Here is a 57,671-nt window from a genome sequence, read left to right on the forward strand (position 1 = left end):
CCGCCGCTAGCTCAGTTACCGAAGCAACCTCGCCCGCTCGACTTGCATGTGTTAAGCCTGCCGCCAGCGTTCAATCTGAGCCATGATCAAACTCTTCAGTTAAAATCATTTTGAAGTTTTAATCTAAACTTCCAAATCTGGCTCATCAATTTCTGACTTAAATTTCGCTCAAATAAACTTCAAGTAATTTAAACCAATCAATCAATGAAATAATTTCGATCAATCAATCAGTAAAAATCCACACAAGTTGTTCTTCATAATCTCTTAATGATCTTCTCGATGCTTCGTCAGCATCAAGCTAGGTCGGCTATATTACGCTTTATTTCTAAAGTGTCAACTGGTAATTTAAATTATTTTAAACTTTCTTTCTAAAACCCAACTCAATCATTCTTAACCAAGTTATTGTTTTATCAGAAGTTTTAATCTTAATCACCGCCGATGGATGTGCATTATAGGTGAAATATTTCGCCTTGCAACCCCTCTTTTTAAGTTTTATGAGTTTTTTAGTCCGAACGGTTAATTATTCAGCAAAATACTTCACTTTTCCACAAAATACTGTTTATTTCTTTTTCTTGATCATAAAAGGTTCAGGATTCATAACTACATCTGGCATTTTTTCTGGCTGATCATGTTCCTGCCATTTCAGTGCGCGGCAGTCGATATATTCACAATAGCCTCCTTCTCCTTGATGTTGATCTCCATTTATAGCCAACTGATATTGAAAACTTCCGACATAACCTGCTGCAGCCCCAAATTTAAAATCACCACGACTCTGCGCCTGTAAATGAATTGAGGTGCCATCTTCATCTTGATAACGCCATTCAAACTCACGTGGCAAATACATACACTGACCTGTTGGCGTTTTTACTTTTGGATAAACCCGTTGAATATTAAATTGTACTTGCCCATCAAATACCCGAGTTTGCTCCGTGTTCGCATTTCGCAGATAGATTCGAGATTGCAAAATTCGATTCAACACATCACGACTTTGTAGCAATATCATTTGTTGCTGATGATTCAGATTAATCACTTGATAGCAAAAAAATGCCACAGCGAAATAAGGAAACTGGATTGAGCGGGCAAACTCAAAACTACCCAATTGCTCAATCTGAAAATGCTGATCTTTATAGCGTACACTTCCCTGACACTGACACAGCAAAGACCAATGTTCTGCCAAATTCATTCGCAATTTAGTGAAATATGAAATTGTAGAGCTTGTGGTGATCTTTAAATCAAAGCTAAGTTCGCTATCTTCACGTTGAATATGAAATTGCGGAAAGTGTCCAGTAATGCGTTCTTTATTGGCAAACTGAAAATACTGTGCGGTAAATACGCAGTCGTGTTGTATTGAATAATGATTGGACTGTCCCACCATGTGGGGACTACTACTACAAAGAATACTGGCCGTATCTAAAGCTGAAGTTGTAATCACATTTTCAGGGCGCAGCATTGCAGTATTTAGACTGCCCAATAAGCCGATAAAGTTGAGATAATGTAAAGGTGCAGGCAAGTTAGGAAGAATTAAGCCCTGATAGATAAACTTATAATGATGTTTCGGGGCGTGATAAGGCAGTTTGGCGGTTGCCGCAGGAGTTTGATTGAGTTGTTTGGAACGATCGAGAAAATCTTGAAACAGCTGCATATCAAACTCCTTGTGAGTTGATGCTTTTATGAAAGCTTAATTAACTCACTGCATTTTTTCTTGCCATAAAAGTGGTCACGAAACCTGAAAGCGCATAAATAATTGAAATCACTAAAATTCCTACAGGGATATTGTACGTCATGGCTGCAAGGATAAATACTGCGATTGGCAATACAAAAAACGGCACACGCTTACGGTCAAAGGTTTTAAATGAATAATATTTAATATTGGAAATCATCAACAATCCTACTGCAATAATAATCACAGCATTGAGGATTTGTAGTCCAGTTTCACGAATATCATACAGTTCAGGAAAGTCCCGACCTACCCAAACCAAAGACACGATAATCAGTGCTGCCAAAGGACTTGCCACACCAATAAAGTAGCGTTTATCGACCACACCAATTTGCACATTAAAACGCGCCAAACGGAATGCGGCACAAGCCGTATACACAAAGCAGGCTGCCAAGCCGATACGACCTAAATCGTGCAAACTCCAGCTATACATCAAAATCGCAGGTGCAACGCCAAAAGCAAGCATATCGGATAATGAATCAAACTGTTCGCCAAATGGACTTTGAGCACCAATGGCACGTGCCACACGACCATCTAAGCCATCAAACAATGCTGCTAGAAATATGGCATAGATGGCTTGGCTAAATTCGCCATTCATACTCGCAATAATGGAGTAAAAACCCGACAACAAGGCTGCCGTGGTAATCAGGTTTGGCCACAGATAGATACCACGACGTTTCACCTTTTGCCCTTCACGGGTATGTTCTTCTTCCACCACTTCAAATGTAATTCCGTCATGCTCAAGATCACGGGAACTATATTCTCCTTCGGGCTTTGATGTGTTTGTCATTATTTTGTGTCCTAACTGTAACCTGAACGTCTATTTAAATTTTTATTCGCCAACTAACCAACGCACTGCAGCATGTCCACCGTGTTCTTGCATACGCAAGTGTGGGAACAACCATTGCAAGGCTTCATCTGCATCTTCAGAGAATTTCCATGGTGGATTAATTACCAATAAACCACAACCGTTTAAACCCACAGGAGTATCATCAGGCCATACACAAATTTCACAAATAAGTTGACGGCGAATCCCTGTTTTAAACATTTTCTTTTCAAAACGTTCAATCATGGCGCGGTCTTTAATTGGATACCACACAGCAAATACGCCTGTTGGCCATTTTTTATGTGCAGCAGCCAATAATTCTACCAACTGTGGGAAATCTTTACGTTCTAATTCATACGGTGGATCAATCATCACCAAGCCGCGTTTTTCTTTCGGTGGAATGACGCCCAATAAACCTTCGTAAGCATCACGCTCATGTAGACCTGCGCGCTTGTCACGAATGTTATGACGTAATTGCTGGAATACATCGCGCTGCATTTCAAAAATAGTCGCTTTATCGATGTCACGCATGCCTTGTAAAGCAAACCACGGCGAACCCGGATAAGCACCTTGCCCATCCACTTCACGCATTGCTTCAACCAGTTTTAAATACTGCTGTACACCTTGTGGTGCCTGACGTTTGATTGAATCATCTAGTTTCACTAAACGATGAATACCATTTAAAAATTCACCCGATTTTTGTGCAGGTGCTAAAGATAAGTCATATTTACCCGCACCGCCATGTGTATCGACATAGCGATAAGGTTTATCTTTGGCATTTAAACGTGTCAAAATTTGCAGCAATAAAACATGCTTCATGACATCGGCAAAGTTGCCCGCATGGAAATGGTGACGATAATTCATGTTTGGTTCATTCCTAAAATCAACCGACATTTTAGCATGAAAAAAAGTTTCATTCAGGAGCTTGTATTCCTCTAAAATAACCAACTCTCAATTTCATCTTTTTCTGAGTATTTTATATGGACGCTACACTTCTCCCAAAGTCCTGGAATGTTGATCGAATTCTTGAAGATTTGGATCAACATGGTTTTGCAATAATTGATGATGCTTATTCACCCGAATATCAACAACAATTGCTGCTAGAGTGTAGTCAAAATTTAGATCAATTTCGTGAAGCAGCCATTCAAAATGGTGTGGTCAGCAAAATTCGCAGTGATCATATTTTATGGATTCACGAAGATTTAAGCATTGCACAACAACATACCCAAACCCTTTTGGCTTTGGCCGAACAATTCAATCAAGCATTTTATTTAGGGATTCGTGAGGTCGAAGCACATTTTGCCAGCTATCAAGCAGGTTCTTTTTATGCTTTGCACCGAGATAATCCACAACAAAAAAATGATCGGGTGATTTCTGCTGTCTATTATTTACATCCTGAGTGGCAGACAGATTGGGGAGGACAACTACGCTTACAAGACAAACATGGAGCATGGCAGATTATAGAACCACGCCCAAATCGGATTGCGATTTTCCAAAGTGATTTATTACATGAGGTTTTGCCTGCGACACAGCAACGTCTTTCCATTACCGCATGGCTACGCAGCCGCAACCAACTTTGGTAAAGATAGACCGCATTTTTCAGACTATTGGCTTTAAAACTGTAAGTTTGCCCCGATGTAGAACAAATATTGCTATCAGGAACTCACCCATGCGCAACTCGACTCAACATCTTATTCAACGTATTGGGGAAACCGACCAACTTTTTTTACAAGGCAATACGCCTGAATTGGCATTAGAACGTGCCGATTTACGCTTACAATTGGTGAGTTTGAGCGAGTTACGCCAAGAACAAATTTATTTTTTACAAGAAGCCATTGTACTGTTAGAACAAGGTCGGGTTGAATTTGAAGAAATGCCGGTGACGTTATATATCAATTTGTCTTTGCATTTAGCCAAAGCCTATATGATGTATTTTGAACTGACCCGTGATGCGAAATACGCCTTAATTACTCAACAAATTTTAAAAGCCATGACCCATTATGCACATGGGGATATTTTCTTTTTCTTAGCTTATGCGAGCGCCAGTAAAAATGAAAGCGCACTGTGTCGCCACTGGTTAGGTAAATACAGTAAAACTGCCGAATTTGATTTGGAACTTTTACAAATTCACCCTGCATTTAATGCCTATCAAACTGAAGTCTGGTTTAAACAAATTCTTAAAAGCAGAATGCATTAAAAAAACGCCTCGTTCTGAGGCGTTTTTAATGAAAACATATTAAAGATGATAATGACTTGAACCTAAACAGCTTGTAAACGATAAGCATCTAAATGCAATTGTTGATTGAGTTCATCAATCCAAATGGCCCAATCATCGTCTTGTACCAAATGACTGATTAAAAATTCACGTTGTGATTTATTCCAAAACGGCGCTTCATGTAAATTAATATGTGCAGGTAATTGATGCGTACGTACATACAGTTCAATGGCTGCAGGGCTGCTGGCTAAACCGAGTTGGCTGAATAACATGGCTAATGATGGAGTATTTTGCATGAGCACCTTGCCCCCTTTTATTAGTTTCATTGTAATTCCTTATTCAACCAACTTATAACACTTTGTATAAAAAACCCAGCCTTTCGACTGGGTTTGTTGTATCTTTTTGTGAGCACGCAGTTTACTGGCGCTTTTTTGATGAAATTTTTTGATTTCACTTAAGTACTTTTTTTAACTTACATACAGATTAAACACTCGGATGTTGATCGCTATGTAATTGCTCATTTAAAGTTTCAATCACAATGGCCCAATCATCATCTTGTTTCCAGTGACTTAGCAAAAATTGGCGTTGCCCTTCCGTCCAAAACTCAGCACAATGTAATTTCGTTTCTGCAGGTAATTGATGGTCACGAATAAATTGATCAATTGCTGCTTGGTCTGCATCTAGACCCAATTGTTCAAATAACAGTTCTAAAGTCGGTTGTTGGTCAAACATGCCATCCTCCTTTGGTTCGCCTTGTGTTTTACATGACCTTAACCTGCTATGAGGCACAATTCAGCAGTAGCCGAGTTGCAGCATGTTATTTTTTGTACAACTATACACTCAAATCTAAATACGTACTTTCTTTAACTTCCTCCATCACTACATAGCTATGTGAGGATGCCGAGGCAGGTAGTTTTTTTAAAATATTGCCTAGCAACTTACGATAGGTACTCATTTCCTTTAAACGCGCTTTGACTAGATAATCAAAGTCCCCAGAAATCAAATGACATTCTAAAACTTCAGGAATATCTGCCAAATCTCGTGCAACTTGCTCAAACACATCGCCTGATTTTGCAGAAAGCTTAATTTCTAAAAACACCAATAAGCGTTTATCTAGTAATTCTGGGCTTAAACGGGCGTGGTAACCCATAATAATCCCATCACGTTCCAAGCGTTTTACCCGCTCTGAGCAAGGCGTGGTCGACAAATTGACCATCGCTGCCAACTCACTAATTGCGATTCTGCCCTGCTTTTGCAATATATCTAAAATCATCCGATCTATACGGTCTAATTTACGCATCTAAAATCCCTGTTATTTTATAGTTTCTGCGAATTATCCTACGAATTCACTAGAATTTTACCCTAAAAATAGCAAATTTCACTATTGAACCAAAAATATACTAGTTAAATAAACTAGGGATAGCGTTAGGACAAGCACATGCGTGTAATTGTTTTAGGTAGTGGCGTCATTGGAGTGACCAGTGCTTATTATTTAGCAAAACAAGGGGCTGAGGTCACAGTATTAGACCGTCAGGCCGGCCCTGCAGAAGAAACCAGTTTTGGTAATGCAGGACAAATTTCACCAGGTTACTCTACACCGTGGGCTGCACCGGGTATTCCATTTAAAGCTGTGAAATGGATGTTTCAGCATCATGCGCCTTTGGCGGTTCAGCTTGATGGCAGCATGTGGCAATTGCAGTGGATGTTACAAATGCTGAAAAATTGTAGCGCCAATCAATACGCAATTAATAAAGAGCGCATGCTTCGTGTTGCAGAATATAGCCGTGATTGTTTACGCAGCTTGCGTCAAGAAACAGGTATCCACTACGAAAACCGTGCCAAAGGTACCCTGCAAATTTTCCGTAAAGAAGTACAACTTGAAGCTGTGCAACGTGATATTCAAGTCCTACAAGAAACTGGCGTAGACTTTAAATTGCTCGATGCTGCAGGTTTGACACAGGTTGAACCCGCCTTAGCCAATGCTCAAGACAAATTAGTCGGCGGCTTACATTTACCCAATGATGAAACGGGTGATTGTTATTTATTTAGCAAAGCTTTAGCTCAACATGCCAAGAACTTAGGGGTTAATTTTCAATTTAATCAAAAAGTTGAACGACTCATTGTAGAAGGCAATGCTATTAAAGGTGTGTTGGTCAATGGTCAGGTACTGACAGCAGACCGCTATGTACTGGCATTTGGCAGTTATTCACGTGATTTTTTAAAGCCTTTGCATCTCGATTTACCCGTTTATCCAGTAAAAGGATATTCACTCACTATTCCAATTATTCAGCCAGACTTAGCACCTCAATCTACCGTTTTGGATGAAACCTATAAAATTGCGATCACACGTTTTGATCAACGTATTCGCGTGGGCGGCATGGCTGAATTGAGTGGCTTTAATTTGGGCTTAAATTTAGACCGACGAGCAACTTTGGAAATGGTGACGCATGATTTATTTCCAGGTGGAGATCTGCAACAAGCTTCTTTCTGGACAGGATTACGCCCAATGACACCAGACAGCACACCAATTATTGGTGCAACACAGTATCCAAATTTATTTATTAACACAGGACACGGCACTTTAGGTTGGACTATGGCGTGTGGTTCAGGAAAGTTGATCAGTGATTTGGTGATGGGACGCAGTACAGAAATTAGCACTGAAGGTTTATCTCTGCAGCGTTATCACACCACCTTAGCAGCTTAGTTTATAAACATACAGCGAACGGATTAAACGCAAAGTCAATTTGTTCAAGGAAGAACTTTATGTCACGACCAATACGGGCATGGATTCATTTAGATGCCTTAAGTCATAACTTAGCGATTGCTCGATGTCATGCAAAAAAATCAAAAGTGTATGCCGTGGTTAAAGCCAATGCTTATGGACACGGTATTGAACGGGTCTACCCTGCTTTACAACAAGCAGATGGTTTTGCCTTGCTTGATCTCGCTGAAGGAAAACGCTTACGAACTTTGGGTTGGCAAGGCGATATTTTATTATTGGAAGGCATTTTTTCTGTACAAGACTTACAGGATTGTCACGACTTTAATTTTAGTTTTACCGTACACAACACCCTACAAATTGAATGGTTACAGCAATTTCAGTCTAGCCATCCCACAGCGCGATTTCATATTTTTGTCAAAATGAATGCAGGCATGAATCGGTTGGGTTTTGCACCTGAAGACTATGCTCAGGCTTGGAAGCGCTTGCTTGAATTAGAGATTGTAGCGAGTCTGACACACATGATGCATTTTTCAGATGCAGATGGTGAACGTTTTGGTATCTCGGGAATTCAGCAACAATATTCGCAATTCCAACACATCATTCAAGCATTTCCTGCAGCGGTGACCGTCAGTAACAGTGCAGCAATTTTACGTCACAGCCATGAGCTCCACTCTGACATTGTCCGTGGCGGCATCATGCTTTATGGCAGCTCTCCTGACTATCCAAAGCATTGTAGTCAAAGCTGGCAATTACAACCTGCCATGAGTTTGCGTACAGAAATTATCTCCATACAGACTTTGGTGGCAGGTCAAAGTGTCGGCTATGGTTCCAACTTTGTAGCGGAACACCCTATGCGCATCGGTATTGCTGCTTGCGGATATGCCGATGGCTATCAGCGCACTTCTCCAACAGGCACACCTGTGTTGGTCAATGATTGTAAAACACGTCTGATTGGTCGGGTGAGCATGGATATGTTGGCCGTCGATCTCACCCATGTGACCGATGCCGATATTGGTGCCGAAGTGGTGTTATGGGGCAAATCTGCTGCAGGTACTTTGCTAAGTATTGATGAAGTTGCGCATGCCTCAGGCACAGTCGGTTATGAGTTAATGTGTGCCGTCACACCGCGCGTGCCTTTTTCTATTGCAGCCACATAAGAAATGTTTTCCATATTTTAATTATACGTTTGACCCAGTTGCATTTATGCACTCCCTCTCCACAAGGAAATAGTGATGCCCAATTCTATCCAACATTTACACAGCAATGATTTTATGAGTGCTGTGACTGTATTTAATCATGTGGTTTATCTTTCAGGACAAGTTCCAAGCAATCCTGAAGCCGACATAGACGCTCAGACACGAAACGTGTTCAATACCATTGAACAACTTTTAGCTCAGGCCAATAGTGATAAATCACACTTGCTTTCTGCACAGCTCTTTTTAAAAGATCTTGCCGATTTTCCAGTGGTCAATGCCTTATGGGCAGAGTGGTTGATAGACTGTCCTAAACCTGCACGTGCAACCATTCAAGCAGAATTGGTCAATCCAAACTGGCGTATTGAAATTGCAGTTACCGCAACACAGTTATAAACCGTAGCATTTAAAATCTTCCTCATATTTAAAGGAATTGCGCTAAATAGGATTTTCAGCTTGCTTAAGCGAACTCAGTACGCCAATGGCTACCGTTAAAAAACTCAATAAGGACATTGAAATGACACAAACTTCGCAAAATTCTTTGCAGTCTCCTCCGGATCAACTGCAGCGCAAATTGTCCAACCGACACTTACAGTTAATTGCCATTGGTGGCGCGATTGGTACAGGGCTGTTTATGGGCTCAGGCAAAACCATCTCACTGGCAGGACCTTCTATTCTGTTTATTTACATGATTATTGGTCTAATGTTTTTCTTCTTAATGCGCGCTTTAGGTGAAATTTTATTATCCAATCTGCATTACAAATCTTTTATTGATATGGCGCATGACTTAATTGGTCCAGGAGCTGCCTATTATATTGGCTGGTCGTATTGGCTTGGTTGGGTTTTGGTGGGTATTGCAGACTTAGCAGCCATCATTAATTATCTCAACTTTTGGCTACCCGCCGGGGTTAGCTTTACCCCCACAGGACAAGCCTTAATTAGTGTGGGATGTGTTTTATTTGTACTCGGACTCAACTTACTCACAGTTAAACTCTTTGGTGAAATTGAGTTTTGGTTTGCCCTGATTAAAATTTTAGCCATTTTGGGTTTAATTTTTATTGGTGGTTTTATGGTGCTCAACCACTTTCAATCCCCTGATGGTACGGCGTCAAGCTTCAGCAATATTTGGGCACATGGCGGCATGTTTCCACAAGGCGGCAATGGCTTTTTAGCAGGTTTCCAAATTGCCTTATTTGCTTTTGTCGGGGTTGAACTTTTAGGCACAATGGCTGCAGAAACCAAAGACCCTGAAAAAAATCTACCTAAAGCGGTAAATGCGATTCCAACTCGCATTATTCTGTTTTACGTCCTGTCTTTATTGGTGGTTATGTCTGTAACGCCTTGGAACCAAATTCCTGCCGATCAAAGTCCTTTTGTTTCCTTATTTCTACATGCAGGAATTCCAACCTCTGCGATTATCATGAATTTAGTAGTACTGTCTTCAGTGATGTCATCGATGAACAGTGGTGTGTTTTCTACCAGTCGCATGTTATTTGGTCTAGCCAGAACCAAGCAGGCGCCACAGGCTTTGGCACGCTTATCCAAACGCGCTGTTCCTGCACAAGGACTGATTTTTTCATGCTTCTTTATTATGGCGGGTGCAGGTTTACAATATTTTGTACCCAATACCATTGAAGCATTCACTTTGGCCAGCTCTCTGTGTGTGATTTTATTTATTAGTATTTGGGGACTAATTATGGTGTGCTATTTGCGCTATCGTAAATTACAACCAGAATTGCATGAACGCTCAACCTTTAAAATGCCAGGTGGTGTGTGGATGAGCTATGTTGTACTTGTCTTCTTGTTTTTCGCCTTAATTATTTTAAGCTTAGAACCAGATACTCTTAAAGCACTTATCGTCAGCCCATTGTGGGTGATCCTTCTTACCATCACCTACCGATTATTGTATTTACCAAGAGTCAGAAAAAGTGCAGCTTTAGAACGAGCTTAAACCGCTACTTGCTAAAAACTGAAAAACCCATCCAATTCAGGATGGGTTTTCTATGTGGTGAAAGTCATTCAAATTAATCCTTCAAATCAATATCGAATATCTACAGCATTAAATTTCCAAAACCTTGTTTAGGCTAAAAAAAACCCTCAATGCACACAGACTGGTTTTTTTCTACGCAAATTTAAAGTTAGCAACTGGTCAATTTTGCGGGCTGTAGCGTTTAACGTGAAAATAAGAATGGATGCAATTTCACACCGACGTTATTTAATAAATACGCCTGCTAGAAGTAAAAACCAAAAGAAGCGTAATCCAACATCATCCCTAAACCACCCATCAAAAACTTACAATGCTTGATTTAGATCCACAATTTGAAATGCGCCAATGGTACCGACAACAATGAAGATAAAAGCTCCCAAAACGAAACATCCGATCTTTGGGCACTTGCAACAATAACGGATATAACAGAGAGAAGATTTGAAAAAGGAAACGCGCGTATTCCACCTAATTTAGATTATCATGTAGGTCAATCAGCCTATTTTATATCCCGCCATCAGTTTTTAAATCTGATAAACCATACAAACTAAAATGATGATAAGCATTTAATTTCAAAAAAAATCAAGTGTAAAAAAATGCCAGTCAACGTTTAGTTTGACTGGCATCACTTCCAAAGAAGTTTTAACTTAATCTAGCAGATTAAATTATTTAATCATGTCAGCAATTGCTGCACGTTCTTCTTCAAGTTCGTTTAACGTGAAGTTGATACGCTCACGGCTGAACTCGTCAATTTCAAGACCTTGAACGATTTTGTATTCGCCATTTTCGCAAGTTACAGGGAAACCGAACATTACGCCTTCAGGGATACCGTAAGAACCGTCAGAAGGAATACCCATCGTTACCCATTCGCCGTTTGTACCAAGCGCCCAGTCACGCATGTGGTCAATTGCAGCGTTTGCAGCAGATGCAGCAGAAGATAAACCACGTGCTTCGATGATCGCAGCGCCACGCTTACCAACTGTAGGAAGGAATACGTCTTTATTCCATTCAGCATCGTTGATTTTGTCTTTTAAGCTTTCGCCATTTGCAGTTGCAAAACGGTAGTCAGCATACATTGTTGGAGAGTGGTTACCCCAAACTGTCATTGTTTTGATGTCAGAAACAGCAACGCCAGCTTTTTGAGCAAGTTGAGTTAACGCACGGTTGTGGTCAAGACGTAACATTGCTGTGAAGTTTTTCGCTGGAAGATCTGGAGCAGATTTCATTGCGATATAAGCATTCGTGTTCGCTGGGTTACCAACAACTAGAACTTTAACGTCACGGCTAGCAACTTCGTTAAGTGCTTGACCTTGACCAATAAAGATTTCGCCGTTTACTTTAAGAAGGTCAGCACGTTCCATACCAGGACCACGTGGACGAGAACCAACCAATAACGCGTAGTCAGCATCTTTAAATGCAACCTTAGGATCATCAGTACCGATCATGCCAGCCAATAATGGGAAAGCACAGTCGTCAAGTTCCATCATTACGCCTTTAAGCGCAGCTTGAGCTTTCTCAAAAGGAACTTCTAATAATTGAAGGATAACTGGTTGGTCTTTACCCAACATTTCACCGCTAGCGATACGGAATAATAGGCTGTAACCAATTTGACCAGCAGCGCCAGTAACGGCAACGCGAACAGGTTGCTTCATGTAATTATCTCCAATTGAGAGGATAGTCAATGCGATTAAATAGCTGTTCTATCTAATCTTAATAATCATAAACGCGAAAGATTGTACTCCAATCATTCATCAGATGCATGCAAAAGCACATCAAATTCCACAAAAGTCTGATAGAAAATATGAATAAAATTTCTCAAAAATCTTAAAAGTCAAAAAATACAGGCACCTAATATGCTAGTAAGAACCTTTAATAACAAACTGATTCGGGCAATTGGATTCAACCGCCGCACTACACTGCTTGTAGCGCCCTGCAGTGTTATAACAAATTTTGATTTCAGTTAAATAACTTTTGCCTTGATGGTTAGAGCACTGAAAATGCACGCTTTTAAATGACATACCTGAATTGGACTTGAGAAACAAACTTCGCAGTTGTGACAATTGCACGCTCTGCGTGTCTTGCCCTGTCAATACCGAAGGCACGTTAATCCGATCAGCATTGTTAATGATCATCCGGAAATATTGGCTGGCATTCATGGGCACACAGCCACCAATGGCTTGCCACAATTGTACCCGTGCAGCTTCATCAGGCATGACCCGCGCCACCACTTTGGCTTGCAAAGGCGGCAACTTCGCCGATGACTGAGTACTGCACTCACGCGCAGCAACTTCAGGATATAAGCCTTCAATATTCAGTGAATAGCCTTCTAAACATTTACGCTTTTTGCTTTTACTCGAATCGATTAAACACACGGCGGGCGTCATTTGCACAGACATCACATAGCCTTGCACGGGGGCAGAAAATGCATTTTGCGTACACAAAACCAAAGCTGCACCACACAAACCGAGCAGTGTCACTTGAATTGGCTGTAAAACTGTACTCATCCACACTTTCAATGCTTCAGCCCCCTTACGATTTTATGCGTCCAATATTCTACACATCTAACGACCGACACGATCATCAAGCTGTATCACTTATAAATTTTCTCTAATCTAAGGTGTATTTCGCGGTGGAATATGTTGCATACGACTACTTATCGATTGTCCACCTTGCCCCAACAACACACCATAATGTGTGGCATTGGTCATGACATGCTTGACATAGTCACGTGTTTCTAACAATGGAATACTCTCGGTATATTGGTCTGCAGCAATCGCTTGAAACTCGGGCTGCCAACGGCGCGCGCGGTTCGGCCCTGCGTTATATCCCGCTGTGGCGAGTACTGGACTATTGCTTAACTGTCTCTGAATGGTCGACAAATAAAATGTGCCATAACGAATATTGGTATTCATATCACTTAGCGCGGCAGGATTATAAGTTTCACCCATTTGTCGTGCAACTAAACGTGCCGTATCGGGCATGATTTGCATCAGTCCACCTGCGCCGACATGCGAACGCGCAGTGGTATTAAAACGGCTTTCCTGACGCATCAGTCCATAAGCCCAAGCGGGGTCGATACCTGCATTTTGACTGTGGCTCACCACATAATTACGGTGCGGCATGGCATATCGATAACTATAGTTGTGCTTATTTACAGTACGATCTGCTGCATAAATGGCACGATCATACCAACCCATATCGGTCGCACGCTTAGCCGCTGCTAAAATCAAACCATCATCCTGTCTTAAATACGCCTGACGTACCGCCCAGTTCCATTCACGGTTGACATAATTGGCAGGTGCATTAATTTCACGCAAAGCAAAGGCACGGTTAAAGTGAATATCCTGATTCAAACGTTGTAAGTCATTGGTACTTGGTTGCGTATTCGCAGGAATCGTATTGTAGGTTTGCCCAAGACGATCCTTCGCCAACAAGTTGTGATAATCATCACCCTGCGCCAGTTTTTTATAAATATTTTGTGCACTACGTTTCGACGCTGCATCATTGCGTGGTTCTGAAGCACGTGCCAACCAATATTGCCAACGATCTTCCTGTTTTTGAGTCACACTCATGCTGTCTACAGCACGAATCACACTTTCCCATGCGCCAAAACGAATCGCCTGACGGGCATAAATTTCTGCTTCTTCGGGACTAAAAGGTAAGCCATAACTGGCGTCTAAGGCATTTAACACTTCACGCTTAAAATTGTTTTTCATGACTGTAGTGCCGCCAATATATCCCACAGCACGATACAAGGCTTTTTGTACCGATTCTGGCGTACCTTCTACACTACGTTTTAGTGAAGAAAGTGCCGAGTCTAAATCGCTATCGGCTAAACGTCCGATCGCATAAATAAGATAGGCATGGTCTTCGTTGCTTGCTTTAGGCGCAGACCACAAATAATTCAGTGGATTGGCTTGAATGCTGTTCAATTGTGCCAAACTGATATTCATACCTAAACTTTGCCCAGTCGCTAAAGCGAGTCCTGACTGCCCTGCACGCAATTGTGCCCATAAGCGTTGCTGCTTATCTTGCTGAGTCATTAACGGACTCGACAGCATCATCCGCCCCAAACCTGTACAAGATTCAGGTTGCGTATTGGTATTCAGCCACACATCTTTAAATTCTGCGACCACCAAAGGATCACCCGAACGGGTACGGACTTGTGCTATGGCACAGCTTTCGGCCTGATCGGCATTACTCACATAGGCAAGCACAGGTTGGGCACTGCTAAAATCGGCCTGCTTCACTTTTTCTTCGATGTAATCGGCTGCGAGTTTTTCTGCCATCGCCGATTGTGGATGACGCTGTGCAAACTGCACAATGGCACTGGCAGGTTGCATACCCAAATTGGTGTTCAGTGCCCAGTATTCAGGATAGTAGCCCAAGACATCATTTTGCATGGCATGCTGATACTGCTGCAATAAATCGACATCGCCTGAATTGGCTGCGCGCAGTGCATCATTAAACTGTTCATTTGCGGCATGCGTACCTGTCATTACGGCAAGCGAGACCAGACTTAATACAAGCTTTTTCGTTAATTTATTATTTTGATTCATCATTTGCAGCATTCGCTTGCCTTCAGTCATTTACTTTTGCCTCGAGGTTCGCATCCAATCATTTAACTTAGTTTAATTACTCTAGAACCCAAGTTGTGTTCTGTTATGTAACCTTCTGATTAGACGATATTAATCTTGAAATCAAACTGCCAACAATTTTACTTCACATTTCAAGTATGTGATGCATGGATTAAAGTCTGTCAGTTTATCTTGAATTCCTGCTAAAATACGCCCCTTTGTTTTATCTATTCCGTTTATTTTTTTAAACGAACACGTGAATTATCTCTTAGGAGCCTACATGACGGTTCAAACCTTCATCCCCAATGGTGCCCAAGCTGCCTCAGAAAACACTGTTACCCAGCCACAGCACACCCCAGCCGACGGTTCAGTTAAAAAACTGTATATCGAAACGCAAGGGTGTCAGATGAATGAGTATGACAGTCACCGTATGGCAGACCTTTTGGGCGACTCGCACGGCTATGTGCTGACCAGCAACCCTGCCGATGCCGATATTTTGCTCATGAATACCTGTTCAATTCGTGAAAAAGCCCAAGAAAAAGTATTTTCTGAATTAGGACGTTGGCGCAAGCTTAAAGAAAAAAATCCTGATTTGGTGATTGGCGTAGGCGGTTGCGTCGCTTCTCAGGAAGGCGACAATATTCAAAAGCGTGCCCCGTATGTGGATATGATTTTTGGTCCACAAACCTTACACCGTTTACCGCAAATGCTTGATCAACACCACGATCAGGTCGAAAAACCAAAGAAAGAAAAAATCAAACTGGTGGATATTTCTTTCCCAGACATCGAAAAGTTCGACTTCCTACCTGAGCCGCGAGTTGAAGGCTTTAAGGCCTTTGTATCGATTATGGAAGGCTGTTCAAAATACTGCTCATTCTGTGTCGTGCCATATACCCGTGGTGAAGAAGTTTCACGTCCTTTAGATGACGTATTGGCTGAAATTGCGACTTTGGCAGAAAAAGGTGTACGTGAAATTAGCTTGCTCGGTCAAAACGTGAATGGTTACCGTGGTGAGACTTTTGACGGCAAAATTTGTACTTTCGCAGATTTACTGCGTTTAGTTGCCGAAGTGCCTGGCATTGGTCGTATTCGCTACACCACATCACACCCTCTAGAATTTAATGATGATTTGATTCAATGCTACCGTGATTTACCGCAAATGGTGTCGCATTTACACTTGCCTGTGCAAAGTGGTTCGAATGATGTGTTACAAGCCATGAAACGTAACCACACTATTGATGTGTATATCGATAAGATTGCCAAATTACGTAAAGTACGCCCAGACATGCACTTATCTAGCGACTTTATTATTGGCTTCCCAGGTGAAACTGATCAAAACTTTGAAGAAACTTATCAGTTTATTCAAGATATGGATTTTGACCATTCTTATAGTTTTATCTACTCAAAACGTCCGGGAACACCTGCATCGGAACTTGAAGACACCACACCTGAAGATGTTAAAAAAGAGCGTTTAGCCAAAGTTCAGCAATGGATCAAACAATCAAGTATTGATAAGACCGATGCCATGCTCGGAACAGTACAACGTGTCCTGATTGAAAATGTTTCAGACAAAGACCCGAACATTTTAGTCGGCACAGCCGACAATACACGTTTAGTAACATTTATTGGTGACCCTGCTTGGGTCGGACGCTTTGCGGAGATTGAGATCACCGAGATTAAAACTTTGAATTTAGTTTACGGTGAACTCTTGAATCTTGAACCTGACGTGGCGTAATGTAGGAGCTAAAGTCCAATAACAGATTAAGGAATTCTCTTGACTGCAGCGATTCGACGTACAGTAACTTTTCCTGGCATTTCAATGGAACGTCTAAAAAGCATGCTCGGTGCTTATAACGGACATTTGAAACAAATCGAACAACGTCTAGACGTGCAAATTTCCCATCGTGGTGACGCCTTTATTATAGATGGGGACATTGATGCAGTTGAGCGAGCCGAAACGCTCTTGCAACGCCTACATGAAGAAGCGGAAAGCTCTGCACAAATTAGTGCAGACACGCTCCACATGATGATTCAGGGCAGTCAAACTGACCGTGAATTACAATCGGATGATGGGCAAGAGCATACTGGACTAGATGCTGTTTGGTTGCAAACCCGCAAAGGGCGTATTAACCCACGCGGTGCCAACCAAAAGCGTTATGTGCAGCGTATTTTGCAAAGCGATATTTCATTTGGTATTGGCCCTGCAGGTACGGGTAAAACCTATTTAGCCGTTGCTGCTGCCGTAGATATGCTGGAACGCAATGAAATCCAACGGATTCTATTGGTGCGTCCTGCGGTTGAAGCGGGTGAAAAACTGGGCTTTTTACCAGGTGATTTAACTCAGAAAATTGACCCTTATCTGCGCCCACTATACGATGCCTTGTATGAAATGTTGGGTTTTGAAAAAGTCGCCAAACTCATTGAACGTCAAGTGATTGAAGTTGCACCACTGGCATATATGCGTGGTCGCACCCTCAACCACTCTTTTGTGATTTTGGATGAAGCGCAAAACACCACCCCTGAACAAATGAAAATGTTCCTGACACGTTTGGGCTTCGGTTCACGTGCAGTCATTACAGGTGACGTGACTCAGGTCGATTTACCACGTGGTCAGCAATCTGGCTTATCACATGCTTTGCGGGTACTGGAAAATGTGCATGAAATTCACATTACCCATTTCCACTCTCGCGATGTGGTACGTCACCAGTTGGTGCAAAAAATTGTTGAAGCCTATGAAGGCTGGGACAGTGAGCAACAGCGATTAAGTGCCGAAGCACGTGCAGAACGTAAAGCGCGTCAAGAAGCATTAATTGCGGAAAATGACGCCGCAGCAGATGCACAGCATTAATTGCTATGTGTTCTGCAACGAAACTGAAGAATTAAGGATTCATTTTGAAATTAAGTTTGAGCCTGCAACAGGACATTCAAGCGCCTGAGCTAGTGTTAAAACGTGCCTATTTGAAAAAAGTAGTCGAAACCACTTTAAGACATTTAGACACCCAAAGTGATTGTGAAATCGGAATTGCTTGTGTCGATCATGCCGAAAGCCACAAGCTCAATTTGGAATATCGTAAAAAGGACAAATCTACCAACGTCTTGTCTTTCCCAAGTGATTTACCCGATGAAATGGCACAAGTTTTACCGAGTTTCCCTATTGGGGATTTGGTGATTTGTATTCCTGTGGTTTTGCAGGAAGCTGCAGAACAAGCTAAAACACCATTGGCGCATTTCACTCACATGTTGGTACATGGCACGTTGCACCTTATGGGCTATGATCATGAAACCTCAGATGCAGATGCCGAAGAAATGGAAGCTTTGGAAATAGAGATTCTTGCCAAGTTGGGTTTGGATAATCCATATGTGGAAAGAGATTGAATTCAAAGTTCTAAAAAATCACAAAAATAGCGGGCTAAGGCTCGCTTTTTTGTTTAAAACCGCGCTCCCTCTGACTCTATCCCAAAGAGAAGGAGAACATTTATTGGAATCTTATGATTGTTGAAACTAGAAGGATATGGCTGCGTACAAGAAAAGATCTTGTTTTTCTTACTTTATCAAGTCATTCCTGAAATTCTCAGTAGAAAAAAACATAAGCAAGAATCTATGATGGTTAGACACTACACGAAATCCTCTCTCCTTTTGGGAAAGAGTTAGAGAGAAAGAAAACTAGCGCACTTCAAATTCAGCTTCGGCAGGGTCAAAACGCCACGTTCGCACAATCCGCAATTCCGAAATATCTTTCATTTTCGCATCAAATGCACCAAAAGGTGCAGCTTTGCGTACCGAAGCTTTGGCTGCTTCATCCAACATGGCATGACCTGAACTTTCAATTAAACGAATGGCACGAATCCCACCATTGCTGTTTAAAACTACCATTAAACGCACCTCACCCGCTAAATTCTGTGCTTTGGCCTGTTCGGGGTAATAGCGGTTGCCATAAAACTCGACTTTTTGACGGAATTTTTCCATATAGCCCGCAGTGTTATCTTGCTTGGCCTGAATTCCATCAATGGTTTTAATTTTTTGCTGACGGCTAAAGTTTTGTTGGCGTTGTAAATATTGCGCTTCAATACTGGCAACCATGGCCGCCTTAGCTTGAAATTGACTATTCAACTCCTGCATGGCTTTTTTGCGCTGATTTTCTGCCGCCTGTTTCTGCCAACTGAGCGTGGTCATCAACACTTTTTCTTCAAAGTTTAATTCGCGCTGTTGCTGCATACGCTCCAAACTTTCTAGTTGCTGCTCCCCTGCACTTTGTTCGGTCATGGGCGCAGGCATGTCACTCGAGATGCGATGTTGTTCACGGAATGTACCTGAACCTTGCTGGTCGGCTTGAGCTAAGAAATCTGCATCTTCAACTTTTGCATCGCTCATGCGTACCGATACCGCAATTTCCTTGACCGCAGCATCGCTTTGTTGTGGTGCAGCAAACTGCACTGCCAAAATTAATGCGTGCAGTACAGCAGCCACCAGCAACGCTGCAGCAAAAATAGGATCTTTCCACCAATCTTGCGTAGAAGGCATCAATTGAATTTTTTTTAGCATCACATTAATCCGACAAAACGTCTGATTCCCCAAGCCGCCAAATGCGGTATAAACTAAAGAGCATTATAACTTTGCTTAGTTTTTGCTTTAATGCAAAACTGCAAAGTTCATCAAAAACTGACTATTGAGCTTTAAATCTTAAAAATGGTGCAACTTATTTTGTTAAACTGCAAGCTTCTATGCCTGTATTTTTAATACAATTCGACAAAATATTTGTATCTGTAAAGAATAAATGACCGACTTGGACTGCCGTATGCAAACCCTGATCACCAATATCTCTCAACGTATCCGTCAAGTGTACCAAAAAGCTGAAGGATTTATTGAGGATGAACGTGAAATTCCATTATCTCAGGTCTTTTTAAATGCGACTTTTCAACGCTTTGTGACCGATAATGTGAAAATGTTGCAAGATCTGCACGCAGACTTACACGACGATTGGTTACGTCTTTACGCAACCCTAGATTATAACGGTTTGAATATTACTCTATCTGTCGATTTAAAATTGGTGCTGATGGAATTGAATAAAGATACTCAGCTCATCGTGTTTGAACAAATTAGTGACACGCAGGTCATTGAGGCGAGTTATCCAAGCTTTTTACATAAAATCGCGGTTAAGTGTGCTTTATTTTACTATCAAAAAATACGCAATGATGACCCTTTGGGCATGATTTTGGAAAAACTCAAAGTTATTAAAGTCAAAGATGATTTACTGCATTTAGACTTAAATCGCTGGTTAGGTAAAAACCGCTCTATCATTGATACACTCAGTAAAGTTCATGTGAATCATGCGGTATTACGCGAAGCGGAATTGGTGCTCACTGGCAACGTCAATTTGACCGCATTGTTCCGCAAAATGTCTGAAGAAAAACTAGATAATGTGGAAGACTCTCTTGCAGATACCCAAGTCACACCGCTGAAACAAAAATAAAGCGAGACTAAAACTTTGCAAGAGAATTCGTACAGAAAAACGACACTTACCGCATATTTCCTAATCTTCTCTTCATATTCAACACCTATAATGGCAGTAAGCAAGTAAATTGCATCTCCCTATTTACAGAGGAAATATCTCAGCAATGGCAAATCATGTATTGAAAAAAATGGGTATGGCAGCCAGTGTGTCTACAGCACTGTTCATGGCTGGTTTCTCTAGCCAAACATTTGCCATGAGTCCTTTCCAAGCCAGTTATCAATTTAACTACAATGGTAAGAACTTAGGTTCTGCAACACGAACTTTAAGCAAAACAGGTAACCAATGGAGTTATGTGTTTGCTGCTAAAGCTGGCGTAATCGCTTCTGCCACAGAAACTAGTCGTTTTAGTTTTAATGATGGCAAAATTGGCTCATCTAGCTTCAGCCGCAGCAGTAAGATTTTGGTTCACAACAATACCATGAGTATTAATTTCAATCCTTCGGCGAAAACTATTAACACCAAAAAGGACGGCGATACCCGTTCTTTTGCGTGGAAAGCGGGCGTGTTGGATGAGTTGAATGCAGAGCTGCAAATCCGTGAAGATTTAAAAAGTGGCGGTTTAAAATCGAGCTACTATATTGCCGACCATAGCGAGGTTGAATCACGTCGCTTTATTAAACAAGGTGCCGAAAAGATCAAAACCAATTACGGTACTTTTGACACGATTAAAGTGGTGCTAAAACACAACAAACCGAACCGTGATACGATTTTCTGGTTGGCACCTAAACTTGACTACTTGCCTGTAAAAGTCACCCACCAAGACAAAGACAAGTCTTATGGCTTATTGCTCACAGGCTATAAAGGTCCAACCAGCTAATTTAGAATATAGCGGCTGAGCACAGCATGGCAGCTATTCACCCTTTGGTAAATTCTTCTTGCATTTTTTCAGGTGCTTTTTAAAATACGCTTTTGCTTTAAAAAGCACCTGCCCTTGAGGATTCTCCCGTGCATGCACTAGAACAGAAAATTTTAGCCGAAGGTATCGTTCTATCCGAAGCGGTTCTAAAAGTCGATTCTTTCTTAAACCATCAAATTGACCCAGTGATGATGCAGCAAATTGGTCAAGAATTTGCGCGTTTGTTTAAAGATGCAGGCATCACCAAAATTATTACTATCGAAGCTTCTGGCATTGCGCCTGCAGTAATGGCAGGTTTAGAACTTGGCGTACCTGTCATTTTTGCACGTAAATATCAATCGTTAACCTTAAAAGATGATTTATATCGCTCTAAAGTATTTTCATTTACCAAGCAAACTGAGAGTACGATTGCCATTTCAAACAAACATATTAGTGCTAGCGACAAAGTCTTGGTAATTGATGACTTTTTGGCAAATGGTCAAGCTGCACTCGGTTTAGCAGATTTAATCCATCAAGCCAATGCACAAGTCGTGGGTATTGGGATTGTGATTGAAAAGTCATTCCAGCCGGGTCGTGAATTATTGCTTGAAAAAGGCTATCGCGTTGAATCATTGGCACGAGTAAAGTCTTTGGCAAACGGTACAGTTGAATTTGTACGCGATTAAGGTCGATGAAAACTGATGTTGGTTCATCATTTAAACCCGATGATCAAAGAGTGCTTAGGCGCTCTTTTTTTTATGCTTTTTTTAAACTTAAACAACTCATTTACATATATTTTATTTACAAAACTTTGGTGCTACGCCATGCTGCACTTGAAATAACAGTGATTCAGCAGTCTAGTTTTTCTGATTGCTGCTCTAGACAGCACTTTTTAGATCGTCTGCGTGCATTGATGCATGCGGCATGAGCATAAGGCAATTTACAGTCATGACACAAGACAATCCGTTGATGCAACACAGTATCACCTGTCCGAAATGTGGTTCAACTCAAGTTGAAAAACGCAACCATGAACAAAACTTACAAAAAATTGGTGGCGTATTATTAGGCTCTGCAGGTACGGCAGCAGGTACAGTAGGCGGCGCAGCTTCAGGAGCTTCTATTGGTGCGGCAATCGGTACTGCCGCAGGACCATTGGGCGTAATTATGGGCGGCACGATTGGCACGTTTGTCGGGGCAATTAGTGTGGGAATCACAGGCGGTTTTCTTGGGCATCGCTTTGGTAAAAAAGCAGGTGTAATTGTCGATCAGAATATTTTTCTGGATTTTCAATGCCTCAAGTGCAAACACCGCTTTAAAGAAAAAATTCAAACAGCCAAGCCACTCTAAGCAACCCAAATCAATTTCAAAAAAAGTGCTGCACATGGCAGCACTTTTTTGATTACATCTTTTTTTATTTTGCAGTACTGCTTGCAGAAGTCATCACAGGCTTTTCTGCCGCTAAATACTGTGCTTCCGCAGCTTGTTTTTCAATACGTTGTTCTTCTGGAAAGCTCAGAGTATGCACAATTTCAGTCGCTACAACACTCGACCATGAATATCCTAAACTCAATAGACTTAACCCAATCAGCACCCACTTATTCATTTTCACTTTTCCTCAATCTCTCATTTTTACAGCAGTCCGTTGTGCTCAATACATCTGTCTGCACAAAAAATGCTGCGTGAACCGTGACAGAAAACTCTGCTTTTAAAGCGGTGATTAGACCTGAAAAGAGAAAAACTCAATATCACTGCAAATGGTGATTTTAGGTGAAACGTGAACTTATTTTTAGCAGGCTCAATGCTACATAAGCCAATCAAATTCAAGTACAAAAGATAAAAGCGTAAAATGACATCCACATTTTACGCTTCATCTTGATTGAAGCAAAAGTCTCAGATCCCCTGTAATTTTTTTACCATTTCGCCTAAACGTTGTCCTTGGGCTTCACACAGTATTTTTTCATCCTGACTCAAAGCCTGATCGTGGCGTGGGCCGCTCACATGCGTAGCACCATACGGAGTGCCGCCCGTTTTCGTATTCGATAAAGCAGGATGTGCATTATGCAGTCCCATAATCATCATCCCGTGGTGAAACAATGGCGGTAACATGGTCAATAAGGTACTTTCCTGTCCCCCATGCATCGAACCCGATGAGGTGAAAACACAGGCAGGTTTATTGTGCAAGGCGCCATTCAGCCAAAGACTGGTGGTTTGATCCCAGAAATATTTCATTTCTGATGCCATATTGCCAAAGCGTGTAGGCGAACCCAAAGCCAAACCTGCACAATTTGCTAGGTCTTCTAAAGTGCAATAAATATCACCTTCGGCAGGAATACTTGGCTCGGCTTGTTGCACCACTGTAGAGATATTGGGCACAGTTCTAATTTTAACGGGCATGCCACTGGCTTCTACCCCGTTGGCAATTAAATGTGCCATTTCTTTGGTAGAACCATATTTACTAAAGTACAAAACTAGAATATATGCTTGCATCATGCTAAGAAATCAGACTAAAAATGAAAACTATACGGTATTTTGCTGCTTTTTTGGTTAAGCTTAACCATGAAAACAGATAAAGATGATTAAAAAAGTTGAGACAGCCACTGTATGATCGTTGAATATTTAAAGAAACTGCCTTTTTATGACAAACAATGGTTTCAATTTGTCTTATTTGTGCTGCGTCGCTTTGAAGCAGATCGCTGCCGTGAACAAGCAGGCTCTTTAACCTACACCACCCTGTTTGCCGTTGTACCCATGCTCACTGTGTTTTTGGTGATCATCTCATCCATTAAGGCACTCGAACCCGCACGGCAACAATTACAACAATTGATTTACAGCAATTTTTTACCTAAAACCACCATCGCCTTTGATAAAGCCCTAAATGCCTTTACCGACAAATCCAGTAATTTAACTATCATCGGGATTTTGTTTTTATTTGTGACCACGGTGATGATGCTGACTAGTATTGAAACTGTGTTTAACCGAATATGGCGGGTGAAGGAAACCCGTGGCGGCATTGTAGGTTTTATGCGTTATTGGACCATCATTTCATTAGGCCCTATTTTACTGGGCAGTGCTTTTGTCATTTCCTCAACTTTGGCTTCTATGAATGTGCTGAGTAATAACTTTGCAGGTTATGAGCTCAATGGCGCATTTATTTTATGGCTGATTTCATTTGCACTGACCATTTTGGGTTTTTTTATTCTGTACTGGACCATTCCCAATCGCAGCGTACCTATTAAAGCCGCATTAATTGCAGGAATATTCAGTGCTGTTGTATTTGAATGTTTGAAAAACCTGTTTGGTTTTATTATGTCCAACTTCACCAGTTATGAAATTATTTATGGTGCATTTGCTGCCGTACCTATTTTCTTACTGTGGATTTTTCTGTCTTGGAATATTGTGCTTTTGGGTGTTGAAATTAGTTTTGCCCTGACGGCTTTTGAAGCCAGACGCGAGAAAAAATGCCATCCGTTGCTCATGTTAATGGACTTGCTGGAATTGTTTTATAAAAAGCAAATGCGCGGAGAAAGTGTCTCTGAAGCTGAAGCACTGCATGTATTGGGACATAACGAAATTGGCCGCTGGCCGTCTTATGTGCGAATGCTAGAACAACAAAACTTGATTAAACGTACAGAAAATGATGAATTTGTGTTGGTGCGTAATCTATCTCAGGTAGATTTTTGGAGCTTTTATTCACAGTTACCGTATTCGTTGCCACGTCGTCAGGACTTGACCAATGTTTATACTCATGATGAATGGATGCAAAAACTCGGCCCCATACTCAATGAAACCGATGACTATTTAGCTGCCAAGTTGTCGATTCCGCTTTCTAAGATTTTTGAAACGAAGTAATTGCTCATCTAGAACATTTCAATTTTTGGCACAAACCCTCTTCAAGTTTAGGTGTGCAATCCCCTCAGTCGCTTGAAGATGGTTTGTGTTTAATTGCAGATAAAGTCGATAAACTACAACCCAAGCAAACTCAAGCGGAAGCCACAAAGCTTATTGCTTTGCTTTATCTGCGTTTTGTTTTAACCCAACCTTGAGCATTCACCATCAACATACCAAGCATGACCAAAACAGCCCCAATCATAAAGCTTTGGCTCAAGCTTTCATTCAACAACCACACACCAAACAATACGCCAAATAATGGCGTTAAAAATGAAAACACACCTAAACTGGATGCCAAATATTGTTTCAGCAGCCAAAACCAGGCGAGATAGCTCATAAACGAAATCAATACTGCATAAAAATCAAACTGCCTATGGTTAAGGCTGTCCAGTCAATTTCGGCCTGCCCCATCCACCAAGCCATCGGCAGTAAAATCAAAAAACCACCCATTAATTGGTAAAACAAGGTTTGTGTTGCAGGTGCTTCTGATAAACGACTTAGACGTACCGCCACCATTGTAGCTGCCCAAAGTATGCCTGCACTCAGCGCAAGTAAATCGCCAAAAAGCATGTGGCTAAAGTTTTGGTGGCTCTCTTGTTGCGCAGTATCACGCCATAAAAAAGTCACTGCTATGCCAGCAAAAGACAACAGAATCCCGCCCCATTGCAAGCAAGATAAACGCTCTGCAGGGAGTTTCCAGTGCAGTGCTAAAGCCACAAAAATAGGCGCGGTATACAGTAAAACCACCACATGCGACGCAGATGTATATTGAATCGCCTGCCCTAACATAAAAAATTCTGCAGCAAATAAAATACCCACCAATACGCCTACAGGCAGATATTCAGTCGAAGCCCATTGTGTATTTCTTGCAAGTAACAACAAAGGCAACACCATCACAGCTGATAGACCTGAACGTAGTGCCAATTGCATCAAGGGTGCAATATCTGCTGCAGCAACTTTTAGCACCACTTGTTGCAGCCCCAAAACACACACAAAATCAGCATCATACTGCTGGCTTTTGCATCAAGTGCTTGGCGTGAACTCATGGCTGAACCTGATCTGAGATAAAAATAGAGTTGAAAGTAAGCCGCGGACTCAATCTAAATCTTTTAGATGGTCAAGATTGCTGTACTTGAGGCGTGTTGGCATTATGCGCGACTTTGCATAAAAAAAGCGACCTAAAAAGATCGCTGATTTTAAATATTAAGTTAATCTTCTGTTGCGAAAGCAATATCACTGAGTCCAGCTTCACTCGCACGTGACATCACTTGCGCTACAGTATCATAACGCGATTCTTTATCGGCTCTTAATACCACTGTTGGTTGCTGTGCTTGCTGACTAGCGTTGTTAAAGCGGGTTTGCAATTCATCTAAGCTAATAATTTGATCATCCCACGCCACGTCACCATTGGCATTAATACTGACCTGAATTTGCTCAGGGGGTAAATCGACAATCTCTGCAGTCGTTTGCGGCAAGGTTAATGGTATAGATGGGTTGGCAACGGTCGCTGTCACCAAAAAGATGATCATCAATACCAACATAATGTCGATCAGGGGAATTAGGTTCATCTCATTCATGCCTGAGTCGTTGTCTTCACCCAATTGAAAAGCCATTAAACCTGACCTCCGACTAAGCTTTGCTGTGTCGCATTCACTTCAGTTTTTTGCACAGAAGAATCTTGTTGCAACATGGTGTCAATCAGCAAACTATGTGCATGATCTTGCAAGTTTGTTGATAAGGTACGGTTTACACGCGAGCAAATGTTATAAGCAATCACGGCAGGAATCGCCACCGCCAAACCGAAGCCTGTCATAATTAACGCTTCACCAACAGGTGTTGCCACTTGTGCCAATCCCGCCTGACCGCTTTTTCCAACTGCAACGAGCGCGTGGAAAATACCCCAAACTGTACCAAACAAACCCACAAACGGTGCTAATGAGGCAATTGTACCCAGTACCGCTACACCTTTTTCTGCCGATGCTTTTTCTACCGAAATTTGACGCAATAAGGCTTGTTCAGCAACCGCTTTACGCTGCTCGAAATTTAAGTGTGCCAATTTTGCTTTCAGTTTATTTAAAGCTTGTGACAGTTGAGCATAAGCTTGTTGCTTCAATTGACGCGTGCCCATCAAACGCAATGCGAAGATGGTCCATGTCGCAATCGACATCGCCAATAACACGAAATACAGCGTTTTGCTGACTGCATCTGCATGTTGCCAATAGACGGAAAAGTTCATACTCGAACTCCTGTTGAAGGTTAGCCGTTAGGGTTCAATGTCAATTCAAAAGGCTGCTCAGCACGAATTGGATAAGCCACGCCATTTTCTTTGTACGGTTTGAATTTTGCACTACGCACTGCGCGTAAAATCTTTTGATCTAAAGCAGGTAAACCACTAGAACGCGTAATTTGTGCATCGGTAATCACGCCTTTTTCATTGGCTTCAATCCGAACCACCACGTTACGGGTTTCTCCCTGTAAATCACGGTTACTATACGTTGGTTTTGGTGAACGACTCCATTGCACCCCTGAACCGCCAATCGACACTGTTTTAGGAGCAGAAGGTGCGACAGGAGCAGGTGCTGGCGCAACAGGTACAACTGTCGGTTTCGGTGCAGGCTGTACCACTTTAGTTTCAATCACCGTTGCTACAGGTGTAGGTTGCACCACTCGCTCGACAGGTTTTTCAATGGGTTTTGCCACAGGCTTAGGCACTTCAGCTTTTTTAACCTGCTGTACTTTTTCTACTTTTTTAGGTGGCGGTGGTAACGGTTTTTCTACCACAGGCACTTCTTTTACAGGCTGTGGCTTATTTTTTTCAGGTTGTGGTTCAGCTTTTGGTTGTGGTGGTAACGGTTTAGGCTGTTCTTGAATTTTTACAAAGCGGACTTTTAAAGGTTCTTTTTCTATTGGCTTTAAGTTTGGGGTTTGCATCTGTCCCAATGCCCACAATGCGCCCAGGTGCCCCAATGCAACCACGACTAAAGCTGTTACAACTTTCTTTTTCTTAGTGTGGGATATAAGCATCATAGCGTTGGGAGATTGGTTCATTAAAGTCAGCGACCTTGGAAAGCTATTGCCAAACCATCACAGCTTATACGATCAAACTGATCGGTTAGCACAATTAAAGTAACGCAATAATAAATGAGAAGTGTTTTCATTTGCAACTACTTTTTAATAACAACCGTGAATTATCCATTAAATTTACGATTAAGAAACAGCTGAATCAAACGTTATAGCATTACAATTATGGCATAAAAAAACATGCCATGACGGCATGTTTTAATTGTTTCAAATGACCTTTACCTTATTGAAATACAACAGTTTTGTTGCCATCTACAATAATACGGTCTTCCAAATGCCATTTAACTGCACGTGCCAGTACATTACGTTCCACATCCTGCCCTAATTCACGCAGTTGATCTACCGTAAAGTCGTGGTTTACACGTTCAACATCTTGTTCAATAATCGGACCTTGATCTAGGTCTGCCGTTACATAGTGCGCAGTTGCACCAATCAGTTTTACGCCTTTTTCATAAGCTTGTTTATATGGGTTTGCACCGACAAAAGCAGGCAGGAATGAATGGTGAATATTGATCACTTTCATTTCCCATTTAGATACAAACTCTTCATCTAGAATTTGCATATAACGCGCCAATACCAATAAATCATTGCCTTGCATCAATTCATCAATTTTAGCGTAAGCTTCACGCTTATTTTCTTTATTCACAGGTACAACTTCAAACGGAATACCAAAATTTTCTACCGCTTCACGCAAGGTGTCATGATTGGACACCACTTTGGTAATTTCACAGGGTAAACCACCACGTGCATGACGCCATAACAGCTCCAGTAAAGCATGATCTACTTTAGACACCAAAATGCCGACTTTTTTCACATCGCTGACCAAAGCCAAACGCCATTGCATTTCATAACGCTCTGCTACGTTGGAAGCAAAGGTTTGCAATAAGCTTTCTTTACGACTTTGCAAGTGATCCAGTTCAAACTCAACCCGCATGAAATAACGCCCGCCCTGAGCTTCTGTTGCGTATTGATCAAGCGCGGTAATGTTGGCTCCTTGATGATACAAAAAGCTCGATACAGCCTGCACAATACCAGGCTTATCTTCACAAGTAATCAGTAAACGTGCAGTATTCGCAGTCGTCATATTCATGTTGTTTTTAGTCACTACTTGGTTAAATTGAAAAACAAGCCGAGTATTCTAGCGCGTTTCTCAGACATTCTAAATAGGTATTCGCAGTCACTTAGCCGGCTTAAGTATTTTTACTGGATGATAAACTCTCAAACAGTTCAGATGTACCTAGCGTTTCAAGTAAACGCTCATAAGTTGCACGACTTTCACCACGTAAATACGCTCCTTCAAGGAACAGCATTTGACGTAAAGCCTGCCAAATCCATTTTTCTTCCAAGTGGTTTGAATCGGTAATATGTCCCGACATATATAAGAAGTTAGTCCAGTTGGTCAGCACAATCCAAATATTGATAATCAAAGCTTCAATTTCGGACTCGGTCATTTGCATCAGACCTGCATTCACAAAAGCCTGATAAATTTTCTGTCCCTGCTGCATAACTTGTCCTGCAAAACGAGGATACATCTTGCGGAAATCTTCATTGGTTTCGACCAAATGATAGACATCGCGATGCAAAAAACGATAGGCCCATAACTGACTGCTGAGCACCTGAAAATAACGAATTTTATCGTTAGCATCCAAAGCACGGCTCTCAGGCAGGGCTAGCATTTCCAAGGTTTCCTGCTGATATTGCTCCATTAACTCTTTAATGATTTCGTTCTTATTGCGAAAATGGTAGTACAAATTTCCTGGGCTCATGCCCAACTCAGCCGCAATATGATTGGTTGTAACTGAACGCTCACCACGCTCATTAAACAATTGCAAACTCAATTGCAAAATACGCTCTTTGGTTTTCAACGTTTTGGTTTGAGACATCCTAAAAACAACCATTCTTTAAATTTGAGGGGCATGAAAACATAAAGTCACTTGACTGATTAGAGTAAATACTCTAAAAACTAACTTATATTGCTTTTATTGAATGGTAACATGCCATGAACAGTCAGACAAAAACAACTTCAATGACCCCACATTCACCCGATTTACAACGTCTGGATGATATTTTGGCATTGCAGAAATATGCCTATCAGCGCAATCCAGTGCCTAGTGCCAAAGAACGGATTGAACGTTTAGCCCGTTTAAAACGTGTGATTGTGAAATATCAGGATCAATTTGCTGAAGCTATTAACCGTGACTATGGCAACCGTGCCATTGCCGAAACCCAAATTGGCGAAGTACTTACCTGCTTGGAACATATCAAATATTACAGCAAAAACCTGGCCAACTGGATGAAACCCTCTAAACGTCAGGTCGGAATCATTCACCAACCTGCAAAAGCATGGGTACAGTATCAGCCTTTAGGGGTGATTGGCATTATTACGCCATGGAACTACCCTCTACTGTTGTCTTTAGGTCCTCTGATCTGTGCTTTGGCTGCGGGCAACCATGCTATGATCAAAATTTCCAGTGCTTCTGCGCATTTTGGCAAGGTATTGGAAAATGCAATGAGTGAAGCATTTCCGCAAGAATTGGTAGCGGTAATCAATGGTGGCGGCATTATTTCCGATGCGTTCTGTCATTTGCCTTTTGACAAAATTATTTTCACTGGCTCTACCGAAGTTGGCAAAACTGTAATGGCTGCCGCGTCACAAAACCTCGTGCCTGTCATTTTAGAATTGGGTGGCAAATCCCCTGTTTTAGTGCATCCATCTAGCGATATGGTCGATGTAGCACAGCGTATTGCAGTAGGTAAACTCTGGAATGCAGGACAAACTTGTGTTGCACCCGACTATATGTTCTTGCCTAAAGGCAAAACTGCGGAGTTTATGGAGCATTTCGAGCAATTTGTGACCGAAATGTATCCTCATATTCGTGATAACCAGGATTACACATCTATTATTAATGACAAACAATATCGTCGCTTACAGGGCTATTTAGAAGACGCACGTGAGCGAGGTGCCAATATTATTGAAATTAATCCACAAAGTGAAAATGTGGCTGCAACCCGAAAAATGGCACCAACGGTACTCACTAATGTCAGTCCAGATATGCAAATTATGCAAAATGAGATCTTCGGGCCAGTCCTGCCAATCTTAGAATATGAACAAATTGATGATGTAATCGAGTTTATTAATAGCCGACCGCGTCCTCTTGCTTTATACTATTTCGACTTTGATCAGGCGCGTGCCGACTATGTCGCACAGCGAACCCATTCAGGGCATTTCGGACTCAATACTGTATTGACCCACGTTGCTCAAGATGACTTACCGTTTGGGGGTGTTGGTGCATCTGGTATGGGGAAATATCACGGTCCAGAAGGTTTTTTCAGCTTGTCACATGAACGTTCGGTAATGTCTAATCCTAAGCTATACAGCTTAAAGTTCATTCTTCCCCCATTTGATAAGCCGATTCATCGATTGATTTCGAAGACGCTTCTTCGTTAACTGATCAAGGCATGAGCTATCAAACAGGCTCATGCTGTTTTTGAAGAAAATCGCTTGTCTTTTAAGCGTATTTTTGATATAAAACGCCCCTTGAATGAATTCATCCGTTTTTTTTGACTGGCCATACAGATTTGCTGTTGGCTAAATCAATGGAGTTACACCATGTCTAAGGTTTGCCAAGTTACCGGCAAGCGTCCAGTCGTTGGTAACAACGTCTCACACGCCAACAACAAAACTAAGCGCCGGTTCGAGCCGAACCTGCACCACCACCGCTTCTGGTTAGAAAGCGAAAAACGTTTCGTACGTCTTCGTTTAACTACTAAAGGTATGCGTATTATCGACAAATTGGGCATTGAAAAGGTTGTTGCTGACCTACGTGCTCAAGGTCAAAAGATCTAAGTAAGGAGTCAGGACAATGCGTGATAAGATTCGCTTAGTTTCTACAGCTGGTACAGGTTATTTCTATACCACGACTAAAAACAAACGTACTATGCCGGAAAAAATGGAAATCAAAAAATTTGATCCAAAAATCCGTCAACATGTAGTTTTCAAAGAAGCTAAAATCAAATAATTTTAGCTTTTTTAAAAAACGACCTTATTCAGGTCGTTTTTTTTTGCACTTTTTTTGCCTGACTTGTTAAAATTTCCTCGCTTTCTTTGGCACTGTTTGTGCTTGTCTTACTTCAATCTTATGACCACCCCTTCACCATGGCTTAGGAGTTTCTCGTGCCTCATGATGTAGAACTCATCATCTTACTTGCCGTTGGTTTTAGCTTAGCACTGGTATTTGGCTATATTGCTGCGCGCTTACGTCTTCCACCACTTATGGGCTATTTGATTGCAGGTGTCATCATTAGTCCCAACACACCGGGCATTGTGGCAGATATTCATCTTGCCAACCAATTAGCAGAACTTGGGGTCATGTTCCTCATGTTCGGAGTCGGCATGCATTTCTCGTTAAATGATTTAATGCAGGTACGACGCATTGCTTTGCCTGGTGCAGTTTTGCAAATTGCCGTGGCCACCTTGCTAGGTGTAGGCGTGTCGATGATGTGGGGCTGGAGTTTTGGTTCTGCTTTAATTTTTGGCTTGAGTTTGTCTTGTGCCAGTACCGTTGTGCTGTTAAAAGCGTTGGGGGATCGTGGTCTGCTCGACTCCGTGAACGGTAAAATTGCCGTAGGTTGGTTGCTGGTTGAAGACTTGGTGATGGTCTTGGCATTGGTGCTTTTGCCTGCTACTGCCGTGTTACTGGGTGGACAAGCTATCGACAATGCCAGTGATGAAAATATTTGGCTAACACTCGGACTGACTTTACTGAAGGTTTCAGGCTTTATTGCCTTTATGCTCATTGTGGGCAAGCGCCTTGTGCCCTTCATTATGCAAATTGTGGCACGCTTAGGCTCGCGGGAACTGTTTACTCTAACAGTAGTCGCTGCTGCGGTATCAATTGCCTTCGGTGCTTATAAAATCTTTGGTGTGTCGATGGCACTCGGAGCCTTCTTTGCGGGGATGGTAGTGAAAGAATCCGACTTCAGTCATCGCGCCGAAGAAGAAACTCTGCCCTTACGTGAAATTTTCTCCATCCTGTTTTTCGTTGCTGTGGGCATGCTATTTGACCCGCTTATTCTGATTGAAGAACCACTGCACGTTTTGGCGGTCGTCGGCATCATCATGGTGGGTAAGACCATTGCAGCCATGGCATTAGTCTTATTTTTCCGTTATCCACTCAACACAGCTTTGACCGTAGGCGCGAGCTTGGCACAAATTGGTGAGTTTTCCTTTATTTTGGCAACGCTAGGCGTATCTTTACAACTGCTGTCACTAGAAGGACAAAACCTGATTTTAGCAGGTGCACTCATTTCAATTACCCTAAACTCCTTTGTTTTTTCTGCGATTGAGCCTGTGCAAAACTGGATCAGGGAACGCTCTTATTTGGCGCGTTTGCTCGAACGCAGCAATGATCCTTTAGCGATGCTGCCTGATGAGGTTTCTCAAGATTATTTACGTGATCAGGTGGTGATTGTTGGACATGGTGAAGTCGGACGCCGCATTACCAAAAATCTCATGGCTGAAAATATTAGAGTCGTGATTGCAGAAGAGAACCGTGAAATTGTCGAAGACTTACGTGAAAAAGGTATTGCTGCGGTCAGCGGGGTTGCCACAGAAGCAGGTGTACTGATTCAGGCACATATTCAACATGCTCGACTGCTCGTTCTTTCGCCTATGGATATTCTGGATATTCATAAAATTGTGGATATTGCCAAAACCCTAAACCCTGAAATTCAGGTTTTGGTGTGCGCAGAAAGCAAAGCTGAAGCAGAAGTGATTCGTAAGGACAACATTGGTGAAGTGTATTTTGCCAAAGAAGAAATGGCGAAAAATATGAGCAATTATATTTTAAATCAAATTGAAATTGCCCATCATCAACCACCAACGCATTAAGCATCAATCATCTAAAACCGATAGACAAAATCAAGAAAAGCGCACTATTTGAGCTGCGCTTTTTTGTTGATGTATAGTTTGGCTTTCACTATATTCATGAGAAACCACCTATATTGCATGTGATTTTAATCACAGCAGATAGACAATCTGTTCATCAAAGAGCGCCCATCACCAAAAGACTATTTCGGATTAACTCATAAATTTTGGCTGTTCATCTACAATTTCGGCATGCCATTCATTGACTTGTTTTTCCAATAAGCCAAATAATGCCGCTTGAATCATGTGCTGTGCAACAACCGCCGTCTGATCGCCCAATATGGCTTTGACGTCGTCATTGAACTCGATTTTGACCAATGGCTCTTTCTCTGAGCCTGCATTACGCAATGCCAACACACCACCTTCAAGCTGAACCAACTCTAAAATTGCTTCCTGATTACCAAATAATTCTTTCAATTGCTCTATAGACATATATCCTCCATGCTGGACATGGTGGCAAAGGCGCTTGCTCTTTGCATCGTTCAGAATATTTATATCGGGCTGATCAGATTTTTTTCAAGGGCGTTTGGTCGGCTTAAAATTCCACCATTTCATTGCGAAAACCATCAATCAACTGGGTTAAATCACGATGCCATTCGCGCAAAATTTTCGTATCTGGTAGCCATGCTTGCGGAGATTGTGTGACTTTAATAATTAAATTAGATGACGTTTCCTGTTCAGGCTCTGGTGCACTCGGCTCAGGTGTGTACTGACATAAACGATACGCGCGTTTTAACTCTGCAATAAAGCCCGATTTGCTCAGTTGCTGCAAAATCGCCACTTCAGGGGAAATCTGTCCTTTGGCTGCCATCAGTTCTTCAATTGATTTAAGAGTTGGATTGCTGTCATTTAAACGATAATACCGTACCAATTCCTGCAAAAAAGCCAACACGGCACCATTTAAATGAAACACCGCAGCTTCACGATGTGCCTGCGCTTGCTGAACATGCTCGGTTTGCTCTGCCTGCTGACATGAAAGACGGGCGAAATATAATTTCTGATTGGTACGATCTGCATGAAAGCGAGCAACACGGGACATGAGCCTTTCCTCAATTTAGCGTTCTAAGAAGCTTAGATTAAACCGATTTTGCTACAACGCCCAATAAAAAATACACTATTTTTACTGCGATAAAATCGCGCACCGATGCAGTGCCAATCTCGTGTTTTTTCTAAAATTTACGCATAAAAAAGGAGCATTTTTGCTCCCTTTGAACTATTTTGATGCAGGCTTATCTTCTGCTGCTTTGACACGTATTCCATGTCCATGCAGACGCAAAGTATTCAACGCTTTAATGGCTTTAACTGCTTCACGTGCATGTGGCATTTCCACAAATGCAAAACCTTTAGATTTTCCTGTTGCAGCATCCAACACCAAATTACAAGATTCTACAGTGCCATATTCCTGAAAAAGTTTTAACAATTCTTCTTCAGTAACAGTACGCTCTAAACTACGAACTAAAATTTTCATCTTACAACCTTAAAATAGGCAAAAAACATCAAAAAGCACTCGCCTACTCTACTTTTTGCATGAAACCATGTGACGTAGTTTAATCGAGATCTATACCAAAATCTAAATTAATCACTTGGTGTTCCACCAAAGCACTTTTCACAGTTTGCTGCCGGGTATGCTGGTGGGTTTCCATCGTACACAACTGCCGTGTCAGATCATTCAAAAAATAACTGTCCAGTTTGCGACCTTGCTCATCTACCGTATCACGCGCCCATAAATTAAAATTTTGCTTGGTTAAAATCAGTTCATTTTGGGCACGGGTTAAAGCCACGTACAACACTCGACGTTCTTCTTCAATATCATCAAAACTGCCCTGCGCCCGTGCATGTGGATACTGACCTGCAGTCACATTCGCCACATAACAGACTTTTTGCTCGGTGCCTTTGGCAGAATGGATGGTGATTAAAGTGACCACATCGGTATCGGACTGGCGTTCAATTTCAGAAATAGACACAGGATCGAGTACGTATTCTTCTAAAAACTCACTTAACTGCGCATGCTTGCCTGCCAATTGTTGCACCAACTGAAAATCACCCTGACGACGGTTCCAATCTTTTTTGTAGTTCTCTGCCAATTGTTCCTGAATCGCTTCTATGCCTAATCCGACACAAGCCGCAACTTCATGTCGCAATACATCCATTTGCTTCATGATCAATAAAGTTTTTTCTGGCAAGCGTCCAAATTTTTCCAGCTTTTCAATCACCTTATCTATTGTAGGTTCGAGTAACAATTGCTGTGCCAATTTACTCGCACCGACATCACCCACGCCATTCCATAAAGTGAGAAAACGCATCCATGCAATATCATCTAAAGGATTGGCAATAACCCGCAATAAACTGAGCAAGTCTTTCACATGCGCGGTTTCCAAGAGCTTCATGCCACCAATAAAACGATACGGCACACTTGCCGCAATACACGCAGCTTCAATATGTCGTGCTGCAAAACTCGAACGCACCAAAACCATGTGATCTGACCACGGCGCGCCTTGTAAGAAATGTCGCTCTTTAATATCAATCGCAATCCATTTGGCTTCATCAAATTCATTCGGGAAAATATGCATTTTGGGCTTGATGCCATCGCCACGATGCGCCTGCAAATGCTTGTTATAGCGAATTTCACTTTGATCTAATAGCCAGTTAGATAAGTCTAAAATTTCCTGTGTAGAACGGTAATTTTGCTCTAATTTAAAAATTTGGGCGTTGGGTACACGCTCTGTAAAATGATGAATATTTTCAAAATCTGCACCACGGAAACCATAAATCGACTGTGCATCATCGCCCACACAAAACAGACTAACCCGATCTTTTAAGGGTTCAAGCAAAGCCCATTGCAAAGGATTGGTGTCCTGCATTTCATCGACCAAAAGATGCTGACAAATTGACGCGACATAATCGACCAGACCTTCAGACTGTGCCAATGCAGAAGCCACCACAGCCAAAATATCGTCATAATCTAAAAAACCACGCGCACGTTTACGGCTTTCATATTCCTGCATGATCTCGGCAATTTGGTCTTTCATTGCCAAATATTCAGGCTGTTGTTTTTCTAATGCCACACTCAATTTTTGGCGGGTATTTCGCGCAAAAGAATATAAGTCACATAATTCTTGAGGCTTGGGTAACTGACTTGGGTTTTTCTTATCATCTTTGCCACGAATTAAACGGAACATCATTAACTGATCATCACGATCAATAATTGAAAACTGCTCTAAGCCAAATGCTTTAGGGATACGGCGCAGCAAATACATACAAAAAGTATGGAAAGTCGAAGCACGCAAGCCCTTAGCTTGCTCACCCAGTGCTAACTCAACCCGCGCCACAATTTCACTGGCTGCACGACGGGTAAAGGTTAAAATTTGAATCTGATTAGCAGGAATACCCTGATCAATTAAATACGCTGCACGTGCCACAATGGTTTTGGTTTTGCCACAGCCTGCCCCTGCCAAAACCAGACTATGTTGATGTGCTGTGGTGGCTGCTTGTTTTTGTTGGGGGTTCAATTCATCAATTAGGCTGGCTAAACTCATAGTGACTCATCGTGCTGGGTGGATGAATAGTTTAACAGATCGGTTTAGGAATAAACCCATGAATATAAATGGCTCAATTCATACTCAAGTCATGCTCAAGCACATACTTTTACACAAGTTATATTGTGGAGATGTGGATAAGTGCATGCTTATCCACATTATTTCCAACCCAACTCTATGGCAGTGATTTCGTTAATACGTGTTTGTTGTAGCGATTCTGGCATTTTACTTTTGCTTTGCGAAAGTGGCACATAACCCGCCATTAGTTCAGCCTGTCGTTGTGGATATAACGGTTGCTGATTTGGGTCTGCATAACCAATCGGATAAATCGGTTGACCTGTGCTCAAATCATATTTATCTGTGGCACCAAAAGTATGCAGTAATTCATGCACCATCACCATGGTATTGCGCTCACTGTGTGCAGCGGAAGCAAATAAATTCACCGAGCCAATTTTGCCTTTTTGTAAAGCGGTGGAATGCTTCAAAATTTGAGTTTGACTCGGATCATAATAATTTAGGTATAGCGTCACTGTTGCCGGACCATCACTACCTTGTCGTTGCTGCCAAGCGTAAAAACGGAACTTTAAACTCCAAAGTACGGTGCTAAGTAGCGATGCCTGCTCAGGCACTTTCGGTGGCAACTGCTTTAATTCTCGCCCCTGTTTGAAATAGAGCGCAATAGGTTGCCCACGATACTGTAAAGAAGCTTGTTTCAAATAGTCCTGAGCAGAATTTAAATTATTGATATTTAATGTATTGATATAGTTTTGGGTATTTGATCGTCCATCGGCATTGATTGGATGTAACAATACGATGATGGGCTTATTCCAGTCTTGGTTCTGATCACGCCAAGCATTGACTGCAACAACCAGTAAAACCAGCAATAAGCATAAAATTCGGATTTTTTTCCACATACTTTAAATATCTTTAGGCAATCACTTTACCGAGTTTAATCTTATTATCTTTAAACTCGCCCCCCACATCGGATTAAGATTCACAAAACCTCTCTGTTTTTTATTTTTTCACATTTCAAATTATATGATTTAAAAAAATGCTGACCGAAGCCAGCATTTTGTAATTTGGATAATTAAGCCTCAACCCATTTACCATCTTTGTAAACCAATGACCATTTGGTTTGCTTACCTTCAGCTGTTTCAGAACCAATATATTGCGCTTGATTCTTACGACTAAATTTCACCAAAGTTGGATTCCCTTCAGGGTCAACATCAGGTGCTTGCAAAATAAACTGATATTTCGGATCAAGCTGTTCTGCCACCGTACGCAACTCTGCCACTTTCGGAGCACGGGTTTCGCGCACTTTCGGGAACTTACTGGCTGCCAAAAACAAGCCTGCTGCACCATCACGCAACACAAAGAAATCATCGTGTTTGGTTGAGCGTAAATGTTCCATTTTAATTGGATCAACACGCGGTGGCGCAGGCTGACCATTCTTGAGTACTTTACGTGTGTTTTCACAACTTGTGCAGGCAAAATAAGGGCCAAAGCGACCAGTTTTCAACTGCATTTCGCCATCACACTTGTCACACGGAATGGTTGGGCCATCATAGCCTTTAATTTTGAACTCGCCTTCTTCTAGTTCGAAACCTGCACAGTCTGGGTTATTCCCGCAAATGTGCAGTTTACGACCACCATCAATCACATAACTGTCCATGGCCGTTTCGCAAATTGGGCAGCGCTTTTTAGACATCAAATCCGCAGTTTCAGCGGCATCATCATCTGACAATGCTGCAAGCGATTCTACAGGTGTCAGGTTCAGTGTTCCCTTGCAACGTTCTTTCGGTGGCAAGTTATAGCCTGAACATCCCAAAAATACCCCAGTTGTACCTGTACGAATCTGCATTGGGCGTGAACATTCTTTACAATGTACTGCATCAACTTCTACAGGGAGATTACGGCGCATGCCTTGTTCGCCCTGTGCATTGGTCAAACGCTGTTTGAAATCACCATAAAAACTGTTGAGTAAGTCTTTCCAGTCACGTTCACCATCTGCAACCTTATCTAGCTGACCTTCCAAGTCTGCTGTAAAGTCATAGTTCATCAGATTATTAAAACTTTCATCCAGGCGGTCTGTAACAATCTCGCCCATTTTTTCGGCATAAAGACGACGGTTTTCTAGTTTGACATAACCACGGTCTTGAATGGTCGAAATAATCGCAGCATAGGTCGATGGACGTCCAATGCCTTTTTTCTCAAGCTCTTTAACCAAGGAAGCTTCAGTAAAACGCGCAGGTGGTTTGGTAAAGTGTTGCGATGGAACAAGCTTTTCTAATTTAAGAATTTCACCGACTTTAACTGCTGGCAGTAATACATCATCATCCGATTTGTTTTGCCCACGCACTTTGGTGAAACCATCAAAAACCAGCGTACGACCTTTGGCTTTTAACTCAACACCATTGGCATCCACTAAAATGGTCGATGACAAATATTCGGCTGGTGTCATTTGACAGGCCACGAATTGACGCCAAATCAGATCATATAAACGCTGTGCATCGCGCTCTACACCCACTAAATTGTCGCCTTTAAGTGCAACATTAGATGGACGAATCGCTTCGTGCGCTTCTTGTGCACCTGCTTTATTGCCATAACGATTTGGTTTAGCAGGCAGATATTTTTGACCAAACTCCGCTTCAATATGTGTACGCACCATATTGACCGCATCATCACTCAGAAAGGTCGAGTCAGTACGCATATAGGTGATAAAACCTGCTTCATACAAACGCTGTGCCAGCATCATGGTTTTCTTGACTGAAAAACCAAGACGGGTACTCGCTGCCTGTTGCAGTGTTGACGTGATATACGGCGCACTTGGGTTGACTTTGGTCGGCTTATCTTCACGTGCAGATACGGTGTATTGCGCATCTTTAATCAAGTTCAGTAAAGCATCAGTTTCAGCTTTATTACGTAACTTGAGGGTTTTACCCGCTTGTTTAACTGCTTCTAGGCGAATGTCATCTTTTGCTGATTTAGTATCTGCAAAGACTTGCCAGTATTCTTCAGGTACAAAGGCACGAATTTCACGTTCACGTTCTACTACTAGCTTAACTGCAACTGACTGCACACGTCCTGCCGATAAACCACGGGCAATTTTTTCCCAAAGCAGTGGCGAAATCATAAAACCCACCACGCGGTCTAAGAATCGGCGCGCCTGTTGGGCATTGACTTTGTTGGTATCTAAACGCGCAGGATGCTTAAAGGCTTCTTGAATAGCATTTTTGGTAATTTCGTTAAACACCACACGTTGATAACGTGAGTCATCTCCACCAATGACTTCTTTTAAGTGCCACGCAATCGCTTCCCCTTCACGGTCCAAGTCCGTTGCGAGATAGACTTCATCGACCTGCGATGCCAGTTTTTTTAATTCCGCGACAACATTTTCCTTGCCTGGCAGCACTTCATAATGTGCTTTCCAGTCATGTTCAGGATCAACCCCCATACGGTTGACTAATGCTTGTTGAGCTTTTTCAGCTTTCTGAGCCTCGGTCAGTTTGGTTCGGGTGGCGGTTTTCTTTTCTGTGGTTTTTGCGCTACCACTGGTTGGTAAATCACGAACGTGACCAACCGAGGACTTCACAATGTAGTCCGAACCAAGATATTTATTGATTGTTTTCGCTTTTGCAGGCGACTCCACAATCACTAAGGCACGTTTGTGACCAGCTTCAGATTTGGCTGCAGTGCTTTTGGATGTGGACCGAGGAGCGTTCGCCATAAGTAACCGTATTTCCTATTTAATGGTTTAAAATTAACGTTCAGCCAAGCTATGTAAAAAAGCTTTCATCTCATCTAATTGAGTTGCGCGAAGATCTGCTTCTTCATTCCAATAGATTCCTACACAGTTTGCCTGCATATCAATAGCATAAATACCCTTTAATGCAATGGGTAAGTCTTGGAATTTATCATCACCATGTAGCAGCTCTAGCTTTTGATCTTTCACCAAAGCACGCATTAATGGTAAACGTGCATCGGCAATGAGTACGCTGTAATACGCCACCATACTGGCACGTGATTCCGTAGCTTTCGGAATTTTTGTCCAATCAGGTGCAACCACCAAACGTGGATGTAGTCCCATTTTTCGGGCTTTTTCACGCATCAATCCCAAAGCTTTTTCTCTTGGGCTAACGCGCAGACCAAAAATAGAGCCCATCACAAATATGATGATGGCAACGGCAACCCAAATTCCAGTATTTTCCATAGTACAACCTTTCTATTCTTATATTAGAGTTGCATAAGCACAATATAAAACGCAAGATTAAAATAAGCTGTGATTTATTTATTTCAACTGTTTTAGTCTATCTGCCTACAAACAGCTTAAAATTGTCTTACGTGAAAAGGCATCATTTTCAAAACTTTAAATGGTTGATAAATGATGAATTAAATCAGTCGCATCGATAAAAAACTATCTTGCAGATGGGTTTTAAATCGACTCATGCCATTAATCGAAAAATTCTAAAACTTAGCTTAAAAACATTTCATGACTATATAGAACTTCATGTCCATTCCAATAAATATAGCCTTTTTCAATCAGTTCTTTGAGCAATAAACGAATATCAGATTTTGGAAATAATCGTTCCAGCAAATCACGCAACTCATAAATATCTTTTGGTTTTTCACCTTTTAGCTCACGTAACTTTTTGGCGATTTCCCATTGCACAGGGTCAATTTGGCTAAAGTTTTTAAACAACGCATGCTGAGGATGCAAATCTTCAGCTTCAGTTTGCGCAACGATTGTAGAAGTAACTGTCGCCTCTTGTACAGGTTCTACCGCGGCATTTAGGTCAAGTTGAACCCATTGTTTCAGCACTTTTTTACGAAAGCTAATTTGCTCATCCACCCGCTTTACAATTTTCAGACTTATCAACATGCCAACCACATGCTGCACTTTATCTGCCTCAAGTTGCAAAATATTGGCTATCGAGTTTTTTAAAGCTTCTAAGTTGGTTGGCTTGCCTGACATTTTTGCCAACGCATCACAATACTTTTTTACCAACAGCAATTCAGGTTTGCTACGGATTGCCGTTGGACTGGGTAAACGATTTTTGCTTTTTCCAGATTGCGTTTCAGGCTGAATATGAATCAGGTGACAAGCAATTTCAGATGCTTGCAACATTTCCATTAAAATTTGAATACTGTCAGCCGCAGAAATCACTTCAACGTGTGTTTCTGGCTCTAACAGTGCCATCAGTTGCCCCACCACCACCGCATATTCAAACTCTTTAAACTCTGCGCGCGGACTTTCTAAAATCATAAGCTGCCCCGTACTGATCCAACCAGCGAACTCGGTTAGATCCTGCAAGTTATATTCAAATTTTCCTGCACAATTAAACAAATACACACTCGGATGATGTTCAATAATTTCTCGCAACAAAGTCGCGGTAGGCAGATTATTTTCAAGGTCAAGTAATACAACTTTAGAGGACATAAACTTTAGCGAACACAATAGGGTTTAAAGGATTCAGGCACAGCAGCCGAGCATTACAGCGGGAAGTACAGCAAAGGTCAAATTAAATTCAGTACTGAAACCAATATCTTTGATTAAGTACGGTTGATTAATAGTGTGGCGGGCGATTGGTCATTGGGTCAAATGTTGCAATCCCATCCGACAAATCTGCCGACTCCACCCGCTGATATAACAACTGCATTTGTTTCTTTAAATCAGCAATTTCCAAACTTTGATGAACCACTTGTTCATTCAATTGCTCAACTAAATCGTCCAAAAATGCAATTCGCACTTGCAAATCTTCAATGGGTGCGGAAAATGACGCCTGATCATCTATACTTTGTTTAGTCATTTCAAATCCTCATTTGAGATTTTTTAGGAAACACTATGGCCTATATTACTTTAAGGGATGTCCAACTTGCATTTGGTGGACCTGCCTTGCTCGACGGCGCGAATTTTAACCTAGAACGTGGCGAACGAGTGTGTTTGATTGGCCGTAACGGAGAAGGTAAGTCTACTCTACTTAAACTGATTGAAGGAAGTTTACTGCCCGATGCAGGTGAAGTGTCCATTCAAAATGGCATCACGATTGCCATGTTGGCGCAAGATGTACCCATGGATTCAGGCAAAGTCGCCGATATTGTGGCCGATGGTGCAGGTGAAGCTGCTGCAGTATTAAAAGCCTATCACGAAGCCAGCGATGCCTGTGTATTGGGCGATATGGATGCCTGTGACCGTATGGGGAACCTGCAACACAAGCTAGATCAGCTAGATGGCTGGGCACTGGAAAATAAGGTCAATGCCATTTTAAGCAAAATGGGACTTGATCCAAATGCCGACTTAGCCGATTTATCCGGGGGACGTAAACGTCGTGTATTGTTGGCACGTGCCCTGCTCACCCAACCTGACGTGTTGTTGCTGGATGAGCCGACCAACCACTTAGATGTGGAAAGTATTGAATGGCTAGAAAAATTCTTACTCGATCAAAATAATTTAACGCTGCTGTTTATTTCGCATGACCGTGCTTTTGTAGACAGTATTGCCACCCGCATTGTCGAGTTAGATCGTGGTGTATTACGCAGCTACGAAGGTAACTATTCACGTTATTTAGATTTAAAAGCACAGCAACTAGAAGCCGAAGAAAAACAAAATGCGCTGTTTGATAAAAAACTGGCCGAAGAAGAAGCATGGATTCGTCAAGGCATTAAAGCACGTCGTACACGTAACGAAGGACGTGTGCGTGCCTTAAAAGCCTTACGTGAAGAGTCCAAAGCGCGTCGCTTCCAACAAGGCAAAGTTAATATGGCAGCGCAAGAAGCCAATCGCTCAGGTAAACTGGTCTTTGATATTGAACATTTACAAGTGGCCTTTGGCAATCAAGCTCCAATTATTAGAGACTTTTCTACACTGGTATTACGTGGCGACCGTATTGGTCTAGTTGGTGATAACGGTGTCGGTAAAACCACTCTGATTAAAGCTATTTTAGGTGAAATTGAGCATGGCGGTTCTGTCAAAACAGGTACACAACTTGAAATTGCCTATTTTGACCAATTACGTAACGTCTTAGATTTGGAAAAGTCAGTCAAAGATAACGTATCTGAAGGTTCAGACTTTGTTGATGTGAACGGACAACGTCGTCATATTTATAGTTATTTACAAGACTTTTTATTCTCACCAGAACGTGCGCGCACGCCAGTTAAAGCCTTGTCTGGCGGAGAACGCAACCGTATTTTACTGGCCAAATTATTACTCAAACCATCTAACCTGATTGTGATGGATGAGCCGACCAACGATTTGGATATGGTCACTTTAGAGTTGCTAGAGGAAATGCTCAGCGACTATAAAGGCACCTTATTGCTAATTTCACACGACCGTGCCTTTATGGACAACGTGGTGACTTCGACTTGGGTATTTGATGGCAAAGGCAATATTGATGAATATATTGGCGGCTATCAGGACTACTTGCAGCAACGCCCAGACCAAACTGTGGTTGATCAAAAAAGTGATGTTAAAAAGGCCGTTGCCAAAGCCGAAGCGGCTGCAGCAGCGCCAACAGCCAAAAAAGTAAAATTGAGCTATAAAGATCAACGTGCTTTAGAACAGCTGCCTGGTGAAATTGAAGCACTGGAACAGGAACAAACCGAATTGGCTGAAAAACTGGCGGATGGCTCTTGGTTTGTAACAGATGCCGATGCAGCCACCAAAGCTTCACAGCGTTTAGCAGAAATTGATGAAGAGTTGCTGGAAAAACTGGAGCGTTGGGACGAACTGGAAAACTTGGCGAATGGTAACTAAGCATATTGGCTTAAGTGATTGTTCCTAACTTTTTAAGCACAGGGCATATTCCTTACACCAAAGCTTTGCAAAAATCGTTTTAAGCATCTTTCCCATTGGACGGATGCTTTTAAATTTTAAAATCGGTTCGTGCTAAACTGCAACGATACAACACTTTACACGGTCATTATGAGTCAACACACTGAATATCAACCAGGCGAATTTCAATGGTCTTTCCTGTTGCCAAAATATTGGGGCATTTGGATTGGTATTGTCTGCCTAATGATTTTAGCCATTTTACCGTGGGCAATTCAGTATCGTCTGGCACAGTTTTTAGGCAATCTTGCCTTTAACAGCATGAAATCACGTCGTGTAACAACATTACGCAATTTGGAAGTGTGTTTTCCTGAGTGGAGTGAGGCTCAAGTTCAAGAGAATGCTCGACAAGTCTTTGTCGATCAGATGCTCGGCGTATTTGAAACCTTAAATGCGTGGTACTGTCCACAGTGGTTTAAAGGACGTACTCAGGTTGAAGGTTTAGAACATATTCAGCAAGCCCAAGCAGCTGGACGTGGAGTTTTATTGTTAGGCACACATTCTACTCTGCTAGATGCAGGCGGCTATGTCTGTGCACAATATTTTGACCCCGATGTGGTCTATCGTCCACAAAATAATCCTTTACTGGACATGCTGATTTACCGTTGTCGCGCCACCATTTACGGTCATCAAATTGACCACGATGACATGCGTGGTTTAATCCGTCACTTAAAAAATGGTCGTGCCATTTGGTATAGTCCAGATCAGGACTTTGGTTTAAAACAAGGTGTTATGGCACAGTTTTTTGGCGTCCCTGCAGCGACAGTTACGGCGCATCGTCGTTTACTTAAAATGACCAAGGCCGCAGCAATTCCGTTATATTTCTACCGTACAGGTGAGCTTTCCAACCCGCAATATAAAGTCTTGATTGAACCTGAACTGCTAGATTTTCCAAGCGCAGATGAAGTCGCAGATGCAACGCGTACCAATTTCATTATTGAGCAGCAATTACGGATCGCCCCTACCCAATATATGTGGTTTCATCGTCGGTTTAAGAGCCGCCCCGAAGGTTATGATAATATTTACTAATCTGCACGGCAGAAGGAAAGACTCATGAAAGTCATGCAGTTATTACCCGAATTAAACAGTGGTGGTGTAGAACGCGGTACGCTCGAAATCGCCCGAGCTTTAGTCGCTCAAGGGCATACGTCATTGGTGGTGTCGAATGGCGGACGGATGGTCAACCAACTTGAGGCTGAAGGTTCCACCCATTTAAAGTTAGCCATCCACAAAAAATCATTATCAAGCTTGTGGCAAATCCGTCCTTTACGCCAACTGATTATGCAACATCAACCTGATATTGTGCATGTACGTTCCCGCGTACCTGCATGGCTGACTCATTTTGCCCTATAAGGGATGCCAGCCGAAAAGCGCCCACACTTAATTTCAACGGTACATGGTTTTTATTCAGTTAACCGTTACAGTCAAATTATGACTCAAGCGGAAAAAGTGATTGCAGTTTCTGACAGTGTGGTCAAATACATTCGTGATCATTATCAAAACTGCCCACCAGAAGATATTGTCCGCATTTATCGTGGGATTGACCCTGCTGCATTTCCGCATGGGTATCAACCTTCGGCACAATGGATTCAACATACCTATCAAGATTTCCCAGAACTTGAACATAAGTTTTTAATTTGTTTGCCGGGACGTATCACCCGCTTAAAAGGTCATGAAACATTGATTGATCTGATTGCGAAATTAAAAACCCAGCATCCCCAGGTTCATGCTGTAGTAGTAGGTGGTGCAGATGTTAAAAAAGCAGCTTATTTACAGGAACTGGAACGTAATATTCAGGATAAACATTTGACCGAAGCGATAACCTTTGTTGGACACCGTTCTGACATTCGTGAGTGGCTTGCGTTTAGCGATATTGTACTTTCACTTTCCAATCAGGCAGAAACCTTTGGACGCACTGCGCTTGAGGCTTTATCGGTAGGAACACCTGTGATTGGCTGGAACCGTGGTGGTGTGGCTGAAATTCTGTCACAACTGTATCCGCAAGGACTCATCGCGGTAGATGACCAAGTCGCTTTATTCAATGCAGCACAATTGCATCTGGAAACACCGCAAAGTGTCGCCCCTGTTGAATTGTTCAGCTTGGCAGATATGTGTCATCAAACCTTAGATTTATATCAGCAAGTTTTGCAGTCAAAACACACCTAAAGCCTTAAAACTGAATCGAGCTGATTGAAATTTAATATGTATAAAAAAAATGAGAGTGAAAAAAAAGCCCTAAAAAAATCATCGCCCGAGTTCTACATCCTGTAAAACTCGGGCTCATGAGGTTGTGCTTTCAAAACTTATTGTTATTTTGTTGTGTGGCGTTCCTTACCTACATCATATCCTTGATGTTTATCCATCAGCATCGTCTTCCTTAATGGGATATTCCGTTCCCGAGTCCTTGTGCTGATGAATTAATCTTAACCAGATCAGTCAGAATAAAACATGCGTCATGCGCCTAAATCCGTGTAAGCCATTTCGTACACTTTTCGTTTAATTTCTATACTGATTTATTCTGCGCTTTATATGGTTGTGCAATTTCATCTGTCACCAGTTTTTCTTCTCGCTCTGCTTTTTCAATCCCCTCCTGAATCGCCTGTTGAGCTTCTTGCTCATCGACATCGGTTTGCGGTAATTCATCTTGAATTCGATCAAACACCCGTCCAGTTTGCAATACAACATATATAGGAAAATGATCTGAACCGATATGCGCTAAACGCTGCATATCCACCAATGCAAAATCGGTACTATGAAAAACATGGTCTAATGACCAACGCAATAAAGGATAATCGGCATGAAAGGTATTGATATAGTGCCGCCCAACGCGCGGGTCGAGCAAACCACTGATCCGCTGAAACAAGCGTGTCGTCCGCGACCATGCTACATCGTTTAAATCTCCCATCACGATACAGCTTTCATCTAAATCTTTGATTTGATCGCCTACAATTAACAATTCGGCATCTCTTAAAACTGAATCTTTGGCTTCAGTCGGACTCGGAGGTTTGGGATGCAAACAATACAATTGTACAGGTTGCCCAGAACGCAAAATCACACTGGTATGAATAGATGGAATTTCATCACTCAGAATAAATTTGATCTCACTGTTTTGTAACGGCAAACGGCTATATAAATGCATGCCATATAAATTATCTAAAGGCACAGCGACCCGATAAGGATAGTCGGCTTCAATCACAGACAAGGCTTGTTGCCATGCCAAATCAGTTTCTAAAGTCAATACCAAGTCTGGTTTTAAGGCTTGAATATGTTCAATCAACAGATGATATTTCTGATTTGGTGTCAGGACATTGGACACGATTAATGAAATCTGTTTTTCAGGATTTAACTGTTCAGGGCGGACTTGTTTAACCTGTTTTTTCCACAGCAAGGTATAGGGCAAGACCATTTTGAGCTGATAAGCCAAAGCCGCAATCAGTCCAATCAAAATCACTTGGCTAGACATATCCCACTCCTGCTCCCAAATCAGGAGCAAAACAAAGGCAATGATGCCTAAAACCAAGATCTGTAAACGTGGAAAATCTGCGCCCCGAATCCACCATTCATCGCGTGGAATCAGTGACCAAAAACTTAACCAAATGACTAATATTGCAAGCCCTTTTACCCAAATCATCTTGCTTTACTCTTTTGTATTTTTTTTGGTTTTTACATGAAAACCAAAGTTATCAATTTTGTATGTAACACAAACACGAGATTTCACTCAATAATACTCATGTTTTGTTCATGTAATGCTTGCAGTTGTGTCCCCTTTTGATAGACTTACATTCCTTTATTATTTTTTAACGCACCGAGGCAAAGTGACATGAAAGTAGGTCTGGTCGGTTGGCGCGGGATGGTGGGTTCCGTCCTTATGCAACGTATGGTTGAAGAAAATGATTTTGCTCATTTTGAGCCATTCTATTTCTCTACCAGTAATGCTGGCGGTGAAGCACCAGCGTTTGGTGGTAAGACTGCCCCAGCACTTATGGATGCAACAGATATTGAAAGTCTGAAGCAAATGGATGTCATTATTACCTGTCAAGGTGGTGATTACACTTCTGCCGTTTTCCCAAAGCTTAAAGCAGAAGGTTGGAATGGTTACTGGATTGATGCTGCATCTACCCTACGCATGGATGATGAAGCGATTATCGTACTTGATCCAGTCAACATGAATGTCATTAAAGATGGCTTGGTAAATGGCACCAAAACATTTGTGGGCGGCAACTGTACTGTTTCACTCATGTTGATGGGCTTGGGTTCATTATTCCAAAACAATTTGGTGGAATGGGCAACGTCAATGACCTATCAAGCAGCTTCTGGTGCAGGTGCGCAAAACATGCGTGAGCTGATCACAGGCATGGGCTACTTGTACAACAACACCAAAGACTTGTTAGATGATCCTCGTTCACCCATTTTAGACATCGACTCCAAAATTGCCGAATTACAGCGTGGCGAAGGTTTCCCATCGGCAAACTTTGGTGTGCCTTTAGCGGGTTCTCTCATTCCATATATCGACAAACAGCTTGAAAGCGGTCAGTCAAAAGAAGAGTGGAAAGGTCAGGTTGAAACCAACAAGATTTTAGGCAATCAGCAGATCGTTCCAATTGATGGTCATTGTGTGCGTATTGGTGCAATGCGTTGTCACTCTCAAGCAATCACATTGAAGCTGAAAAAAGACGTTCCATTGAACGAAATTGAAGATATGATTCGTCAATCGAGCCAATGGGCAAAAGTGGTACCAAATACACGCGAAGCATCAATGACCGATCTTACCCCAGTTGCCGTTACAGGGACTTTAACAGTACCTGTTGGTCGTTTACGCAAAATGAACATGGGTAAAGAATACCTCGGTGCATTCACTGTAGGTGACCAATTACTTTGGGGTGCAGCAGAGCCATTACGTCGTATGTTACGAATCTTAATTGATTACAAAAATGCTTAAGCCTCGTCTACAACACTGAATCATTTTCGATTCCGTGATCGATCTTAACAAGCCAGTCAAATTAGACTGGCTTTTTTATGTAATCAACATGTTAATATTTTACAATCGCCCTACAACTCGCTACTCTATCCTTTTCGCCTTGCGATAAATGACCGAGCTAACAATTAAGATGACTGTATATAACAAATTAAAGATCGCTATTTTATCTATTCTGGCTTCACAGCAAATGTATGCAATGAATGTTGACCCGATTCAAATTCAGTCAACCACTGGGGAATTGCTCTATGCCGAAATCAACTTTCGTCAATCGAATGTTAATGAAGTGATTGATGTCAGTTTAGCTACGGCTGACGATCTGATGTCAATTGGTGCGAGTCACCGCCCACCAGGTCATCTTAACTTTTTTACACGTCGTAACAGTAACGGCACAGGGGTCATCACCATTACTTCATCCCGACCGTTAACTGAGTCTGAGTTGAATATTGTAGTTAAAATTAAAGAAGGCAATGCAACCCGCCTGCAACATATTCGCACACCTTTAAAACGCAGTTCACCTGCTCCATTGGCAGCTATGCAACGCAGCAATGAACAAGCTTTAACGCCTATCATGATTGTCAATGAGCAAGATATTGCTTTAAATTTACCTGTAAGTGCGACCTATCAGGTTGAAACACCCAAAGCAATTGAACAACAAGCCTTCGAAGCACCCTTAACCATTCAACGCAATAGACCACCTGCATTAAACCATCAAGTAGTAACAGTAATCCAAACTGCGCCAAGCCGTAGCGCAGCAAATGAAAATACGATTGTTGCTGCTCCAAAAGCAGCACCAGGACAAAGAAATAACAACCCAACACCAACTGCATCTACAGCTACTACTTCAGTCACCGCACAACAATCGGCTGATCCATTGGTACAAAAATTTGCTGAACAGCAACGCACGAAGCAATTAGCACAAACTCAGCCTGTTGCCGCCGCGGAAAAGCCTGCACAAACAGCGGCTACACAGGCTAAACCAAGCCCTGCCACAGCCAAGCCTGCAGTCAATACCCAACATGTAGTACAATCGAATGAATCATTATGGGCCATTGCCTCACGCATTGCGGGTGAAAACAACCGCCCTGTTGCTGAAGTGATGCAGCAAATTAAAGCCAATAATGAACATGCTTTTATTCAAGGTGATGCCAATCGTTTACGTCGTGGTGCGACCTTAAATTTACATGCACAAGCTAACTCTAAACCAGAGAAAAAAGTCGCGATTCCACAACCAGAAAGAGCCAGCGCACCACAATCAGGCAAAGCCAAATATCGTTTAAATCAAGCAGAAATGAGTCTTGTGGCAGAAAATCAACAGGACTCGACCCATGGTTCTGCCAAGAAGAACACTCAATCCACACAAACTTCGGGCGACTTGTCATTAAAAGTTATGACATCTCGTGAGAAAACCGTTAAATTACAGAGAAACGTAACAGAATTAGAATTGGCATTACGTCAGAAGGATCACAGAATTCAATTACTCAACGCGCGCCTTGCTGAACTGCAACAACAATTGCAAAAACAACAAGCCGCAAATAAGCCAAAACACTAAATGTTACACACAATGATTTTTTTGGGATAAGGTCAAACAAGTACCACATCCTCAAGGGGTATAAACATGCTGATTTATGTGATTCCGTTTATTTTGCTACTGGTGATCGCAATTTTCTTGAAAAAGCGTGAAGCAAGTAAAGAAGCCGAACCAAGCAACAAGATAACAGCAGCGCCAGCCAAAACTAGTGCCAAGAAAACTGGGACAAGTAAAAAAGTTGCACAGAAATCGGTGGTGGCTGAAGAGGTTGTTCCAACACTACAACACTCTACCCCTGTCCCTGTAAAAATCCAAACCAACATTGAAAACCTGATCAAAGAACGTAATTTCTTTGCTGCAGAAGCGCAAATTAACCAAGCATTAAAACGTGATAACTCATTGCATGGTTTGTATTTGTTATTGCTTGATATTCATTTGCAACAAAAAGATGAATTTGCAATTGAGCAATTGCTGAATCATTTACGTTCTTTAGAGCTTGATGATATTCTGTCACAAGCTGAAGCAAAAAAAGCCATTCATTCACATGAAGATATTGTTGAAAAATCAGCAAATGAAGTGCCGACCACGGCTCCAAGTAGCTTAGATCTTACTACACCTGTAAGCACACCAAATCAAACGGCTTCTTTTGACCAGTTACAGCACGAACTGACTTTAAATAAAACTGCAGAACCTGATGCAGCTTTAGAATTTAATACCTCATCGTTAAATTTGAGTCCTGCAGCTGCGCCTATGGTTGAAAAAGCGGCAGAACCTGCTGCACTGGATTTTAATTTCTCACTAGACTCTGCACCAGCAGAAGCAAAGACTGAAGCACCTGCAATTACAGCTCAACCAAGTGCAAGCCCTGCTGAGGAAGTTAAACCACTCGATTTCACGTTTGATTTAGCATCAAGCCCAACTGAAACCACAGCAGAAACAGCAGCCCCAGAATCAAAAGTCAGTGAAGCCGCTGCAGTCGAAGCCCCAAGTTTGGACTTCAATTTTTCGACACCAGAAAGCGCACCTGTGGTTGAAGCAAAAGCTGAATCTGCACCACCTGATTTTAATTTCACATTTGACAATACGCCTGCTGCAGAAACCAAGCTTCAGCCTGCAATTGAACCTGAAGAAGTCATTGCTGCACCAAGTATTGCGCATGAAGCTGCTGCAACCTTCATCGGTACAGATATTGATCTGAATGATCCTTTGGTGAAATCATTTCCAGACTTATCCCAAGTGGATGAAGTTCAGTTGAACTTAGACTTAGCAAGCCAATATGTTGAATTGGGCGCGTATGATGCAGCGAAAGCTTTGCTTGGTGAACAAGACGCTCATTACTCTGCTGAACAACGCCAACGTGCAGATCAGTTACTGAATCAAATCGCTTCTTAATTCAAATCAGATTAAGATTAAGCAGTCATTCTTGGCTGCTTTTTTTTATGATGAAAAAAATTGCGTTAATCTACATGGGCGGCACTTTTGGCTGTGTCGGTGAACCACTAAGCCCAATGCCTGCCGAGCAATTCCTGCCACGTGTGACACAGGTTTTGCCACTAAATTTAGAGATTGAGTGCTTTGTTGCCCCTGTCATTAAAGACAGTAGCGCATGTACAGCAGCAGACTGGTTACAGCTCATTCAATATATTCAAAAATTACAACAAGATAATTTTCAACATTTCGTCATTATACATGGCACAGACACGCTCAGCTATGCCAGTGCAGTCTTAGCACGTTTTTTAGTCCAAAGTACTCATGTCATTCTCACGGGTAGCCAATATCCCTTACTCAATGCACAAGGTACAGATACCCGTGAATTTAGTGATGCCTTAGACAACCTAAATTTTGCTCTACAACAGATTCATCAAGTGACTCCGGGCGTATATCTTGCTTTCCATCATCAACTGATTCATGCCGCAACGGCACTAAAACAACATACCACAGAGTTAAATGCATTTACAGGACAGTCCGCTTTGGCTTGCACGGAGAGCAAATCGCAGAATGAACCAGCATTCAAGATTAGAACTCAGCATATTGAAAAAGCCCAGCACTTTAACTGCCTGAATTGGATGTTGCAGCCAATTGCCATTTCTGCTTTGGTCGATAATTTAAAAGCCTTACAGCAACAGCCACCACACTGCCTGATTTTACAGAGTTATGGTACAGGCAATATGGCAGTCAATGCCGAAGTGATTGCGTTAATTCAGGCCTTGCAATCTCAACAATGTGCCGTGATTCTCACCACACAAGTTACTTTTGGTGGCATGCAGCAACGCTATGCGATCAGCCAGTGGTTACAGGACAGTAAAATTTTAATCAGTGATTGCCAAAGTCACGCAGATCTTTATGCCAAAGCCTTAAAAATGTATTTACAATACGACAGCCTTGCACAGTGGTATGCGCATTGGCAGTCTTCAGTGTGATTTGAGGTGATTATGCAGCGTTTTGCAATCGGAATAGAGTTTTGTGGCATTCGGTATCGGGGTTGGCAAACCCAGCAAGCAGGCGTACCCAGTGTGCAGGAAACCATTGAAAAAGTTCTGAGTAAAATTGCCGATGAGCCCATTATTTTACATGGTGCAGGACGTACCGATGCAGGCGTGCATGCAACAAATATGGTGGCACATTTTGATACGCATGCCATTCGCCCTGAACGCGGTTGGTTAATGGGTGCCAACAGCCAACTCCCCAAAGACATTGCAATTCAATGGATTAAAACGATGGATATGGACTTCCATGCTCGTTTTAAGGCTCAGGCACGGCGTTATCGCTATGTCGTGTATAACAATCCACAACGCCCAGCCTTGCTGCACAAACAAGTCACCCACGCTTATTATCCCTTAGATGTCGATAAAATGATTGCAGCTGCGCAGAAATTTGAAGGGACACATAATTTTGAAAGCTTTCGTGCTGCAGCCTGTCAGTCCAATCAGCCTGTCCGTCATGTCAGCCATTGCCGCTTAATTCGTCACGGCAATTATTTGGTATTAGATATTCAAGCCGATGGATTTTTGCATCACATGGTACGCAATATAATGGGTTGCCTTTTGGAGATTGGGCAAGGTTTGTATGACATTGAGCATATTGACCAAATTTTTGCAGCTCAAGACCGTAAAGCTGCGGGGATTACCGCCCCGCCAGATGGTTTGTATTTTATTCAGGCACATTATCCTGAACAGTTTGATTTACCGAAAGTTCCTTTAGGTCCACATTGGTTAAACATGCCAGAATAATCTCTTTTTAAAATTTTCCTCCCCCTAATCCCGCCTTATAGAAGACAAACCACAGATCTACAAAATTAAAGGAATGAAAAAATCCCTCCTTTTAGGAGGGACTTAAGAGGTAATTTAACGCTGTTTACGTTTTCTATATTCCACTGGGGTTTCATTGGTCCAGCGTTTAAAGGCACGATAAAAAGTACTAGGCTCTGAAAAACCCGTTAAATATACAATCCGCTCCACACTTTCATTGGTATTCGATAATAATCGTTTAGCCAAACGACAACGGTAATCTGACAGAATTTGCTGAAAACTGGTATTGGCTTCGCTCAATTGTGTACGCAAACGGCGTGGTGTGATATTCAATTGCGCCGCTACTGTTTCCAAGGTGGTTTCACCACTTTCTAAGGTTGAACCAATAGCACGGCGCACTTCACCAACCAAGTCATAACGCGCCAGTTCCTGTAGCTTTTCCAATGCCAACTGTTCATTTAATTGCAACAACTCTGGCTCTGCCTGCCACAGCGGATAATCCAAAATACTCGGATCAAAATACAAACGCGTTTCTTTCTGCCCCAAACTCACAGGACATTCAAAGACACGGAAATATTCATCATCAGTAGCGCCTTGACTAAAGTTAAAGTCGATATAAATGGGCTGAAAACGACCTTCAGTAATAAATTTAAAGAATCGTAAAACACCCGACATGGCGCATTCAGAAAAATGACGATTAACGATATTTTCTGCCCCTGGCTGCACACCATTGGTTAAATAGCAGCGACCATCTTCCACTACCAATTTAGCATCAAAAGCATCACTAATTAGGCGTTGATAAGCCAAAGCGCGTTTTAGACCTTCACCAAAGTTTTCTGAAGAAATAAACAAATGTTCAATCACTTGCCCACGGTAAAGTGGCAAATGTTCCCCCAGATGTAAACCAATATCAGGGTCTTTACTGACTTCCTCAGCCGCAACCCAAAACGCATATTGTGCATTTAAAGGCGTTCGCTCATTGGCTTCGACCTGATTTAAGGCCACACCAGCTTTTGTTAAAATTTCTTCGGTTGGCAACCCCGCACGACGAATCGCTTGGTAGCCTAATCGCAATACAACCGATGCATCTGTTAGCTGACCCACGCAAAAACCTTCCTTGTATGTACTTCATTTATACTTAAAAAGATTGAAATTAGATTAACTGCGATTGACCGAACTGACAACCTAAACAGGCCCATTTTTACAGAAAAAGTATAAACCGATGATTCGCTTATTTTACTAACAGATGATCGGCGTATAGGATTAAGCATCTTGATTTTTGCAGATAAATTGCCTATAATTTGCGCCTTTCCAATTTGATACTCAGGTAGGCTATGGCCAATAAAGAGGAACTCATTGAGTTCGAAGGCGTTGTCACCGAAACGCTTCCTAACACTATGTTTCGTGTACGTTTAGAAAACGGTCATGAAGTGATTGCTCACATTTCTGGTAAAATGCGTAAACACTATATTCGTATTTTAACGGGTGACAGTGTGAAAGTTGAAATGACCCCTTACGACTTAACAAAGGGTCGCATCACTTACCGCGCACGCTAAGTTTTAGTGTAAGCAAAGCCACTTTCGGAGTGGCTTTTTTACGTTCACCTCAAAAATTTCTGCCTAGCCTTTCATTCTTGCTTTCCACCACTTATCGAATCACCACATTCTTTTCTTGCATTGCCTTCTACAATAAAGTTTTGAGCAAGGGAGAAAAAGCATGTTATTTCGATCCTGCGTTGCTTGTATAACAGTTCTTTTTGCGCTCAGTTTAGTGGCGTGTAGTAGTAATCCACCGCATTCCACTTTAAACCGCGATGCGTATTTACAGCAATTTATTGGTCAATCTAGCCAATATATCCTGACCCATTTGCAATTAAGCCAAATTGGCTATCAACAGCTTGGTACAGCTCAAGCTACCCCTCAATTGCTACATTACCGTATCATTCGTCCTGTACGTGTTCCGATCCCTATGGCGCAGCATCCCACTACAGGTATTGGTGCTGTTCCGTTAAATATCGGTATCCCGAGTCATGAAAGTTACGATGTTGCACTGACTTGTGATTTGTATTTTCGCCTACAGC

General features: G+C 41.9%; 56 protein-coding genes, 1 rRNA gene and 2 pseudogenes (1 of these 59 running past the window's edge). 29 read left to right on the top strand and 30 right to left on the bottom strand.

The window, feature by feature from the left end; all coding sequences use genetic code 11:
• The 4 genes from L6C30_RS07555 to L6C30_RS07570 all read right to left on the bottom strand — a co-directional run.
• Positions 1-102: ribosomal RNA gene (locus L6C30_RS07555) — 16S ribosomal RNA — on the bottom strand; the annotation flags it as partial.
• Positions 103-559: 457 nt separating this feature from the next.
• On the bottom strand, positions 560-1,642 hold the full coding sequence (locus L6C30_RS07560; RefSeq protein ID WP_236162814.1) for a DUF6670 family protein: 1,083 nt from the start codon (positions 1,640-1,642) through the stop codon (positions 560-562).
• A gap of 40 nt (positions 1,643-1,682) precedes the next feature.
• Positions 1,683-2,507: a CDP-diacylglycerol--serine O-phosphatidyltransferase gene (pssA, locus tag L6C30_RS07565; protein WP_230243986.1), complete on the bottom strand. Its 825-nt coding sequence runs from the start codon at positions 2,505-2,507 to the stop codon at positions 1,683-1,685.
• Positions 2,508-2,549: 42 nt separating this feature from the next.
• Complete coding sequence (locus tag L6C30_RS07570; RefSeq protein WP_019836941.1) at positions 2,550-3,407, bottom strand: 23S rRNA (adenine(2030)-N(6))-methyltransferase RlmJ; 858 nt, start codon at positions 3,405-3,407, stop codon at positions 2,550-2,552.
• A gap of 116 nt (positions 3,408-3,523) precedes the next feature.
• Here L6C30_RS07570 and L6C30_RS07575 point away from each other — a divergent pair, with 116 nt between their 5' ends.
• Entirely contained in the window at positions 3,524-4,126 is a 603-nt protein-coding gene (locus L6C30_RS07575; RefSeq protein ID WP_019836940.1) for a 2OG-Fe(II) oxygenase, read from the top strand.
• Between the two features lie 86 nt (positions 4,127-4,212).
• Positions 4,213-4,740 (top strand): hypothetical protein, encoded by a 528-nt coding sequence (locus tag L6C30_RS07580; protein ID WP_070155279.1) that lies wholly within the window; start codon positions 4,213-4,215, stop codon positions 4,738-4,740.
• A gap of 62 nt (positions 4,741-4,802) precedes the next feature.
• Here the strand turns inward: L6C30_RS07580 and L6C30_RS07585 are convergent, their stop codons facing one another.
• From L6C30_RS07585 to L6C30_RS07595, 3 genes are all read right to left on the bottom strand, one after another.
• Positions 4,803-5,060 carry a DUF2789 family protein gene (locus tag L6C30_RS07585; RefSeq protein ID WP_026438086.1) on the bottom strand — a complete coding sequence of 86 codons (258 nt, stop codon included), beginning with the start codon at positions 5,058-5,060 and terminating at the stop codon, positions 4,803-4,805.
• 181 nt (positions 5,061-5,241) lie between these two features.
• Entirely contained in the window at positions 5,242-5,490 is a 249-nt protein-coding gene (locus L6C30_RS07590; RefSeq protein ID WP_070155277.1) for a DUF2789 family protein, read from the bottom strand.
• Between the two features lie 100 nt (positions 5,491-5,590).
• Positions 5,591-6,058 carry an Lrp/AsnC ligand binding domain-containing protein gene (locus L6C30_RS07595; protein WP_070155275.1) on the bottom strand — a complete coding sequence of 156 codons (468 nt, stop codon included), beginning with the start codon at positions 6,056-6,058 and terminating at the stop codon, positions 5,591-5,593.
• A gap of 138 nt (positions 6,059-6,196) precedes the next feature.
• Between L6C30_RS07595 and L6C30_RS07600 the strand changes: the two genes are divergently transcribed.
• The 4 genes from L6C30_RS07600 to L6C30_RS07615 all read left to right on the top strand — a co-directional run bounded on the left by L6C30_RS07600 (position 6,197) and on the right by L6C30_RS07615 (position 10,624).
• The gene (locus tag L6C30_RS07600; protein ID WP_070155273.1) at positions 6,197-7,462 is read left to right on the top strand and encodes a D-amino acid dehydrogenase; all 1,266 of its coding nucleotides are present in this window, start codon (positions 6,197-6,199) and stop codon (positions 7,460-7,462) included.
• A gap of 59 nt (positions 7,463-7,521) precedes the next feature.
• On the top strand, positions 7,522-8,637 hold the full coding sequence (gene alr / locus L6C30_RS07605) for an alanine racemase (RefSeq protein ID WP_070155271.1): 1,116 nt from the start codon (positions 7,522-7,524) through the stop codon (positions 8,635-8,637).
• 75 nt (positions 8,638-8,712) lie between these two features.
• The gene (locus tag L6C30_RS07610; RefSeq protein ID WP_070155269.1) at positions 8,713-9,069 is read left to right on the top strand and encodes a RidA family protein; all 357 of its coding nucleotides are present in this window, start codon (positions 8,713-8,715) and stop codon (positions 9,067-9,069) included.
• A gap of 121 nt (positions 9,070-9,190) precedes the next feature.
• Positions 9,191-10,624, top strand: a complete 1,434-nt coding sequence (locus L6C30_RS07615) for an amino acid permease (RefSeq protein WP_178866108.1) — start codon at positions 9,191-9,193, stop codon at positions 10,622-10,624.
• A gap of 698 nt (positions 10,625-11,322) precedes the next feature.
• Here the strand turns inward: L6C30_RS07615 and L6C30_RS07620 are convergent.
• From L6C30_RS07620 to L6C30_RS07630, 3 genes are all read right to left on the bottom strand, one after another.
• Positions 11,323-12,309 carry a malate dehydrogenase gene (locus L6C30_RS07620; RefSeq protein ID WP_019836931.1) on the bottom strand — a complete coding sequence of 329 codons (987 nt, stop codon included), beginning with the start codon at positions 12,307-12,309 and terminating at the stop codon, positions 11,323-11,325.
• Between the two features lie 204 nt (positions 12,310-12,513).
• Positions 12,514-13,161, bottom strand: coding sequence for a ribonuclease I (locus L6C30_RS07625; RefSeq protein WP_070155267.1), 648 nt, complete (start codon positions 13,159-13,161; stop codon positions 12,514-12,516).
• A 108-nt stretch (positions 13,162-13,269) separates the two neighbouring features.
• The gene (locus L6C30_RS07630) at positions 13,270-15,156 is read right to left on the bottom strand and encodes a lytic transglycosylase domain-containing protein (RefSeq protein WP_236162816.1); all 1,887 of its coding nucleotides are present in this window, start codon (positions 15,154-15,156) and stop codon (positions 13,270-13,272) included.
• 358 nt (positions 15,157-15,514) lie between these two features.
• Here L6C30_RS07630 and miaB point away from each other — a divergent pair, with 358 nt between their 5' ends.
• Genes miaB through ybeY form a run of 3 tightly spaced genes read left to right on the top strand, consistent with a single transcriptional unit; the run spans position 15,515 to position 18,609 of the window.
• Positions 15,515-16,969 (top strand): tRNA (N6-isopentenyl adenosine(37)-C2)-methylthiotransferase MiaB, encoded by a 1,455-nt coding sequence (miaB, locus tag L6C30_RS07635; protein ID WP_004976194.1) that lies wholly within the window; start codon positions 15,515-15,517, stop codon positions 16,967-16,969.
• Positions 16,970-17,008: 39 nt separating this feature from the next.
• Positions 17,009-18,082, top strand: coding sequence for a PhoH family protein (locus L6C30_RS07640; RefSeq protein WP_236162813.1), 1,074 nt, complete (start codon positions 17,009-17,011; stop codon positions 18,080-18,082).
• Between the two features lie 44 nt (positions 18,083-18,126).
• The gene (ybeY, locus tag L6C30_RS07645) at positions 18,127-18,609 is read left to right on the top strand and encodes an rRNA maturation RNase YbeY (RefSeq protein WP_019836928.1); all 483 of its coding nucleotides are present in this window, start codon (positions 18,127-18,129) and stop codon (positions 18,607-18,609) included.
• Positions 18,610-18,897: 288 nt separating this feature from the next.
• Here ybeY and L6C30_RS07650 read toward each other — a convergent pair whose 3' ends face one another.
• Positions 18,898-19,755, bottom strand: a complete 858-nt coding sequence (locus L6C30_RS07650; protein WP_236162815.1) for an energy transducer TonB — start codon at positions 19,753-19,755, stop codon at positions 18,898-18,900.
• 274 nt (positions 19,756-20,029) lie between these two features.
• On the opposite strand from L6C30_RS07650, the gene L6C30_RS07655 reads away from it, so the two are divergent.
• The 5 genes from L6C30_RS07655 (at position 20,030) to L6C30_RS07675 (ending at position 22,928) form a co-directional block, all read left to right on the top strand.
• Complete coding sequence (locus tag L6C30_RS07655; protein ID WP_236162812.1) at positions 20,030-20,704, top strand: hypothetical protein; 675 nt, start codon at positions 20,030-20,032, stop codon at positions 20,702-20,704.
• A gap of 145 nt (positions 20,705-20,849) precedes the next feature.
• The gene (locus tag L6C30_RS07660; protein ID WP_019836925.1) at positions 20,850-21,563 is read left to right on the top strand and encodes a DUF3108 domain-containing protein; all 714 of its coding nucleotides are present in this window, start codon (positions 20,850-20,852) and stop codon (positions 21,561-21,563) included.
• A gap of 128 nt (positions 21,564-21,691) precedes the next feature.
• On the top strand, positions 21,692-22,267 hold the full coding sequence (locus tag L6C30_RS07665) for a xanthine phosphoribosyltransferase (RefSeq protein WP_070155258.1): 576 nt from the start codon (positions 21,692-21,694) through the stop codon (positions 22,265-22,267).
• Positions 22,268-22,272: 5 nt separating this feature from the next.
• The gene (locus tag L6C30_RS07670; RefSeq protein ID WP_070155256.1) at positions 22,273-22,509 is read left to right on the top strand and encodes a hypothetical protein; all 237 of its coding nucleotides are present in this window, start codon (positions 22,273-22,275) and stop codon (positions 22,507-22,509) included.
• A 20-nt stretch (positions 22,510-22,529) separates the two neighbouring features.
• Positions 22,530-22,928: a hypothetical protein gene (locus L6C30_RS07675; RefSeq protein ID WP_070155254.1), complete on the top strand. Its 399-nt coding sequence runs from the start codon at positions 22,530-22,532 to the stop codon at positions 22,926-22,928.
• A gap of 64 nt (positions 22,929-22,992) precedes the next feature.
• Here L6C30_RS07675 and L6C30_RS07680 read toward each other — a convergent pair whose 3' ends face one another.
• Together L6C30_RS07680 and wrbA are read right to left on the bottom strand one after the other, a co-directional pair.
• Positions 22,993-23,184 (bottom strand): hypothetical protein, encoded by a 192-nt coding sequence (locus L6C30_RS07680; RefSeq protein WP_070155253.1) that lies wholly within the window; start codon positions 23,182-23,184, stop codon positions 22,993-22,995.
• 287 nt (positions 23,185-23,471) lie between these two features.
• The gene (wrbA, locus tag L6C30_RS07685; RefSeq protein ID WP_019836920.1) at positions 23,472-24,068 is read right to left on the bottom strand and encodes an NAD(P)H:quinone oxidoreductase; all 597 of its coding nucleotides are present in this window, start codon (positions 24,066-24,068) and stop codon (positions 23,472-23,474) included.
• Between the two features lie 114 nt (positions 24,069-24,182).
• On the opposite strand from wrbA, the gene L6C30_RS07690 reads away from it, so the two are divergent.
• Positions 24,183-25,430: a YihY family inner membrane protein gene (locus tag L6C30_RS07690; RefSeq protein ID WP_070155249.1), complete on the top strand. Its 1,248-nt coding sequence runs from the start codon at positions 24,183-24,185 to the stop codon at positions 25,428-25,430.
• 163 nt (positions 25,431-25,593) lie between these two features.
• On the opposite strand, the pseudogene L6C30_RS07695 reads toward L6C30_RS07690, so the two are convergent.
• The 6 genes and pseudogenes from L6C30_RS07695 to L6C30_RS07720 form a co-directional block, all read right to left on the bottom strand.
• Positions 25,594-26,515 (bottom strand): annotated as a pseudogene (locus tag L6C30_RS07695) (DMT family transporter).
• Positions 26,516-26,677: 162 nt separating this feature from the next.
• Positions 26,678-27,082, bottom strand: coding sequence for a biopolymer transporter ExbD (locus tag L6C30_RS07700; RefSeq protein WP_070155247.1), 405 nt, complete (start codon positions 27,080-27,082; stop codon positions 26,678-26,680).
• Positions 27,082-27,705, bottom strand: a complete 624-nt coding sequence (locus L6C30_RS07705; RefSeq protein WP_070155245.1) for a MotA/TolQ/ExbB proton channel family protein — start codon at positions 27,703-27,705, stop codon at positions 27,082-27,084. The genes L6C30_RS07700 and L6C30_RS07705 overlap by 1 nt, the downstream gene beginning before the upstream one ends.
• Before the next feature lie 20 nt (positions 27,706-27,725).
• Complete coding sequence (locus L6C30_RS07710; RefSeq protein ID WP_070155243.1) at positions 27,726-28,517, bottom strand: energy transducer TonB; 792 nt, start codon at positions 28,515-28,517, stop codon at positions 27,726-27,728.
• Positions 28,518-28,773: 256 nt separating this feature from the next.
• Positions 28,774-29,640 (bottom strand): formyltetrahydrofolate deformylase, encoded by an 867-nt coding sequence (gene purU, locus L6C30_RS07715; protein WP_026438081.1) that lies wholly within the window; start codon positions 29,638-29,640, stop codon positions 28,774-28,776.
• A gap of 100 nt (positions 29,641-29,740) precedes the next feature.
• Positions 29,741-30,433 carry a TetR/AcrR family transcriptional regulator gene (locus L6C30_RS07720; protein WP_070155241.1) on the bottom strand — a complete coding sequence of 231 codons (693 nt, stop codon included), beginning with the start codon at positions 30,431-30,433 and terminating at the stop codon, positions 29,741-29,743.
• A 116-nt stretch (positions 30,434-30,549) separates the two neighbouring features.
• Here L6C30_RS07720 and L6C30_RS07725 point away from each other — a divergent pair, with 116 nt between their 5' ends.
• The 4 genes from L6C30_RS07725 to L6C30_RS07740 all read left to right on the top strand — a co-directional run bounded on the left by L6C30_RS07725 (position 30,550) and on the right by L6C30_RS07740 (position 34,440).
• Positions 30,550-31,998: a coniferyl aldehyde dehydrogenase gene (locus tag L6C30_RS07725; protein WP_236162811.1), complete on the top strand. Its 1,449-nt coding sequence runs from the start codon at positions 30,550-30,552 to the stop codon at positions 31,996-31,998.
• Positions 31,999-32,160: 162 nt separating this feature from the next.
• On the top strand, positions 32,161-32,397 hold the full coding sequence (rpmB, locus tag L6C30_RS07730; protein ID WP_000048256.1) for a 50S ribosomal protein L28: 237 nt from the start codon (positions 32,161-32,163) through the stop codon (positions 32,395-32,397).
• A gap of 16 nt (positions 32,398-32,413) precedes the next feature.
• The gene (gene rpmG, locus L6C30_RS07735; RefSeq protein WP_004976146.1) at positions 32,414-32,569 is read left to right on the top strand and encodes a 50S ribosomal protein L33; all 156 of its coding nucleotides are present in this window, start codon (positions 32,414-32,416) and stop codon (positions 32,567-32,569) included.
• Between the two features lie 155 nt (positions 32,570-32,724).
• Complete coding sequence (locus tag L6C30_RS07740; protein WP_070155238.1) at positions 32,725-34,440, top strand: cation:proton antiporter; 1,716 nt, start codon at positions 32,725-32,727, stop codon at positions 34,438-34,440.
• Between the two features lie 189 nt (positions 34,441-34,629).
• Here the strand turns inward: L6C30_RS07740 and L6C30_RS07745 are convergent, their stop codons facing one another.
• From L6C30_RS07745 to L6C30_RS07785, 9 genes are all read right to left on the bottom strand, one after another.
• On the bottom strand, positions 34,630-34,908 hold the full coding sequence (locus L6C30_RS07745) for a hypothetical protein (RefSeq protein WP_019836911.1): 279 nt from the start codon (positions 34,906-34,908) through the stop codon (positions 34,630-34,632).
• Positions 34,909-35,011: 103 nt separating this feature from the next.
• Positions 35,012-35,515 carry a DUF6586 family protein gene (locus tag L6C30_RS07750; protein WP_004976141.1) on the bottom strand — a complete coding sequence of 168 codons (504 nt, stop codon included), beginning with the start codon at positions 35,513-35,515 and terminating at the stop codon, positions 35,012-35,014.
• A 174-nt stretch (positions 35,516-35,689) separates the two neighbouring features.
• Positions 35,690-35,944 carry an RNA-binding protein gene (locus L6C30_RS07755; RefSeq protein ID WP_004976139.1) on the bottom strand — a complete coding sequence of 85 codons (255 nt, stop codon included), beginning with the start codon at positions 35,942-35,944 and terminating at the stop codon, positions 35,690-35,692.
• 79 nt (positions 35,945-36,023) lie between these two features.
• On the bottom strand, positions 36,024-38,012 hold the full coding sequence (locus L6C30_RS07760) for an ATP-dependent helicase (protein WP_236162810.1): 1,989 nt from the start codon (positions 38,010-38,012) through the stop codon (positions 36,024-36,026).
• Positions 38,013-38,170: 158 nt separating this feature from the next.
• Positions 38,171-38,926, bottom strand: a complete 756-nt coding sequence (locus L6C30_RS07765) for a hypothetical protein (RefSeq protein ID WP_236162809.1) — start codon at positions 38,924-38,926, stop codon at positions 38,171-38,173.
• Positions 38,927-39,099: 173 nt separating this feature from the next.
• Positions 39,100-41,739 carry a type I DNA topoisomerase gene (topA, locus tag L6C30_RS07770; RefSeq protein WP_236162808.1) on the bottom strand — a complete coding sequence of 880 codons (2,640 nt, stop codon included), beginning with the start codon at positions 41,737-41,739 and terminating at the stop codon, positions 39,100-39,102.
• A gap of 33 nt (positions 41,740-41,772) precedes the next feature.
• Positions 41,773-42,222 carry an ammonium transporter gene (locus L6C30_RS07775; protein WP_070155373.1) on the bottom strand — a complete coding sequence of 150 codons (450 nt, stop codon included), beginning with the start codon at positions 42,220-42,222 and terminating at the stop codon, positions 41,773-41,775.
• A gap of 261 nt (positions 42,223-42,483) precedes the next feature.
• Positions 42,484-43,449 carry a hypothetical protein gene (locus tag L6C30_RS07780; protein ID WP_236162807.1) on the bottom strand — a complete coding sequence of 322 codons (966 nt, stop codon included), beginning with the start codon at positions 43,447-43,449 and terminating at the stop codon, positions 42,484-42,486.
• A gap of 127 nt (positions 43,450-43,576) precedes the next feature.
• A complete protein-coding gene (locus L6C30_RS07785) occupies positions 43,577-43,819 on the bottom strand; it encodes a SlyX family protein (RefSeq protein WP_230243977.1) in 243 nt (80 codons plus the stop codon).
• A gap of 35 nt (positions 43,820-43,854) precedes the next feature.
• Between L6C30_RS07785 and L6C30_RS07790 the strand changes: the two genes are divergently transcribed.
• The 3 genes and pseudogenes from L6C30_RS07790 to L6C30_RS07800 all read left to right on the top strand — a co-directional run bounded on the left by L6C30_RS07790 (position 43,855) and on the right by L6C30_RS07800 (position 48,003).
• The gene (locus L6C30_RS07790) at positions 43,855-45,762 is read left to right on the top strand and encodes an ATP-binding cassette domain-containing protein (RefSeq protein WP_070155367.1); all 1,908 of its coding nucleotides are present in this window, start codon (positions 43,855-43,857) and stop codon (positions 45,760-45,762) included.
• A gap of 168 nt (positions 45,763-45,930) precedes the next feature.
• Entirely contained in the window at positions 45,931-46,866 is a 936-nt protein-coding gene (locus L6C30_RS07795; protein WP_236162806.1) for a lauroyl acyltransferase, read from the top strand.
• Between the two features lie 24 nt (positions 46,867-46,890).
• Positions 46,891-48,003, top strand: a pseudogene (locus L6C30_RS07800) (glycosyltransferase).
• A gap of 337 nt (positions 48,004-48,340) precedes the next feature.
• On the opposite strand, the gene L6C30_RS07805 reads toward L6C30_RS07800, so the two are convergent.
• Positions 48,341-49,468, bottom strand: coding sequence for an endonuclease/exonuclease/phosphatase family protein (locus L6C30_RS07805; RefSeq protein WP_230243973.1), 1,128 nt, complete (start codon positions 49,466-49,468; stop codon positions 48,341-48,343).
• Positions 49,469-49,657: 189 nt separating this feature from the next.
• Here L6C30_RS07805 and asd point away from each other — a divergent pair, with 189 nt between their 5' ends.
• The 5 genes from asd to truA all read left to right on the top strand — a co-directional run bounded on the left by asd (position 49,658) and on the right by truA (position 55,573).
• The gene (asd, locus tag L6C30_RS07810; protein WP_004976115.1) at positions 49,658-50,776 is read left to right on the top strand and encodes an aspartate-semialdehyde dehydrogenase; all 1,119 of its coding nucleotides are present in this window, start codon (positions 49,658-49,660) and stop codon (positions 50,774-50,776) included.
• Positions 50,777-50,945: 169 nt separating this feature from the next.
• The gene (locus L6C30_RS07815; protein WP_026438080.1) at positions 50,946-52,364 is read left to right on the top strand and encodes a FimV family protein; all 1,419 of its coding nucleotides are present in this window, start codon (positions 50,946-50,948) and stop codon (positions 52,362-52,364) included.
• A 66-nt stretch (positions 52,365-52,430) separates the two neighbouring features.
• A complete protein-coding gene (locus tag L6C30_RS07820; RefSeq protein ID WP_236162805.1) occupies positions 52,431-53,735 on the top strand; it encodes a fimbrial protein FimV in 1,305 nt (434 codons plus the stop codon).
• Between the two features lie 47 nt (positions 53,736-53,782).
• Entirely contained in the window at positions 53,783-54,763 is a 981-nt protein-coding gene (locus tag L6C30_RS07825; protein WP_236162804.1) for an asparaginase, read from the top strand.
• Between the two features lie 12 nt (positions 54,764-54,775).
• Entirely contained in the window at positions 54,776-55,573 is a 798-nt protein-coding gene (gene truA, locus L6C30_RS07830; protein WP_230243970.1) for a tRNA pseudouridine(38-40) synthase TruA, read from the top strand.
• A gap of 114 nt (positions 55,574-55,687) precedes the next feature.
• Here truA and L6C30_RS07835 read toward each other — a convergent pair whose 3' ends face one another.
• Positions 55,688-56,695: an AraC family transcriptional regulator gene (locus tag L6C30_RS07835; protein WP_230243969.1), complete on the bottom strand. Its 1,008-nt coding sequence runs from the start codon at positions 56,693-56,695 to the stop codon at positions 55,688-55,690.
• 230 nt (positions 56,696-56,925) lie between these two features.
• Here L6C30_RS07835 and infA point away from each other — a divergent pair, with 230 nt between their 5' ends.
• On the top strand, positions 56,926-57,147 hold the full coding sequence (infA, locus tag L6C30_RS07840; protein WP_001284370.1) for a translation initiation factor IF-1: 222 nt from the start codon (positions 56,926-56,928) through the stop codon (positions 57,145-57,147).
• 160 nt (positions 57,148-57,307) lie between these two features.
• A protein-coding gene (locus L6C30_RS07845; protein ID WP_026437974.1) for a hypothetical protein crosses the window boundary here: on the top strand, positions 57,308-57,671 show its 5' portion. The gene runs 44 nt beyond the window's last position; 364 of the gene's 408 nt are visible here — the first part of the coding sequence; its start codon is at positions 57,308-57,310; its stop codon lies off the right edge, out of view.

This window comes from Acinetobacter sp. KAM396 (genome assembly GCF_021602765.1).
Taxonomy (GTDB): Bacteria; Pseudomonadota; Gammaproteobacteria; order Pseudomonadales; family Moraxellaceae; genus Acinetobacter; species Acinetobacter towneri_A.

What these genes read in the sequence shown, in the direction of transcription:
- wrbA (WP_019836920.1), bottom strand. Translation starts at nt 24,068, where the DNA reads ATGCAAGCATATATTCTAGTTTTGTACTTTAGTAAATATGGTTCTACC.
- L6C30_RS07775 (WP_070155373.1), bottom strand. Translation starts at nt 42,222, where the DNA reads ATGGAAAATACTGGAATTTGGGTTGCCGTTGCCATCATCATATTTGTG.
- L6C30_RS07615 (WP_178866108.1), top strand. Translation starts at nt 9,191, where the DNA reads ATGACACAAACTTCGCAAAATTCTTTGCAGTCTCCTCCGGATCAACTG.
- L6C30_RS07680 (WP_070155253.1), bottom strand. Translation starts at nt 23,184, where the DNA reads ATGAATAAGTGGGTGCTGATTGGGTTAAGTCTATTGAGTTTAGGATAT.
- L6C30_RS07610 (WP_070155269.1), top strand. Translation starts at nt 8,713, where the DNA reads ATGCCCAATTCTATCCAACATTTACACAGCAATGATTTTATGAGTGCT.
- L6C30_RS07820 (WP_236162805.1), top strand. Translation starts at nt 52,431, where the DNA reads ATGCTGATTTATGTGATTCCGTTTATTTTGCTACTGGTGATCGCAATT.
- L6C30_RS07780 (WP_236162807.1), bottom strand. Translation starts at nt 43,449, where the DNA reads ATGTCCTCTAAAGTTGTATTACTTGACCTTGAAAATAATCTGCCTACC.
- infA (WP_001284370.1), top strand. Translation starts at nt 56,926, where the DNA reads ATGGCCAATAAAGAGGAACTCATTGAGTTCGAAGGCGTTGTCACCGAA.
- L6C30_RS07720 (WP_070155241.1), bottom strand. Translation starts at nt 30,433, where the DNA reads ATGTCTCAAACCAAAACGTTGAAAACCAAAGAGCGTATTTTGCAATTG.
- L6C30_RS07655 (WP_236162812.1), top strand. Translation starts at nt 20,030, where the DNA reads ATGCAAACCCTGATCACCAATATCTCTCAACGTATCCGTCAAGTGTAC.
- L6C30_RS07710 (WP_070155243.1), bottom strand. Translation starts at nt 28,517, where the DNA reads ATGAACCAATCTCCCAACGCTATGATGCTTATATCCCACACTAAGAAA.
- purU (WP_026438081.1), bottom strand. Translation starts at nt 29,640, where the DNA reads ATGAATATGACGACTGCGAATACTGCACGTTTACTGATTACTTGTGAA.
- L6C30_RS07795 (WP_236162806.1), top strand. Translation starts at nt 45,931, where the DNA reads ATGAGTCAACACACTGAATATCAACCAGGCGAATTTCAATGGTCTTTC.
- L6C30_RS07625 (WP_070155267.1), bottom strand. Translation starts at nt 13,161, where the DNA reads ATGAGTACAGTTTTACAGCCAATTCAAGTGACACTGCTCGGTTTGTGT.
- L6C30_RS07745 (WP_019836911.1), bottom strand. Translation starts at nt 34,908, where the DNA reads ATGTCTATAGAGCAATTGAAAGAATTATTTGGTAATCAGGAAGCAATT.
- pssA (WP_230243986.1), bottom strand. Translation starts at nt 2,507, where the DNA reads ATGACAAACACATCAAAGCCCGAAGGAGAATATAGTTCCCGTGATCTT.
- L6C30_RS07790 (WP_070155367.1), top strand. Translation starts at nt 43,855, where the DNA reads ATGGCCTATATTACTTTAAGGGATGTCCAACTTGCATTTGGTGGACCT.
- miaB (WP_004976194.1), top strand. Translation starts at nt 15,515, where the DNA reads ATGACGGTTCAAACCTTCATCCCCAATGGTGCCCAAGCTGCCTCAGAA.
- L6C30_RS07580 (WP_070155279.1), top strand. Translation starts at nt 4,213, where the DNA reads ATGCGCAACTCGACTCAACATCTTATTCAACGTATTGGGGAAACCGAC.
- L6C30_RS07570 (WP_019836941.1), bottom strand. Translation starts at nt 3,407, where the DNA reads ATGAATTATCGTCACCATTTCCATGCGGGCAACTTTGCCGATGTCATG.
- L6C30_RS07650 (WP_236162815.1), bottom strand. Translation starts at nt 19,755, where the DNA reads ATGCCTTCTACGCAAGATTGGTGGAAAGATCCTATTTTTGCTGCAGCG.
- rpmG (WP_004976146.1), top strand. Translation starts at nt 32,414, where the DNA reads ATGCGTGATAAGATTCGCTTAGTTTCTACAGCTGGTACAGGTTATTTC.
- L6C30_RS07700 (WP_070155247.1), bottom strand. Translation starts at nt 27,082, where the DNA reads ATGGCTTTTCAATTGGGTGAAGACAACGACTCAGGCATGAATGAGATG.
- L6C30_RS07595 (WP_070155275.1), bottom strand. Translation starts at nt 6,058, where the DNA reads ATGCGTAAATTAGACCGTATAGATCGGATGATTTTAGATATATTGCAA.
- topA (WP_236162808.1), bottom strand. Translation starts at nt 41,739, where the DNA reads ATGGCGAACGCTCCTCGGTCCACATCCAAAAGCACTGCAGCCAAATCT.
- asd (WP_004976115.1), top strand. Translation starts at nt 49,658, where the DNA reads ATGAAAGTAGGTCTGGTCGGTTGGCGCGGGATGGTGGGTTCCGTCCTT.
- L6C30_RS07620 (WP_019836931.1), bottom strand. Translation starts at nt 12,309, where the DNA reads ATGAAGCAACCTGTTCGCGTTGCCGTTACTGGCGCTGCTGGTCAAATT.
- L6C30_RS07805 (WP_230243973.1), bottom strand. Translation starts at nt 49,468, where the DNA reads ATGATTTGGGTAAAAGGGCTTGCAATATTAGTCATTTGGTTAAGTTTT.
- L6C30_RS07575 (WP_019836940.1), top strand. Translation starts at nt 3,524, where the DNA reads ATGGACGCTACACTTCTCCCAAAGTCCTGGAATGTTGATCGAATTCTT.
- L6C30_RS07725 (WP_236162811.1), top strand. Translation starts at nt 30,550, where the DNA reads ATGAACAGTCAGACAAAAACAACTTCAATGACCCCACATTCACCCGAT.
- L6C30_RS07755 (WP_004976139.1), bottom strand. Translation starts at nt 35,944, where the DNA reads ATGAAAATTTTAGTTCGTAGTTTAGAGCGTACTGTTACTGAAGAAGAA.
- L6C30_RS07600 (WP_070155273.1), top strand. Translation starts at nt 6,197, where the DNA reads ATGCGTGTAATTGTTTTAGGTAGTGGCGTCATTGGAGTGACCAGTGCT.
- L6C30_RS07690 (WP_070155249.1), top strand. Translation starts at nt 24,183, where the DNA reads ATGATCGTTGAATATTTAAAGAAACTGCCTTTTTATGACAAACAATGG.
- L6C30_RS07630 (WP_236162816.1), bottom strand. Translation starts at nt 15,156, where the DNA reads ATGACAGGTACGCATGCCGCAAATGAACAGTTTAATGATGCACTGCGC.
- L6C30_RS07560 (WP_236162814.1), bottom strand. Translation starts at nt 1,642, where the DNA reads ATGCAGCTGTTTCAAGATTTTCTCGATCGTTCCAAACAACTCAATCAA.
- L6C30_RS07815 (WP_026438080.1), top strand. Translation starts at nt 50,946, where the DNA reads ATGACTGTATATAACAAATTAAAGATCGCTATTTTATCTATTCTGGCT.
- L6C30_RS07760 (WP_236162810.1), bottom strand. Translation starts at nt 38,012, where the DNA reads ATGAGTTTAGCCAGCCTAATTGATGAATTGAACCCCCAACAAAAACAA.
- L6C30_RS07765 (WP_236162809.1), bottom strand. Translation starts at nt 38,926, where the DNA reads ATGTGGAAAAAAATCCGAATTTTATGCTTATTGCTGGTTTTACTGGTT.
- alr (WP_070155271.1), top strand. Translation starts at nt 7,522, where the DNA reads ATGTCACGACCAATACGGGCATGGATTCATTTAGATGCCTTAAGTCAT.
- L6C30_RS07670 (WP_070155256.1), top strand. Translation starts at nt 22,273, where the DNA reads ATGAAAACTGATGTTGGTTCATCATTTAAACCCGATGATCAAAGAGTG.
- L6C30_RS07785 (WP_230243977.1), bottom strand. Translation starts at nt 43,819, where the DNA reads ATGACTAAACAAAGTATAGATGATCAGGCGTCATTTTCCGCACCCATT.
- truA (WP_230243970.1), top strand. Translation starts at nt 54,776, where the DNA reads ATGCAGCGTTTTGCAATCGGAATAGAGTTTTGTGGCATTCGGTATCGG.
- L6C30_RS07705 (WP_070155245.1), bottom strand. Translation starts at nt 27,705, where the DNA reads ATGAACTTTTCCGTCTATTGGCAACATGCAGATGCAGTCAGCAAAACG.
- L6C30_RS07590 (WP_070155277.1), bottom strand. Translation starts at nt 5,490, where the DNA reads ATGTTTGACCAACAACCGACTTTAGAACTGTTATTTGAACAATTGGGT.
- rpmB (WP_000048256.1), top strand. Translation starts at nt 32,161, where the DNA reads ATGTCTAAGGTTTGCCAAGTTACCGGCAAGCGTCCAGTCGTTGGTAAC.
- L6C30_RS07675 (WP_070155254.1), top strand. Translation starts at nt 22,530, where the DNA reads ATGACACAAGACAATCCGTTGATGCAACACAGTATCACCTGTCCGAAA.
- L6C30_RS07750 (WP_004976141.1), bottom strand. Translation starts at nt 35,515, where the DNA reads ATGTCCCGTGTTGCTCGCTTTCATGCAGATCGTACCAATCAGAAATTA.
- L6C30_RS07660 (WP_019836925.1), top strand. Translation starts at nt 20,850, where the DNA reads ATGGCAAATCATGTATTGAAAAAAATGGGTATGGCAGCCAGTGTGTCT.
- L6C30_RS07825 (WP_236162804.1), top strand. Translation starts at nt 53,783, where the DNA reads ATGATGAAAAAAATTGCGTTAATCTACATGGGCGGCACTTTTGGCTGT.